We start from the raw sequence: 56,676 nt of genomic DNA, 5'->3' as shown, positions 1-56,676 counted from the left end.
GCGAGCGAGCTGCGCGCGCGGACCGGGGGCATCGCGGGGCGGGCCGTGACGCTGCTGGTGGGCTCCGGCGACAACGGCGGCGATTCCCTGTGGGCGGGCGCGAAATTGCGCCGACGAGGCGTGGAAGTGACGGCGGTGCTGCTCGACCCGGCCCGCGCGCACGCGAAAGGCCTTGCCGCACTGCGTGCGTCGGGTGGGCGGGTGCGCGAGGAAGTCGGCGCGCCCGATCTTGTCGTCGACGGCATCGTCGGCATCTCCGGACGCGGCCCGTTGCGGCCGCGGGCCGCGGAACTCGTCGCGGGGGTGAGCGTTCCAATCGTGGCGGCGGATCTGCCGAGCGGTGTCGATCCGGATACCGGGGCGGTGGCGGGGCCCGCGGTGCGCGCGGCGGTGACGGTCGCGTTCGGTGCGTACAAGCCGGTGCACGCGTTGGCCGCGCCGTGGTGTGGACGAATCGAATTGGTACCCATCGGTTTAGAGCTCCCCGAACCTGAACTCGCCGCACTCGAACCGGCGGAGATCGGTGCACGGTGGCCGGTACCGGGGCCGACCGATGACAAGTACACCCAGGGCGTCACCGGCATCTGCGCGGGCAGCGAAACCTATCCCGGCGCGGCCGTTTTGTGCACGGGCGGCGCGGTGGCGGCCACTTCCGGCATGGTGCGCTACGCGGGCACCGGTGCGTCGCAAGTGCTTACGCATTTCCCAGAAGTGATTGCGGCACAAAGTGTTTCCGATACCGGTCGGGTGCAGTCCTGGGTGTTCGGCCCAGGTTCGGGCACGGACGCGGCCGCTCGCGAACGGCTAGAGCAGATACTCGCCACCGACCTGCCGACAGTGGTCGACGCCGACGGTCTGACCTTGCTCACCGCCGCCCCCGACCTGGTGCGCGGCCGGACCGCGCCGACGGTGTTGACCCCGCACGCCGGGGAATTCGCTCGGCTGACCGGTCAGGAAGTGGGCCCGGATCGGATCGGCGCGGTGCGCGATCTCGCCGAGAAATGGCAGGTCACCGTGCTGCTCAAGGGCCGAGCCACCCTGGTTGCCGCGCCGGGCCGACCGGTGTTCGTCAACGAGGCGGGCGGTTCCTGGGCTGCCACCGCGGGCGCGGGCGATGTCCTCTCGGGTGTCATCGGAGGCCTGCTCGCCGCCGGGTGCGACTCCGCCTGGTCCGCCGCTGCCGCCGCGCGGGTTCACGCTTTGGCTGCCAACCTCGCCGCCCACGAGAACCATCCCACCGCTGCGCCGATCTCGGCGACGCCGCTCCTCGGTCACGTTCGCGCGGCCATTCGCACCTTGCGTTCGTTGGGTGAGTGAAGGTGGCTGGGGTGTTTTGGTGCTGTGTGCGCGATCCGGTGGCGGCGCTGCCCCGACGTTGCCCCGGGTTTGATGGCGGGGCTGGGCATGTGCTGAATGGCTTAGCAGTGACAGCCGGAGGCTGGTGTGCCGAGTGCTGGTTTCTCCAGTGGTGGGGAAGCGGGTGGCGATGGTTCGGTTCGGGGTTGCGTCTCGAACGTGGTTCCCGGGGTTCGCTGATTCGAATTGGTTTGCCTGCCATGGTTTGCCCGTGAGCGGTGCTGGGCGCGTTAGGTGGGGTACCCGGCTTACCTCCCGCTGTTGGGTGCATGGGGTTCGACTTCCAGCGTGGTCGACCGGCTGTGGTTGCGTTGTGGGGCGGTGACGGGAGGGGTGATGTCGCGTTTGTCGGTTGTGGGCTCTTCTGGCTCCTCTGGTGTCAAGGGCTCTACCGCCATTTGACTACCGTCGATAGTGAAATGGTTTCGACGGTAGTCATATGGTGGTTGAAACCGCCTCGGTAACCACCATTTCTCTCCCGTCGATTTCGCCGCTCTCTTATCCCGGCTCTGTGGACGTAACCACAGCCGGTGGACCGGGCTGGGAGTTGCGCTATCCCACCCCGACTGCGGGAGGTAAGTCGGGTACGGCACTCGTCGTGCCCAGCACTGCTTCGAGGAATACCTGGGTAGGCGCACTATGCGAGGGCGTAGAGCTCTTGGAGTCTCGCCCCAGCCACCACCCCAAACGTGAGTTGCTCCACAGAGCGCGACCAACCCGATTCCCAGCCACCACCCCAAACGCGAGTCGCCCACCAGCACGTGACCCACCGGTTTCCCAGCCACCACCCCGAATGCCGATTCGCCCACCAGAGCGCGACCCACCGGCTCACCAGCCACCACCCCAAACGCGAGTCGCCCACCAGAGCGCGACCCACCGGTTCACCAGCCACCACCCCCAACGCGATTCGCCAGCCAGACCGCGACCAACCGGTTTCCCAGCCGCCAGCCAGAATGCGGGTCGCCCACAGAACGCAACCGACCAAATTCCCAGCCACCAGCCCAAACGCGACTCGCCCACCAGAAGCAACCAACCGGATTCCAACAGCCACGCGCACGTGAGGCCCCCGGGCGAAAACGACGGACCCGATCCCCAGCCACCATCCAAACGCGAGGTGCCCACGACAACGCGACCATCTCGCCCCCCGCGATCCAGCCGCTAGGCCCCGCGACCATCGGCCACCCACCTCCTCATCCGCCCGCTCACGGAACCGCCGAACCGATCGCCGATTGCCGGGGAGTGGCTGGACGCGTTAGCCGGGTTGACAAGGCCCAACCCCACCCCCGTGGACGCCACCGTTTCACTTCCACAACCACTGCGACCCCACCCCAAACCCCGCCGAACCCACCTCCACTTCTCACCGGTCACCCTCTGGCACACCCCAGTGACCAGCGGAATCGGTACTCCCTGACAGCGCCCATACCCGGAATGGCAGGATCGGCTGTTGTGAGTGCGCAAGTGGAGACAGTCGTCGATCTCGATGCTATTGCCCACAATGTGCGGGTCCTGCGGGAGTACGCGGGAGACGCGGCGGTGATGGTGGTGGTGAAGGCCGACGGCTACAACCACGGCGCGGTGGAGGTCGCGCGGGCCGCATTGGCGGCGGGGGCTCGGGAGCTCGGGACGACCACGATTCCGGAGGCGCTGGACCTGCGCGCGGCCGGGATCGACGCGCCGATTCTGTGCTGGCTCCACAACTCCGGCTCCGACTACGCCGCGGCGATCGCGGCCGACATCGAGATCGGCGTCTCCTCGCTCCCGAATCTGCAGTGGGTGGAGGCGGCGGCGCGGCGGATCGGCCAGACCGCGACGGTCACCCTCAAGGTCGACACCGGTTTGAACCGCAACGGCATCGCCCCGGACGAATACCCGAAGGTCCTCGCCGCCCTGCGTGACCTGGTCGCGGAGGGCGTCGTGCGGTTCCGCGCGATCTTCTCGCACCTGGCGCACGCCGACGAGCCCGACCACCCGTTCCTCGACGTGCAGCGCGACCGGTTCGTCGAGGCCATCGCCGCCGCCGAGCGGCACGGCCTGCCGCCCGAGGTCGCGCACCTGGCCAACTCCGCCGCCGCGGTCACCCGCCCCGACCTGGCCTTCGACATGGTGCGCCCCGGCATCGCGGTGTACGGCCTGAGCCCGGTCCCGGAGATGGGCGATTTCGGCCTGCGCCCCGCGATGACGTTCCAGGCCCAGGTCGCCCTGGTGAAACGGGTCGCCGCGGGCGAGGGTGTCTCGTACGGACACCAGTGGATCGCGCCGCACGACACCACCGTCGCCCTCATCCCCGCCGGCTATGCCGACGGCGTGTTCCGTCCGCTGAGCGGCCGCTTCGACGTGTGGCTCGGCGGCGCGCGCCGCCCCAACGTCGGGCGCGTGTGCATGGATCAGTTCGTCGTCGACCTGGGCGACAACGCCGCGGGCGTGTCCGAGGGCGACAACGCGATCATGTTCGGCGCTGGCCCGGACCAGCCTGTCGCCCAGGACTGGGCCGACGTGCTCGGCACGATCCACTACGAGATCGTCTGCTCGCCGCGCGGACGGGTCGCGCGGCGACACGTCGGAGCTTGCCCGTCCTGATGGCGTGTGCTGGACTCGTCGACGTGCGTTCCGCCGACAGATGAGGGGTTCTCGATGCGAGCGCGACGACCGAAAGCACTGCGGGGCAACAACAGTCACACGAACATCTGGCGCGGCGGGATGGCGACCGCGGGCATGGTCGGCGCGCTGGCCGGGGCGCACGCGCTGCGCCGCGCGGGCGCGCGAGTGCTCTGGCCCGCGCGTCGCGACGAATACCGCGACGAGAACTTCGCGCTCATGGCCGATGACCGGGCGGGCGCGGTCGTCACCGAAGACGGCGTCCGGCTCGCCACCCGCGAGTGCGGTCCGGTCGACGCGCCACTGACCGTCGTCTTCGTGCACGGCTTCTGCAACAGCATGGAGTCCTTCCACTTTCAGCGGCGCGACCTGGAAAAGCGCTGGGGCGCAGCGGTTCGGCTCGTCTTCTTCGACTTGCGCGGGCACGGGCGCTCCGGCACACCGACCACCGAGAGCTGCACCGTGGCGCAGCTGGGCCGCGACGTTGCCGCCGTCATCGAGGCGACCGCGCCCACCGGACCGGTCGCGCTCGTCGGTCATTCGCTCGGCGGTATGGCCGTGCTCGCGGCGGCGGCCCAGTTCCGCGAGCTGTTCGAGCGACGGGTGATCGCGATCGCACTGATCTCCACTGCGGCCGCAGAAGTCACCGCGGCGGGCATCACCCAGCTGCTGCGCAATCCGGCGATCGACGGCTTCCGGCTCGCCGTGCACACCGCGCCCGCGTTGGTGCAGGCCGGTCGGTCGACGGTGCGGCACCTGATCACGCCGATCCTGCACGTGAGTTCGTTCCACGGCCCGGTCAGCCCGACGCTGTCCAGATTCAGCACGCTGATGATCGACGACACCCCGGTGGAGACGATCGTCAAGTTCCTGAAAGCCATTGAGCTGCACGACGAGTCCGCCGCCCTGCCGACGCTGGCCGGTCTTCCCGTGCTGGTCCTCGGCGGCGCGCACGATCTGGTGATCCCGTTCCGCAACTCGCGCGCCCTCGCCCGCGAACTGCCGAACAGCGAACTGATCCGCCTCGCCGAGGCCGCCCATATGCCGCACCTGCAATTCCCCGACACCATCAACGACGCGCTACACCGGCTCCTGGTACGCGCCGGGTTCTTCCGCGCGGAGGAACTCGACGAGGCATCGGCCGGGTGAAGCGGGCCGCCCCCGGTCAGCCGGCACGGCGTCGTCGTGGTGAGCGGCGGAGGTGAACCGGGTCGCGCCGGAGTTCTTTCGGCCAACGCCGACGCGGCCTCTGCGGGTGAGCGGTGGCACCGGGTTCTTCCGCGTTGCGGAGGCCTATGAGGCGTCGGCGGGTGAAGCTGGCCGCGCCCATGTGGCCGACGCGACGCCGTGGGGCTGAGCGGCGAACGGAACCTAGTTGCGCCGAGGTTCTTTGGCGCCAACGACGTCAACAACGCCCGCGCCGGGTTCTTCCGTGCCAACGATTCCGACGTGACCCTGGCGGTGTGAGCGCCGATCGGGAAGCTGTTCGGGCCGGTTTTTCGCCAACGATGCGGACGCGGCCTCGGCGGGTGAGCGGTGCCGCCGAGTCTTCCGCGCGGCGGAGGCTTGTGAGGCGTCGGCGGAGTGAAGCTGGCGGCGCCCATGCGGCCGACGCGGCGCCGTTGGGCTGAGCGGCGGAGGCGAACCGCACCGCGCTGGGGTTCTTTCGCGCCAACGATTCCGACGTGGCCTCCGCGGTGTGAGCGCCGATCGGGAAGCTGTTCGGGCCGGTTCTTTCGCGCCAACGACGCCGACGCGGCCTCGGCGGGTGAGCCGTGCCGCCGACGCCGACGCAGCCTCGGCGGGTGAGCGGTGCCGCCGAGTTCTTCCGTGCCGCGGAGGCCGATGAGGCGTCGGCGGAGTGATCTGGCCGCGCTCAGGCGGCCGACGCAGTGTCGTCGGGTGAGCGGCGGACGCGAGGCCTGTTCGTGCCGGGCTCTTCCGCGAGGCAGACGCGGCCTCGCCGGATCGAGCGCCGATCGGGAAGCTGTTCGCACCGGGTTCTTCCGGGCGAGGCAGCCGATGGGACGCCGTCGGAGGAGTTGGCCGCGCCCAGACGAGCTGCCACGGTGTAGTCGTGGTGAGCGGTGGTCGCGAACAGAGCCCCGCCAAGGAGGCCGAAGAGCTTCGGCAGGGTGAGCGCCGATCGGGAAGCTGTTCGCGCCAGATGCTTCCGCGCCGAGGAGGCCGATGCGGCGTCAGTGGTGAGCGGTGGTGGCGCCGCGTCTTCCGCGCCAACGACGTCGATGCCGCCTCGGCGGTTTGGGCGGTAGTCGCGAAGCTGTCGGCGCCGGGCTTCCGCGCCGAGGAAACCGACAAGGCTTCGGCGGGGTGAAGCCGGCCGCGCCCCGTCAGCCGACGAGGTGTCGTCGTTGTGAGCGGTGGTCGGGAACAGGGCCCGCCAAGGAGGCCGATGAGGCGTCAGCAGGGTGAGCGCCGATCGCGAAGCTGCTCGCGGCCGACCGCGACCGCGCCGGTACGCTCGACCCCGATCAGCGGCAGGGCGAGAAGGAGGGCGGCGGTGACGCAGCAACGGCGAACGCTGCCGACCGTGGAGGACACCGAGGCACTCGGCCGCGAACTGGCCGCCGAACTCGGGGCGGGCGATCTCGTGGTGCTCGACGGTCCGCTCGGCGCGGGCAAGACCGCCTTGACGCGCGGCATCGCCGAGGGCCTCGGTGTGCAGGGCCGAGTGAGCTCGCCCACCTTCATCATCGCCAGGCAGCACCGGGCGGGTCGGCGTGAAGGCGCGGCGCCGGTGCCGATGGTGCACGTGGACGCCTATCGGCTCGGCGGCGATCTGGACGAACTCGACGCGCTCGACCTCGACACCGATCTGCACGAGGCGGTGGTCGTGGTGGAGTGGGGCCTGGGGGTCGTCGAGCACCTCGCCGAGCGGCATCTGCGCGTGCTGCTGACCAGAGAACCGGAATCCGATGTGCGAACCGCGGTCTGGGAGTGGGTCGAGTAGACGCAGGTCACAGTGGGCCTGCCGCCGGATCGGCCTGCGGATTTAGCTACTCGGTAGCTCCGCGCCGCGTCGAGGTACCACCCGGTATCGTTGGGCCAATCATGCTTGTACTAGCTGTCGACACCGCGACACCCGCCGTTACAGCGGGATTGGTGGAACTGGAGCAGGCCGCGCCCGATGCGGTCACCGCGGCCGAGCTGCGCACCGTCTCCTCGCGGGTCCGGGTCGATGCCCGCGCCCACGCCGAGGTGCTGACCCCGCAGATCCTCGAATGCCTCTCCGAGGCAGGCCGTTCCAGGACCGATATCGCCGCGGTCGTCGCCGGTGTCGGGCCAGGACCGTTCACCGGCTTGCGGGTCGGCATGGCGACCGCGGCGGCCTTCGGTGACGCCCTCGGCATCCCGGTGTACGGCGTGTGCAGTCTGGACGCGATCGCCTCGGACGTCTTCGCCCAGGGCGAGTTCGCGGCCGACGGTGAGCTGCTCGTGGTGACCGACGCGCGCAGGCGCGAGGTGTACTGGGCCCGCTACCGCGCAGGCATCCGCGTCGCGGGACCGGATGTGATCAAGCCCGCCGCGCTGGACCACGGCTCGGCCACGGCGATCGCGGGCTCCGCCTCGCACGTCGATCTGTTCGACCTGCCGGTGCTTCCGGCGGAGACGCCCTCGCCCGCGGGCCTGGTGCGCGTCGCCGCCGCCGAAGTGCTCGCGCGCGCCGTGCCGGAACCGCTGGTGCCGCTGTACCTGCGCAGGCCGGACGCCGTCGAGAACGCGTACCGCACCCTCGATCGGACGGGAGCGTGATGGTGGACGAAGACGTACGCGCCCACGCCTTCCACATCGAGCCGATGAACGCGGACGACATCGAGCGCTGTGTCGAACTCGAGCAACTGCTGTTCCCGGAAGACGATCCGTGGCATGCGGTCGCCTTCCGCTCGGAGCTGGCCGGTTCGCACAACCGCTACATCACCGCCCGCGCCGAGGACGGCCGCATGGTCGGCTACGCGGGCGTGGCGCTGCTGGGTGATGCGGAACACCCCGAGGCCGAGGTGCACACCATCGGCGTCGACCCGAGCTATCACCGGGCGGGCATCGGCACGCTGCTGCTGGAGGCGCTGCTCGCGGAGGCGGGCAAGCGCGGCGGACCGGTCTTCCTCGAGGTGCGCACCGACAACGCCCCCGCCATCGCGCTCTACGCCAAGCACGGCTTCCACATCATCGGTCTGCGCAAGAACTATTACCAACCCAGCGGCGCCGACGCCTACACCATGCGCAGGCCGGAACTGACCGCGCTCCCGCTTCCCGACGAGGTGTTGTCGTGATCGTCATGGGCATCGAGTCCTCCTGCGACGAAACCGGAGTCGGCATCGTTCGGCGCAATCCCGACGGCAGCTGCGAGCTGCTCGCCGACGAGGTCGCCTCCAGCGTGGATCAGCACGCGCGCTTCGGCGGCGTGGTGCCGGAGATCGCCTCGCGCGCGCACCTGGAGGCGATCGTGCCCGCCATGCGCCGGGCGCTTTCCGCGGCGGGTATCGCAAAGCCCGATGCGATCGCGGTCACCATCGGCCCCGGGCTCGCGGGTGCGCTGCTGGTCGGCGTCGCGGCCGCGAAAGCCTATGCGGCCGCGTGGGATGTGCCGTTCTACGCGCTCAATCACCTCGGCGGCCACGTAGCGGTGGACACGCTGGAGCACGGGCCGATGCCGTCTTGCGTCGCGCTGCTGGTGTCCGGCGGACACACCCACCTGCTGCACGTCACCGATCTGGCCGAGCCGATCGTCGAACTCGGCAGCACGGTCGACGACGCGGCGGGGGAGGCGTTCGACAAGGTCGCCCGGCTGCTCGGTCTCGGCTTCCCCGGCGGGCCCGCGCTGGACGCGGCCGCGGCGAGTGGCGACCCGAAGGCGATCGCGTTCCCGCGCGGCATGACCGGGCCGCGCGACCCGCGCTACGACTTCTCCTTCTCCGGTCTCAAGACCGCCGTCGCCCGCCACGTGGAGTCCGCGCAGCGCGCCGGGGTCGCGACCGAGAACCTGCCGATTCCGGATATCGCCGCGTCCTTCCAGGAGGCGGTCGCCGACGTGCTGACCATGAAGGCCATCCGCGCGGCCCAGGACGTCGGTGTCGGCACCCTGGTGCTCGGCGGCGGCGCCACCGCCAACTCGCGAATCCGCTCGCTGGCCGAAGAGCGCTGCGCGGCGGCGGGTTTGACGCTGCGGGTGCCGAAACCGCGGCTGTGCACCGACAACGGCGTGATGATCGCCGCCCTCGGCGCGCACGTCATCGCGGGCGGAGCGAAACCCTCGCCGCTCACGGTCGCCACCGACCCGGGCCTGCCGGTCTCGGTCAGCCAGATCGCCTGAGGGCGGTCGCGCCCGCGCCGAAGTCGGCGCCCGCTCGAGCACCTGCGCCGAGTGCACCATCGCCTTGCGACCGAGCTATCCACCGGGCGGTTGTACCTGCGGGCTGGCCCGAATCGCTTATCCGGGCGTCCTTTCGGTCGGCAGCGAGCGCTCCCCAGCCGTGCGCGTCTGCCGAGTGACGTACCCGCGGACCGGTTCGAATCGCTTGCCCTGCACATCCTTCGGCCAGCGTGGGTTCGTTCGGCCAGATCGGTCGTTCGGCAGCGAGTCGCTCGGCTGAGTCGGTCGTCTGGTCAGCGCAGTCGGCCCTATGGCCGAAGCGAATCGCTCGGCCATCGGTCCTCGCCGGAGCGAGTTGTCCGGCTGTCGTGGCTCGTTCAGTCGTGCGGAGCGAACTCGAGTTCGAGCAGCGGTAGCGCGTTCACCGTGCCGTGCCGGGCGGAGCCCGAATTGGAGCGGGGCATCGGGTACGGGATACGGGTTTGTGCGGGCGCCTGGGAAGGGGCGCTCGCAGGAGGCGGTGTGAACGGGATCCGAGTCTGCGCGGGCGTTTGCGACGGGCCGCCCGCAGGAGGCGGCGGGCTGGTCGACGGCCCGTATTCCTCGCGGTTCTGCTGCGTGGGCACCGAGGAACCGCCGGGCGGATTCAGCAGCGGGCCCAGCAGTTCCGGGAACGGGATGGGCGGCAGGTTCGGGTCCGGGCGCAGCGTCGGCTGGACCGAGGGGATCGGCGCAGCCGACGGTGTGGGATTCGGCGACGGTGTGGACACGGCGCCGGTGCGGGTCGACGACGGACCGGCGTCCTCGGTGACCGGCGGCGTCGAGCCGGTGGTCCGGTTGACCGTCTCGCGACCGCCGGAGGTGTCGGTTCCCGTGCCGGTCTGCGGCGCCACCGTGACGGGCGCGGTGGGCACCAGGGCGCTGCTGGTCGTGCCCGCGGGGGAGACCTCCTCGTCCGACGTCGGCGCGAAGGTCTTGAAGCCGTAGCCGATTACGAGTCCGACCACCACGATGGCTCCGGCGAGGGTTCCGATGACCTTGGTGAAGGTGCCCGCCGGCGCGTCGCCGCCGAGCGCGGTCACCGGGAAGCCGGACGGCTGTGCGGCATCGGCCACCAGTGCCGCGCCCTTGGCGATCACCGCCTCCGGATCGTCGACGGTGAGCACCGGCACGTCCAGCTCACGTTCGAGGATCCGCAGGACCGCGGGAATGTTCGCGCCGCCGCCGATCACCGCCACCGCCTGCGGCTTCTTCGGCGCTCGCGCGAACACCGCCGCGCTGAACCGGGCGATGTCGCGCAGCAGATCGCCGATCAGCTCCTCGAAATCGGCCCTGGTGAGCTTGAGCGGGCGGCCCGCGACATGGTCGATGGTGACCGCGGGCGCCACCGAAAGATGTTCCTTCGCGGCGCGTCCGCGGTTGGTCAGCATGCCGCGGTTCGGCCTGGTGCCGCGCCTGGCGTAGTGCACGTCGAGCAGGTGGTGGTAGATCAGGTCGTCGATGGCGTTGCCGCTGATCGCGTGAATGCGTTCGGAGTGAAGGACATTGCCGTCGGCCTGATCGGCGACGGTGACGCTCAGACCGGTCGCGCCGAGGTCGACGATGGCCACCGTCTCGTAGCGGTCCAGCAGGCCGGTGTGGCGCAGGAAGGTCAGCGCGGCCGTGCCTTCCGGCACCAGCTTCAGCTCGCGCTGTTTGCCGGTGGCCGAACGGATCACCTGCGCCTGTTCCTTGTTGCGGTAGGCGACGGCGACGCTGGTCGGCGGTTTGCCCGCCGCCGCTTCCATACCCGTCGCGACGGTGCCCGCGAAGCGGACGCCGACCGGCTGCGTCGGCCACGCGATGTCGTGCGGCACTTGCTGAGTCGGCAGCTGGGTGGTCATCAGGTCGATCGAGGACGCGACGAGATCACCGATATCGGAATGGGCCGCGTCGGCGGAAACGACTCGGTAGTCGAAACTTTGGGCGCCGTTCGACGCCGTGGCGACCAGCGCCGAGCACACGACCTCGTTCCCGGCGGAGATGCCGAGGGACGTTCGCATGTTCACCTCCCTTCGAGCGGATGGTCATCGTGTCGCCGACCATCTCGAATGGACTTCCGGACCGTCGCCTTGTCGGCGAGCGATCCGGACTCGGGATCCGGCCGGACCGCCGTCCGGGTGGGTCGCTGGAACCGGCCTTGGATCACGTGTGGACTTGCCCTCTGGGTGAAGCTTTGTGGCGCAACGGAATCTGTGACGCTGTGCAACCGGTGAAGCTGTGCTACCTGTGACGCAGTACTACTTGTGACGCTGTGCTGGTTCTTTCGTGACGCTCGATGCCTCCCCCGGACGCCGGTTCGTGATGAACATGGCGGACCGAGGATCGACCGTCGCTAATACTGTCACAATCCGTTATCCGAACGTTACAGATTTCGCGAACCAATGGAAAGCCCCGAGGCTCTGGGGTGGCGAACCCTGGTCAGCGCAAGCCGAAACGTCCGGGCGTGTCGGAAACGTCGACGCGCAATTGGCACCGCCCGGCCTTGAGCGCTGGCACTCTCGTGTATAGAGTGCTAGTGGCACTGGTGAACACGGTCGGCCGGGCAACCGTCCACCCTACGCGTTCGCCGGATGTCAGCAGTTGTGACTACTGAGCAGGGGTCCCGGCACCCGCGACGACGGGGCTATGCGCAGGGTCAGCACCGTGACCGAACCGATGGTCCGGGACAACAGTTCCGGACGACCGTAAATCCCCTGAAAGTGGAGGGCTCAACGTGGCGAGCGTGAACATCAAGCCGCTCGAGGACAAGATCCTCGTCCAGGCCAACGAGGCCGAGACGACGACGGCCTCCGGCCTGGTCATCCCGGACACGGCGAAGGAGAAGCCGCAGGAAGGCACCGTCGTCGCCGTCGGCCCCGGCCGCTGGGACGACGAAGGCGAGAAGCGCATCCCGCTGGATGTCCAGGAGGGTGACGTCGTCATCTACAGCAAGTACGGCGGCACGGAGATCAAGTACCAGGGCGAGGAGTACCTGATCCTGTCCGCGCGCGACGTGCTGGCTGTCGTCAGCAAGTGACCGCGCTCGGCGTGGTCCGGACCGGACCGCGCTTCCCGGCCCCGCCCGGGATCGAGTCGTAACGACGTTGCCCCGGCACCCCTCCCAGCGGGGCCGGGGCAACGTCGTTTCAGCCCACCGGGCGGCATCCGCACGGCCCACCGGACCGAGCCCGTCGCCCAGGCATCCAAGGAAAAGGACTTATGGCAAAGCAGATCGAGTTCGACGAGAAGGCTCGCCGGGCTCTGGAACGCGGCGTCGACAAGCTCGCCGACGCGGTGAAGGTCACCCTCGGCCCGCGCGGTCGCCACGTGGTGCTCGCGAAGGCCTTCGGTGGCCCGACCGTCACCAACGACGGCGTCACCATCGCGCGCGACATCGACCTCGAGGATCCGTTCGAGAACCTGGGCGCGCAGCTGGTCAAGAGCGTCGCGACCAAGACCAACGACGTGGCCGGCGACGGCACCACCACCGCGACCGTGCTGGCCCAGGCGCTGGTGCGCGGCGGCCTCAAGAACGTCGCGGCGGGCGCCAACCCGATCGCCGTCGGCGCGGGCATCGCCAAGGCCGCCGACGCCGTCTCCGAGGCGCTGCTCGCCGCGGCCACCCCGGTCTCCGGCGAGAAGGCCATCGCGCAGGTCGCCACCGTGTCCTCGCGCGACGAGGAGCTCGGCGAGATGGTCGGCAAGGCGCTCACCACCGTCGGCAAGGACGGCGTCGTCACCGTCGAGGAGTCCTCGACGATGGAGACCGAGCTCGTCGTCACCGAGGGCGTGCAGTTCGACAAGGGCTACCTCTCGCCCTACTTCGTCACCGACACCGACACCCAGCAGGCCGTCCTGGAAGACGCGCTGGTGCTGCTGCACCGCGAGAAGATCAGCTCGCTGCCGGACTTCCTCCCGCTGCTGGAGAAGATCGCCGAGAGCGGCAAGGCCGTGCTGATCATCGCCGAGGACGTCGAGGGCGAGGCGCTGTCCACCCTGGTGGTCAACTCCATCCGCAAGACCCTCAAGGCCGTCGCGGTGAAGGCGCCATTCTTCGGCGACCGTCGCAAGGCGTTCCTGGACGACCTCGCCGTGGTCACCGCGGGCACCGTCATCAACCCGGACCTGGGCGTCACCCTGCGCGAGGCGGGTCTGGAGCTGCTCGGCAAGGCCCGGCGCGTGGTCGTCACCAAGGACGACACCACGATCATCGACGGCGCGGGCACCGCGGAGGACATCGCGGCCCGCAGCGCGCAGCTGCGCCGCGAGATCGAGGCCACCGACTCCGACTGGGACCGCGAGAAGCTCGAGGAGCGCCTGGCCAAGCTGGCGGGCGGCGTCGCGGTGATCAAGGTCGGCGCGGCCACCGAGACCGCGCTCAAGGAGCGCAAGTACCGCGTCGAGGACGCGGTGAGCGCGGCCAAGGCCGCGGTCGAGGAGGGCATCGTGCCCGGCGGCGGCACCGCGCTGGTTCAGGCGGGCGCCAAGCTCGTCGAGCTGCGCGACTCGCTGTCCGGCGACGAGGCCATCGGCGTCGAGGTGGTGCGCAAGGCGCTGCAGGCGCCGCTGTACTGGATCGCCACCAACGCGGGCCTGGACGGCGCCGTGGTGGTCAGCAAGGTCGCCGAGGGCAAGGAGGGCTTCAACGCCGCCACCCTCACCTACGGTGATCTGCTCACCGACGGTGTCGTCGACCCCGTGAAGGTGACCCGTTCCGCGGTCGTCAACGCGGCGTCGGTCGCGCGCATGGTGCTCACCACCGAGAGCGCCGTGGTCGACAAGCCCGCCGAGGAGGCGCACGACCACGGTCACCACGGTCACGCGCACTGACGCGACGAGCGTGCGAAAGGCCCCCGGATGCGAGCGTCCGGGGGCCTTTTCGGCGTTCGGGGGCGGCGGAGGGCTCAACGACGCCGCTGCCTCGTCCGTGAGGCGCGGCGCGGAGCGCGCGAGATCGCCGAAGCGAGAGTCGGCAGCGCGGTGGACGCGCGAGCCGAAAGCGGCGAGCCGCAGTGGAAGTCGTCGCTAGGAGGCAACCGGGGGTTGCTCGGCGGCGATGGCCGCGAGCAACCGACCCCGGAGCGCGGCGGGCGGCGCGGTGGCCGTCACCGCCGCGAGCGCGGTCAAAGCGTCCTTGGCCTGCTGTACCTCTGCGATGAACTCGGCGCGTAGCACCGGGTCCTCGCCGTCGAGCAATTCCTGAACCGCGTGATGGTCTTCGTCGTCGATCGATCCGAGCGCGACGGTGTGCGCGAGATCGATCTGGGCTTCGTTCATCTCACGTCACCCCCAAACTTTTCTTCAGTCGTGTCAATCCATCCCGAATCCGGGACTTAACGGTCGGTAACCCTACGCCGAGGTAGGTGGCCACCTCCGCATAGGTCCGGCCGCCGTAGTAGGCCAGCGAGATGGCTTCTCGCTGGGTTTCCGTGAGGCCGGTGAGTCCTTCGAGAACGGCCTGTTGTTCGAGCCTGCGCTCGACCTCTTCGGTCACCTCGTCGAACTCGTTGCCGAGAACCCTTATCCCGTAGGCGACTTCCCGCTGGGTATGGGCTTGTTCGGCGCGGACCCGGTCGACCGCGCGCCGATGGGCGAGCGTCATCAACCATGTCACCGCCGACCCCTTCGCGGGGTCGAAGCTGGCTGCGGTACGCCAGAGTTGGAGATACACCTCTTGCGTGGTCTCCTCCGCGTACCCCGGATCGTGCAGCACCCGGAGCACCAGACCGAACACGCGCGCGCACGTCCGGTCGTACAGTTCGGCGAAAGCTTCCTGATCGGACTGACCGCAACGGTGCAAGAGAGCGGCTAGTTCGATGCTTTCGGCTGCGCGTGCCGACACCGCAGAATCCACACTCGGTGGGAAGGCTTCTCTTCGGAACGAGTCGCCCTCTGCGGCTGGCGGCCGCGTTGTCACAACGCTCCATTCTGTGTCATCGGTCACTACCGTAGCGTGCCGCTATCGCCTCCTTCCAGTGGGGTGCCAGCAAACCGCAAGCAGCTCAGCTACTTTGCGGTGAACTCCCAAACGCCGGGCGAATTCAGATGTGACACGCCAACAGCTCCCGCTCGCCACCGGGCGACAACCGTGCGGCTTCTGCTCGCCGCGACCGCGGGTGCAGCGGTGGTGACCGCCCGATGCCGCGCGTCAGCGTCGGTTCCGAACTACGACAGCGGTGTGCCGACGCGGTTCGGCCGGTGATCGTGCATCTGGTGTTTCAGTGGCCGTTTATTTGCTAGGCATTCGGCGCGCCGCGCGATACGGATGGGTCGCGGATTCGCGTCGCGGCTGCCGGGCGACGGCCGGTCGCTGCTCAGACGGCCATGCGGCGGCGGTTGCGCCGCGCGTGCATCTCGCGCTCGGTCTCCGACATGCCGCCCCAGATGCCATAGGGCTCGCTGACTTTCAGCGCGTGGCTACGGCACTGCATGAGCACCGGGCAGGCGCGGCAGATCTCCTTGGCCCGCATCTCGCGTGCGGTGCGGGCGCGCCCGCGTTCGCCGTCGGGATGGAAGAACACGGCGGAGTCCACGCCTCGGCAGGAACCGCGCATCTGCCAGTCCCAGACGTCGGCGTTCGGTCCGGGGAGGTGGGTCGGCATGGGCATTGGTGAACTCCTCGTAATGCGAGCTCGTCGGCGTTGTCGAGCAGTTTGTCTGCAACAGTTGCGGGACGCATGCGATCGGCGGCGTCCCGGGGTCGCCCTTCCGGTCGCTGCAATTTCGCGCGGCGCCGTCGGTGGCGATGAGCTACGTTAGGGGCAGCCGCGAAATTACGTCAATAGTTCGACGCATCGGTTTTCCAAATGGGCAATGGCGAGATTTAACCTTCCCGCTGTTTACTTTTAACGTGGGTTCCGGTGATACTGTTCGGTTGGCCAGTACGTGGCTGGACCACCTCTGTCCGGGGCATGTGGCTGTTTCCGCAGGTAGTCCGACTTTTTTGGGAAAGCTCACAGGTTACTGGTTCCATGGGGGACAGATAACCGACGTGATGGTGGCCACCGTACGGGCTGTTGCCGAGAGCCCCCCAGATGGCGGAAACGGGGCGCAGAGGTTAATTGCGCGAAACGCGCGTGAATTTGTGTCGCGGATGATCTCGCAATGCCGGCACGAGATTTACCTGATGGAAACATGGGCTTCGTACCAGAAATGCTGACAAGTTGCCAGAGGCTCGGGCGCACTTTTACTACGCGCCGTCGTCGGTCGCGCTCGGTATAGAGTTCGCCCGTGTTCGCGCCAGTTCCGACGGTGGATGTCCGATATGAAGTCCTCGCTATGGGAGCCTTCGGTGCTCGCCCCGGCCTCGCCGCTGCCGAGTTGCCGGATGCCCCGGACGCCCTGAGTTCGTGGCACCGGGCGGTGATTCTCGGGGGGCAGGGTCGCTACGCCGCGGCCCGCGCGGAACTGGCCGCCGTGCGGCGGCGGACGACCGATCCGGTCTTGCTCTCGCTCGCCGCGAGCACCGCGGGCTCGCTGCTGCGCCAACTCGGCTGGCACGTCGCGGCTTCCGGCCCGGACGGCAGGGCCGCCGCGTGGGCGTTGCCCGGCGGCGAACTCCAACCTGTCCCGCCGACCGGTTCCGCGCCGGACCGGACGGACGCGGTCTGCGACGCGCTCACCGGCTTGGCCGCCGACGCGCTCGGGGCGGGCCGCCTCGCGCTGGCGCGGCGACTGCTCGACCGGAGCCGCGCCGCCCTCGATCCGGACGGCCTGCGGTGGCGGGCTTGGATCCGGTGGCACTGGGTCAGCGCCGAGACCGCATTGGCGTCCGGCGCGGCCGGCGAGGCGCTGCCGCACACGCGCGAAGCCTTGGCCCTCGCCGAGGCCACGCCCTCGGTGCGGCACCGCGTCAAATCCCGCCTCCTGGTGGCCGCCGCGACGGCCGCTTCGGGTGACTTGGAACACTCCCGAGCGCTGGCCGACACGGTCGCGGACGAGTGTCGCGAGCACGATCTGCTTCCGTTGCGGTGGGCGTGCGCGATGCTCCGTTCCGGGCTGTCGGATCCGGACGCCGCGCGCGAGGCCGAACAGTGCGCCGCGGGAATCGCCCGTCGTGGCGGGCGTTTTCGGCCACCGGGCGCCGCGTAGCGGTCGGCGCGGCGTTGTCGAGACAAGTGACCATGTTGCTCGGTTCCGCGCTGTCTATCGCTATTGTTAGATCCGTTCCGCCGCTTCGGCGGAAGCACAGGTCATCGGGCCGGTGCCACTTGTAACGCCAGGAATATCTCTGACGATGACGCACACGGGCGAAGAGTTGGACCTCGCCGTCGCTGCCGCAGCGCAGGGCGACAGATCCGCTTTAGCTCAGGTACTAGAGCTGATCCGCCCGCTGGTTGTCCGGTACTGCCGCGCGCGTATCGGCGCGGCGGAGCGTGGACAGCTCTCCGCGGACGACGTTGCGCAGGAGGTATGTCTGGCCGTGATGACAGCCTTGCCCAGGTATCAAGACCAGGGTAGGCCCTTCATGGCCTTCGTATACGGAATCGCTTCGCACAAGGTCGCCGACGCACATCGCAACGCCGCCCGTAACAAGGCGGAGGCGATGGCCGAAGTACCAGATGTCATATCCACCGACCAAGGACCGGAGCAGCGCGCTCTCGAATCGGAAACCAGCAGGCAGATGAACCGTTTGCTCGCGACCCTTCCGGAGAAGCACCGAGAGATCCTGATCCTGCGATTGGTCATGGGTTTGTCAGCGGAAGAAACCGCGGTCGCCGTGGGCAGTACGGCGGGCGCGATACGAGTGGCCCAGCACAGGGCACTCGCGAAACTGAAGTCACAAGTGGCGAGGGCAGGTGAAATGTATGGCTAGGGATGGCGAGCGCGGTCGGGGTGACTGGAAGGCGCGACGTGGATCGCGAAACAGCGGTCCCTACGCCGGGGGGACTGGTGACACCGGACCGGTGGACATCGCAGCGGTACGCCGCGACGATGCTCTGATCGACGCCATCGCCAGCGATGGACCGGTACAGACCGATAGTGCGGAGGAGTTTCAGCTCGCCGCGCTGCTCGCGGATTGGCGCGCGGAACTGATTACGCCGCCACTACCGGGAGATCCGGATCTGGACGCGGTCGTAGCCGCGGTCAACCAGGAGATCGGCGCGCGCAAGGTTCGAGTCGGCGCAGTCAACCGTGGCCGTCTTCGGCTTGTCGGTCCGATCGCGGGTACCGCGGCCGCATTGGCACTGGTCTTCGGCGGTGTGACGGCGTTCTCCTACAGCGCCGAACCCGGCGATCCGCTCTGGCGGGTCAAGGAGGTCGTGTTCAGCGAGCAGGCGCAGACCACCGTGGTGCAGCGCGCAGGCAGCGAGCTCGACCAGGCCGAGCGTGCACTGGCTCAGAACAACCCGGCACAGGCGAAAGCGCTGCTGGAGCGGGCCTCGGTGAACGTGGACCAGGTCAGCGACTCCGGCAAGAAGCAGGATCTACAGTCCGAGTGGCAACGGCTGCTGACGCAGCTACGCGGCATCTCTCCGGAGGCGGCGGCCGCGCTGGAGGAGGCGGTCACGTCGACTCAGCCTCGGCCGAGTGGCACCACCGGTTCCACTCCCACGACGACCCAGCCCGCGCAGGGGACCACCAACACCAACCAGATGGTGCCGCCGGTGCCAGCGACGACTCCGCCGACGACCGTCGCCGTGGAGCCGAGCCAGCTGCCAACGCAACCCACCAGGCCGCCGACGACGCAACAGCCGCCGGTGACCACCGTGCCGAACAACACGCCGCCGGTCGAGGAGCCGCCGACCCAGTCGCCGCCGGCCACGCAGATTCCCACGACGGTCGTCGTGCCGAGCGCGGATGTCGGCGATCCGACTCAGCCGACGACGCGATCGCCGATCGTGGAGGACGGACCGGGCACGGTCATCGTTCCGAGCCTGCCCGGGGGCCTGACCCCGACCAGCTGAGCTCGAATGTAAGCGAGTTCACCATCGAACGGCGACCGTCGGTTGTCGGACGGGGTCGCCGGTAGCCATCCCTATTGATCGAGGTGTCGAACGACACCCTTGAATAATCGTGCGCACGTTCGGGTGTGTCGCGGTTTGGTATCACGCGCGGGTTCGCGCGTCGACCGATTGCCGACCGGCGGGTCGGCTTTTCGTCGTTTTCGGGTGTCGGAACCGCGGGATCAGCTGTCGAAGCCGTCGAACCCGTCGCCGTGGAAGGCTTCGTTCATCGACGCGTCCGCGTAGCCCCGGCAGTAGTCCCAGGTGACGTACGCCTCCGGCGTCGGATCGTAGGCCGGCTCGTGCGGCCGCACCGTGCCGTCGACCAGCAACTGAAGCAGGTTGGCGCGCAACATGTCCCAGTCGTGGTAATGGTCCTGTCGGCAGTCCTCGCAGCTGACGACCAGCCCGCGGATTCCGCGGTGCGCCAGTAGCGCTTCGTAGACCGCGAGGTCGGCGAGATCCTCCTCGACCGCAAGGCGCTCGTGGGGATCCAGCGGTTCGCCGGGCTCGATGGCGTCGAGCGCGGCGGACGGGTCGGAGGGGTCTCCGGCGAACGGATCCGGCGGCAAGCCAGGTGGTAGATGGTCACGCACACACCCACGGTACGCAGAACAGGGTGGTCTGCGCCAGCTATGTAGGGTGCCAGTTTCGCCGTCGCGGCGTAGCTCCGGCTGTGTGGTCTGTGGACGGCCGCGCTTCGGCGTCGCCCTCGGGCAGTTCATCGACGAGTTTGCGGGACAGATACCATGGGTGGCAGGCGCCGGACAGTTTCTCGACACGCTGACCTCGCCGCCACCGTCCATCCCATCAGTTGTGCGCGACGCCGGTCCATCCGGCGTCTCTCGCTTTCGACGTCCAGGAGGGGTCGATCCGAATGAGTAATCCCGTACCGGGCGAACGGCTCGCGGTCCGCCCCCCTACGGGTGGCGACGACCCGAACAAGATCGCCATGCTCGGCCTCACGTTCGACGACGTGCTGCTGCTGCCCGCCGCATCGGATCTGATTCCCAGCTCGGTGGAGACCTCGAGTCAGCTCACCAGGGAGATCCGGCTGCGCACCCCGCTCGTGAGCTCGGCCATGGATACCGTCACCGAGGCGCGGATGGCCATCGCGATGGCCCGCGCGGGTGGCATGGGCGTGCTGCACCGCAATCTCTCGGCCGCCGACCAGGCCGCGCAGGTGGAGACGGTCAAGCGTTCCGAGGCGGGCATGGTGACCGATCCGGTGACCTGTCGCCCGACCGACACGCTGGCCGAGGTCGACGCCATGTGCGCCCGTTTCCGCATCTCCGGTCTTCCGGTGGTGGACGAGACCGGCGCGCTCGTCGGCATCATCACCAACCGCGACATGCGTTTCGAGGTCGATCAGAACCGCCGCGTCGCCGATGTGATGACCAAGGCCCCGCTGATCACCGCCCAGGAGGGCGTCACCGCGGAGGCCGCGCTCGGTCTGCTGCGCCGCCACAAGGTGGAGAAGCTGCCGATCGTGGACGGCAACGGCCGCCTGCGCGGACTCATCACCGTCAAGGACTTCGTCAAGACCGACCAGTACCCGAACGCCACCAAGGACCGTGACGGCCGTCTGCTGGTCGGCGCCGCGGTGGGTGTCGGCGAGGACGCCTGGTCGCGCGCCATGACCCTGGCCGACGCCGGTGTCGACGTGCTCGTCGTCGACACCGCGCACGGACACCAGGTGCAGGTGCTGCAGATGGTCGCCAAGGTCAAGGCCGAGGTCGGCGACCGCATCCAGGTGGTCGGCGGCAACGTCGCCACCCGTGCGGGCGCGGCCGCGCTGGTCGAGGCGGGCGCGGACGCGGTCAAGGTGGGCGTCGGCCCCGGCTCGATCTGTACCACCCGCGTGGTCGCCGGTGTCGGCGCGCCGCAGATCACCGCGATCCTCGAGGCCGTGGCCGCGTGCAAGCCGCACGGCGTTCCGGTCATCGCCGACGGCGGCATCCAGTTCTCCGGCGACATCGCCAAGGCCATCGCCGCGGGCGCGTCGACCGTGATGCTCGGCTCGCTGCTCGCGGGCACCGCCGAGTCGCCGGGTGAGCTGATCCTGGTGGGCGGCAAGCAGTTCAAGAGCTACCGCGGCATGGGCTCGCTGGGCGCCATGCAGGGCCGCGGCCAGGCCAAGTCCTTCTCCAAGGACCGCTACTTCCAGGACGACGTGCTCGCCGAGGACAAGCTGGTGCCCGAGGGCATCGAGGGCCGCGTGCCCTTCCGCGGTCCGGTCAACCAGGTGATCCACCAGCTCGTCGGCGGCCTGCGGGCGGGCATGGGCTACACCGGCGCGCAGTCCATCGCCGAGTTGCAGGAAGCCCAGTTCGTGCAGATCACCGCGGCGGGCCTGAAGGAAAGCCACCCGCACGACATCACGATGACCGTCGAGGCGCCGAACTACACCGGTCGCAGCTGACGTAATCGGGTACGGCCGGATCCGACGGCGTTGGTTCCGGCCGTCACTGGTGATGTCGCCGGAGAACCTCCGCGGCACAGGTGGTCCGGCAGCTGAGCGTCCAGGCAAGGGCGTCCCACTCGGCAAGTCCGAGCAGACCAGCGCGCGTGCCGATCCGAATTCGGTGCGTTGCGCCGGACGCGATTGCGATCCCCCCGGACGAACCGTGCATGATTAACCTGTTCGCGAGTCGAAGCGATTGGACCGGTCGCTCCCTCCCGACCACCCCGAGGGCGAGTCTTACGAGCCCGTTCGCGGCCGTCTCGCTTCCGAGCGGTCGAAGCGCATGCGACGCAGTCGCGAGTCTCGACCGCTCGGAAGCGAGACATAAAGGCCGCGAACACGCGCGCGCCAGCGCGCCGAAAACACCGAAAGGACAGACAAGTGCGCGACATGGTCGAGATCGGCATGGGCCGCACGGCCCGGCGTACCTACGAACTGGACGATGTCGACATCGTTCCCTCGCGGCGTACCCGCTCGTCGAAGCAGGTGTCGCTGGCTTGGCAGCTCGACGCCTACCGGTTCGAGATTCCGTTCCTCGCGCACCCGACCGACGCCCTGGTGTCGCCGAAGTTCGCCATCGAGCTCGGCCGTCTCGGCGGGCTCGGCGTGATCAACGGCGAGGGTCTGTGGGCCAGGCATGCCGATGTCGAGGCGAAGATCGATCAGCTGCTGGAGCTGGTCGGCAAGGGCGGTTACGAGCGCGCCGTCGCGATGCTGCAGGAGCTGCACGCCGCGCCGATGCAGCCGGATCTGCTCGCGGCCGCGGTGGCCGAGGTGCGCGCGGCGGGCGTGACCGTCGCCGTGCGGGTCAGCCCGCAGAACGCCCGCGCGCTGACGCCCGCTCTGCTGCAGGCGGGCATCGACCTGCTCGTCGTGCACGGCACCATCATTTCCGCCGAGCACGTCGGTGACGGCGAGCCGCTGAACATGAAGACCTTCATCGCCGAGCTGGACGTGCCCGTGGTCGCGGGCGGCGTCAGCGATCACCGCACCGCGCTGCACCTGATGCGCACCGGCGCCGCGGGCGTCATCGTCGGCTACGGCTCCTACCCGGGCGCGACCACCACCGGCGAGGTGCTGGGCATCGGGGTCCCGATGGCCACCGCCATCGCCGACGCCGCCGCAGCGCGCCGCGACTACCTGGACGAGACCGGCGGCCGCTACGTGCACGTCATCGCCGACGGCGACATCGCGACCTCCGGTCAGCTGGCCAAGGCGATCGCCTGCGGCGCCGACGCCGCCATGCTCGGGGTGCCGCTCGCGCTGGCCGCCGAGGCGCCCGGGCGCGGCTGGTACTGGCCGTCGGCCGCCGCGCACCCGTCGGTGCCGCGCGGTTCGCTGCTGCACGTGGACGATCCGTGGGATCTGGGCGGCGAGTCCACCGAGCAGGTGCGCCCGAGTCTGGAGCGCGTGCTGTTCGGCCCGTCCGACGACCCGTTCGGCTCGCTGAACCTGGTCGGCGGTCTGCGCCGCTCGATGGCGAAGGCCGGGTACTCGGACCTCAAGGAGTTCCAGAAGGTCGGACTCAGCGTTCGCGCTTGACGTTTCGTTCTTCGAGCCCGCGCCCGCACCGGTGGGCGCGGGCTCTTCCGTCGGCGTCAGTACACGCCCGTCGGCATGACCTGATCGCGGAGAAACTGGCGGATCGTGTGGTTCACCGGTTCCGGGTGCGTCATCGTGACCGCGAGCCGGGCGCCCGCGATCTCCACGAAGGTCGCCGCCGCCAGCCCCTCGGCCAGTCGTTTGGCGCGGTCGTGCGTGATGCCGCTGTCGGTGGCGTGGATGACCAGTGCGGGACAGGTGATTTCGGGTAGCCGGTCGAGGACCGACTCCCTGGCGAGCAGGCAGCCCGCGGCGACCTCGATGTCGTGCCGGTCATGGCCGAGCCAGCGTTTGGTCCAGATCGCCCGGTACCAGTCGTCGTCGCCGATCAGCCAGGTGGCGAGCCGGTGGACCGCGTGCTCCCTGCTGTCGTCGTCGTTCCATTCGTCGAGGAAGCGCTGGGTGGCCGTGGACTGCTCGGGGGTCGGTCCGTGCGCCTCGGTGCTGATGAGGATTAGTCCCGCGATTCGCTCGGGCGCGATCAGCGCGGCGCGCAGCGCGGTGAAGCCGCCCTGCGCGGTGCCGCCGACCACAGCCCGTTCGGCGCCGAGCTGATCGAGCACGGTCAGCGCGTCGCGCGCAGCGGTCCAATACGTGAAAGGTAGGCCCTGATCTTTCGTGCGTCCGTGGCCGCGGGCATCCCAGGACACGATCCGGAATTCCGGCGCGAGCGCGGCCATCTGGGAAGCGAACATGGTGCGGTCCATGAGGAATTCGTGCGCTAGCAACACCACCGGACCGTCCCCGCCGCTGTCCTCGTAATGGATGTCGGCGTCTATCGCACGGGCGAAGGGCACCGCAAGAGGATAACGAGCCGCGGCATGGTCGACGCGGGATTCGGGCCGCCCGCTTGGAGATAGCCGGAGGACGCCGGCAGCGCCCGGTGACCGCGGAGACAACGTGCCTGCACAGGGGCATGCCCGTTGGTTCGGGTCCGCACCCGGCTCACTAGACTGAGCCCGTGGCAGAATCCCAGAGACCGGTCCTCGTCGTCGACTTCGGTGCCCAATACGCTCAGCTGATCGCGCGGCGGGTGCGCGAGGCGAGTGTGTACTCCGAGGTGATTCCGCATACCGCTACCGTCGAGGAGATCGCGGACAAGAACCCGCTCGCGGTGATTCTGTCCGGCGGCCCGGCGAGTGTATACGCCGAGGGCGCGCCGCAGCTGGATCCCCGGCTGTTCGATCTGGAGCTGCCGGTCTTCGGCATCTGCTACGGCTTCCAGGCGATGGCCCAGGCGCTGGGTGGCACGGTCGCGCACACCGGCACCCGCGAGTACGGCCGCACCGAGCTCAACATCGACGGTGGTCTGCTGCACGGCGGTCTGCCCACCATCCAGCCGGTGTGGATGAGCCACGGTGACGCGGTCACCGACGCGCCGGAGGGCTTCGAGGTCACCGGCACCACCACGGGCGCCCCGGTCGCCGCGTTCGAGGACCGGGCCCGTCGCCTGGCCGGCGTGCAGTACCACCCCGAGGTGCTGCACTCGCCGCACGGCCAGCAGGTGCTCAGCCGCTTCCTGCACGAACTCGCGGGCATTCCGGCCGCCTGGACGCCTGCCAACATCGCCGACGCGCTGATCGCGCAGGTCCGCGAGCAGGTCGGCGACGGGCACGCGATCTGCGGTCTGTCCGGCGGCGTGGACAGCGCGGTCGCGGCCGCGCTCGTGCAGCGCGCCATCGGCGACCGGCTGACCTGTGTCTTCGTCGATCACGGCCTGCTGCGCTCGGGCGAGCGCGAGCAGGTGCAGCAGGATTTCGTCGCCGCGACCGGCGCCAAGCTGGTGACCGTCGACGCGGTGGACAAGTTCCTCGGCGAGCTGAAGGGCGTCACCGACCCCGAGGAGAAGCGCAAGATCATCGGCCGCGAGTTCATCCGCTCCTTCGAGGACGCGGTGAGCGAGGTCGTCGCCGAGCACGGCGCGGAGGACGGCCAGACGCCCAAGGTCGAGTTCCTGGTGCAGGGCACCCTGTACCCGGACGTGGTGGAGTCGGGCGGCGGCAGCGGCACGGCGAACATCAAGTCGCACCACAATGTCGGCGGCCTGCCGGAGGACCTGGAGTTCGAGCTGGTCGAGCCGCTGCGGCTGTTGTTCAAGGACGAGGTCCGCGCGGTCGGCCGGGAGCTCGGACTGCCCGAGGAAATCGTTGCCCGCCAACCGTTCCCGGGTCCGGGTCTGGCTATTCGCATCGTCGGCGAGGTGACCGCCGATCGTCTCGACACGCTGCGGCAGGCCGACGCCATCGCTCGCGAGGAGCTGACCGCCGCTGGGCTGGACCGCCAGATCTGGCAGTGCCCGGTGGTGCTGCTCGCCGACGTCCGCAGCGTCGGCGTGCAGGGCGACGGCCGCACCTACGGTCACCCGATCGTGCTGCGCCCGGTCTCCAGCGAGGACGCCATGACGGCCGACTGGACCCGGCTGCCCTACGAGGTGCTGGAGCGCATCTCGACCCGCATCACCAACGAGGTCGCCGAGGTCAACCGCGTCGTCCTCGACGTGACGAGCAAGCCGCCGGGCACCATCGAGTGGGAGTGATCCCAAGACGTCGACGGCCCCCGCACACGATGTGTGCGGGGGCCGTCGCTTTCCGGGGTTCAGTCCGTCTCGGCGCGGTTCCAGCCGTAGCCGAGGACGACGTGGCCGAGTAGCGAGCCACCCCCGACGTAGGTACTGGCCGGCGTGATCGGCACGACCCGCGCGACGGGCGTGCCCTGATTCCGCGGCGCCGGATCGGTCGCGTCGTTCTCGAATTGGTCTCGCGCCATGGGGTTCTCCTGTCGGGCCATCGCGCTAGCGGCGCTTGCGCGGGGAGATCACGAGCAGGACGCCGACGACGATGGCGGCGATGACCACGATCCATCCGAAGGAGATCGCGCCGCTGGCCGTCGCGGCGGGGCCGATGAAGCCCCAGACGCTCACCGCGAGGGCGAGCAGGCCGACGATCAGCAGGGAGGCGGACGGTCCGCGTCCCTCGGTCGTGCCGTTGGGTTGGGTCTGCTCAGCCACGCTGCACCTCCACGCTGCCCATCTGGATGTCCACGTTCAGGTCGAGCACCGGGGCGCCCGGGGTGTTCGGTCCGGTGACCCCCTCCGGACATTGGTTGTCGCCCATGTTGACGGTGCAGTCGGTGCGGAGGGTCATGCCCTCGGGCACCAGGACGCGGACCTCGCCCATCTGCACGTCGACGTTCACGGCTCGGTTCTCGGTCAGGTTCAGCGACCGCAGGTCGAGGGTGCCGGCGCCCATCGAGATCCGGTACTCCTGTTGCAGGTCGGCCATCGTCGCGGGCGTCCAGACGTGGTCGCCCATGGCGCCCCTGTCGAATTCGATGGGACCGATCATCGAGGCGAGCAGGACGAAACCGGCGAGCGGAGCGGTGACCACCAGCAGGCCGTAGCCGCGCCGCAGGAACGCGCCGAGCACCAAGCCGAGGCCGATGACGGCGAGGGCGACGGCGGCGATCCGGCCGGGCGTCATCCACTCCGCACCCGCGGCGGCGATCGCACCCGCGCCCGCCGCGGCCAGGATGGCCAGGCCGAGCACGACCGGGGTCAGCCTGGATCGGGGACGCTTCGGCGCCGGTGCGACGACCGCGCGGGCGGGCGGCGGTTCGGGCAGGTCCCAGGCCAGCGGCGCCACGCCGAGCGGATCCCAGGAGGGCGGGGTCACGCCGGGGAAGGCGGCGGGAGTCGGGTGCGACGGTGCGCGAGCGGGCAAGTCCGCGAGAGTCTTCGGGTCGGCGGGCGCCTTCGGCTCGGCAGGGGTCTTCGATTCGGCGAGGGTCTTCGGCTCGCCGCCCGTCTTCTCGAGCGAGATCGGCATGGCGTCCTCGGTGCCCGGCTGCGGTGACGAGGTCCGCGGTTCGAGCACTTCGGTTTTCGCGTCGATCACCTCGGTGGGCTGGTCGACGTCCTCGGCCGGCACGGTTTCCGCCTCCGTCGCACGCGGGGTGTCGGGGACGTACGCGTCCGGCAGCTTGGTGTACGGGCTGTACACCGGCACGTCCGGAATCGGGTAGCCGGGCGCGCGCAGCGGCCCGGTGGGGAAGGCCGCTCCGGGATAGCCGGTCGCGAAGAGGCCGTCGGCGAAACCGCCGTCGACCATGCTGGTGCCCGGCGGCGGCTGCGGGCACCGCATGAACAGCATCCACCAGCCCGCCAGCATCAGGGCCAGGCTGATCATCCCGGAACCGGCGAGCCCGACGCCGATCGGACCGACCGTGGTGACCGCGATAGCCAGAGCTACCACCAGCACCACGGTCTTCGTGTGCGACTGGGAGCTGTGCCCCTTGCCGAACAGCGATTCGGCGGCCGAGGACTGGTCCCCGGATTCGTTCAGCAGCAGCCAGGCGAGCAGGTACAGCACGATGCCCGCGCCGCCGAACAGGGTGGACACCACGAACGCGACCCGTACCAGCACCGGATCGACGTTGTAGCGCTGCCCGAATCCGGCCGCGACGCCCGCGACCGGGCCCTGGCGCGGCAACCGGACGGGCCGCGTCTGCCACATCTGTTGCAGCTGATCGCCGAAGGTTGTTCTCGTCATGGTTCCCATGGTGCGGCTGACCAGCGGCGCGGCGCATCGGGGGGAACCCTGAAAAACCAACCTGATCCTGCCGGACCGGGCGGTCTGCGCCGCTCACATCGTGAAGGGATCCCCGAACACCGCGCCTTCCGCGGTCACGTCCGCCGTTTCCGCGGTGATGATGGCGTAGGCCTGCACCGTCAGCGGGCCCGCGCAGTCCTCGACGTGGATGCGCCGGTCCCGGCTGAACACGTACCCCGTGCCGCCGGGCAGCAGTTCCTTCTCGCCGACCGGCACGTCGACCACCTTGCCGGGGCTGAGCGAGAGATCGACGCCGATACCCGCGCTCAGGTACGGTCCGACGCTCACGTCCACTCCGGGCAGCAGCGACTCCGGCGACAGACCCAGGTGCGCGCTCGCGTCCGCGTCGATGCCGACCTCGGCCCCGAGGTCGAGCTTCGCCTTCAGATCGACGGCGCAGGCCACGAAGTACCCGGTCTTCAGGCGGCCTGTGCCGTCCGAAACTTGTCCGTAGAAAGTGTTGTCCAGGAACACATCCCGATTGGTCGGCATCCCGTTCAACGACCCGACCGGCCGCGCCGCGTGTTCGCTGTGGCCCACCGTGAATTCCAGCCCGCCGGGGGCGGAGTACGTCTTCTCGTGCGGCGCGAGATCGACCGCCGCCGCTTGCGGTGCGAGTCCCGCGAGACAACCCACAGCGATCGCGACAGCGGCCAGCCCAGACTTCCCATTCATGCGGGTATCCCCCTCGTTCCACGTCCGGGCTCCCTACCCGGAGGTGACCACGGACTGCCCCCGTGGTCGCTTTCAGCTTGGTGGGCGGTGCTGAAGGAATACTTGGAAAGTCCCTGTAAGAGAGTGTGTTTCAGGAGCAGGGAGGTTGGTAGGGGAGTTGGGGGAGGTGGCGTTGCCAGAGGTCTTCGGTCAGGAGGGATCCGGTGACGTCGCAGATTCGATCGATCGCGCGGGATGCGTCGAGGTCCCAGACGCGGAGGCCGCCGCCGGAGATGACGAGGTGGTTGCCGTGGGGGAGGAACTGAGCGGTCCAGTCGGCCTCTTCGCGCGGCGGTGTCAGCGGGTCGCCGATCTGTCGCGGATGGGCTCGATCCGTCAAGTCCCACAGCGTGATCCGCCCATCCTCACCGGTGATGACGGCCCGGCGTGAATCCGGCGCGAAGGAGATCCGGCCCACCGAGAGGTAGTCGGCGACGATCGGCGCGCTGATCGGTCGGATTCGGGTGCGGTCACCGATGTCCCACACCTGCATCATCGGGTCGTTGACCAAGATCATCTTGCTGCCATCGGGGGCGAACTCGGCCCTGTTGATGCTGTTGGCCAGCTCGGGAAGTTGGTCACCCAGAGGGGCAGGTCGCAGGGGGTCGGCGAAGTTCCACAACGTGAGGGGTTGCCGGACGATGTCGCCATCCGACTTGAACGTGCGGACCGCGAGGATTTTGCCATCGCCGTTGAATTCGGTGTCCATGGCATCTGTCAGCGGTATCTTCGCGCCGATCGGCGTGGGATGTGCGGGATCCTCGAGGCTCCATACTCTCAGCGAGTCGTCGTGCGACGTCACCGCGATCCGCCAGTCCGGCCGGATGGCCAAGTGATTGGCGCCGCCCAGGCTCGCCCAATCTCCCCGAAGCCGCACGTTCGCTGGATCGGATATGTCGTACACCGTGTACCGGTTCTCGTACGAAGCGGTCACCAGGGTTGCTCCATCCGGGCTCACTTCGTACAGATAGTCACCGGCGCGATGGGTGAAGCGACCGAGCAGCCGCCACCGAAGCAGCTCTCGGGTGTCCCAGATCTCGATGGTGTCTCCACCCGAGGCGACGACCGCGCGGCGTCCTGCCGCGTCGAACCGCGGGAACGACGCCTTCTCCGACGGACCGGACACCAGCGCGGGCGGAAGAGTCCAGACTCGTAGGTTGCCGTCCCACCCGCCCGCGGCAAGGGTCCGCCCGTCTGGACCGAAGGTGAGGCTGGTGGGGCCGCCCCGGCAGGGCATCGCCATGCCGTTCGAGAACCGGCAGGTCGTAGGGCTCGTGATCAGCTGCTCCTCGATGAGCACTGGTCGCCCCGGATCTGCCGTACTCCACAGCGAGGCGTGCTCGGAGGTGGCAACCGCGAGTATCAGGCTGTCGGGGCTGAAGGCCACCGACCAGAGGCCGGTTTCGCCGACCGTCAGCGGTATGCCGAGCGGCGTGGGCGGGGCGTCTCGTTCGATTCGCCACAGTTGTACGGTTCCCCGGTTCACCTCGCCGTCCTCCCGCAGTGACCCGTTCACGCCGCCGGCGGCCAGAATTCGGCCGTCGGAGCTGAAAGCCATGTCGGCCAGGACCGTCGTGGTCTCGATCGGTGGTCCCAACGGCACGGCGCGATCGAGACCATCGAGTTTCCATAGTTGGATTCGCCCCGGGGGCTGTCCGCCGGACAGCCGATCTTTCGTCAGCACGGCCAAGACCGGATCAGTGGGGCTGAACCGCAGCTCGACGTGCACCTTGTGTCCGGCGGGCAATACCGCGCCGGCTCGCGGCCGGCCAGGATCGGCGACGTTCCACAGCGTGACGGTCTCAGTATTCGTCGTAGCGAGAACAGTGCCGTCCGCGCTGAAGCTCATCGGCGCGGACTCTCCCGCAGCGGTCGCCGACAATTCGGCCAGCACCCGAGGTGCGTCGGGCTCGGCAATGTCCCACAGCCGGACACCCGCACCGCTGCTGGTTGCCATCACACGTCGATTCGCGCTGAATACCGCCGTAGAGACCTCGCCGGGGATTTGTACCAGCTTGCGGGGGTGCTCTGGGTTGCTGTTGTCCCAGAGGTACGCGATGTCCTGGTGGTCGACCGAAGCCAGCAGAGCACCCCCTGGCTGCTGAGTCACCTCGACGTAGCCGTCGACATGTGCCGGGATGGCGGTGGCGAGTGACTGATCCTGCGTACCGAGCAGATGGGTCCACACCGTCGCGTCGCCGGGCCGCATCCGCTCCGCGACGAGGTAGAGCTGCGCGGACAGCGAGGGATCGATACCGCGCAGCCGCTCCGCCTCCCGCATGACGGCCGCGAAATTCTTCTCCTCGCGCTGCCGCTCCCCGAATCGGGTCTGGCTGTAGGCGGTCAGGCCGAGTACCAGGAGCACCACCCCCGCCAGCGCCAGGCCGATTCTGGTCAGCGTGGTGCGTCGGCGGGAACGGCCGCGCGATGCGCGCGAGGCGTGCAGGAAATCGCGGACGACCCCATCCGCAACCGCCGAGTGCTCGAGCGCGGCCTCGAGCCGGGAGCCCCGATACAGCAGCGCCGGGTCCCGGTTCATCGAATCCCATTCGACCGCATCGGCTTCCACCCGCTGCCGCACCAGATAGCCGACCCGGTTCTCATCGATCCAGGCGCGCAACCTGGGCCAGGCGTCCAGCACGATCTCGTGGGTGAGGAATACCGAGTCGGCGTCGAGCGTCACGAGCCGGGTGCGGGCGAGCAATTCCAGCACGGCAGCGGCGGCGAGCGGGTCGGCGCTGCGCTGTTGGAGCGCGGGGCGCGCCGCGATGCGCCGGGTGTCGCGGGAATCGCGCGCCACGGTGACGAGTCCGAGGAGGACGTCCTTCGCGGCCGACTGCTGCGGATCGGACAGTTCGCTCCACGCCTGTTCCGCGGTGGCAGCGACGGAGCCGACGACACCACCCGCCGCGCGGTACCCGGCGATGGTCAGTTTGCGTCCCTCGCGGTGCTGCCAGGTGGCGGCCATGACGTGGGAGAGCAGCGGTAGGGCTCCGGGGTCGTAGCTCTGGCGGGTCCGATGGTCGCCGAGGCCGCAGAGTTCTGTGATGACGAGTTCGTCGAGTCCGGCTTCGAGTTTCAGACCGGCGCGTTCGGCGGGACCGGTGATGGCCTCGGTCAGTTCGTCGACGCGCATGGGACCGAGCAGGTAACTGCGCTTTTCCAGAGACTCTTGCAGGACCGGGTAGTCGAGGCAGCGGGCGTAGAAGTCGGCGCGCAGGGCGAGCACGACGGCGATTGGGTCGGTCTGCGTGGCGTGTTGATCGAGCAGCGCCAGGAATTCGTCGCGCTCCTGTTCGTCGGCGCAGACGGTGAACAGTTCTTCGAATTGGTCGACGATCAGCAGGCGGGGTCCGTCGGTGGGCCAGGTCGCCGATGCGGCGTCGGAGCGGTCCGGCTTCGATGTGCCAATGGATTTCGCCAAGGCGTCCATGGGATGTGCACCGGGCGTCACTGTGACGATGTGCCAGTTGACTTGTCCCCGTGCGAGTTCGGTCGCCAGCCCCGCCGCGAGGAGCGACGACTTACCGGCTCCGGACGCGCCGATGAGCGTGACGATCCCGCCGCCGTCGCGCACGGTGTTCCGCACTAGTTCGGTGAGTTCCTCGGTCGCCCGTTTGCGCCCGAAGAATATGTCGCTGTCGGTGTTTCGATAGGACTGTAGGCCGAGGTACGGGCACGCGGTGTCGTCGGCGTCGTCGGGCGTCCAGGAGTTCGAGGCGGTCCACAGCCGCTTCCATTCCTGCGGGTCGGCGAGCTTCGCGGGCAGCGTGGCGCCGCGCTTCTTCGCGAGGTCGATGAGCGTCAGCACCACCGGCAGCAGGGATTCGAAGCGGGCGGGCACATTTCGGCCCGCCTTCCAGTCGCTGATCCGCTGGGCGGACGCGGGATTCGCCGCCGCGGCGGCCCGCATCCGGTTATCCGCCTGAGCGGCGACCCTGCGCAACGTCGGATTTCCCGCGGCGGCATACAGATCGGCGAATCGTTCGGCGAAAACAGCTCGTGGCGAAATGGTTTCCCCCCGCGGCGCGTCCCCTGTCACGCGTGCCCACGGAAACATCTGGGCGGTACGAACACAGAGACAATCTACCCGCCGCCCAGCCTTCCGACGTCGGCGCGGGCGGTGCGCCGCATCGCGCACCGCCCGCCATTTCGACCTCACAGGAAGATCGGATCGCCGTAGACCGCTTCGCGCCCGCTGACTTCCGGCGATTCCGCCTCGACGATCGTGTACGAGCGGATGGTCAGCGGACCGCCGCAATCCTGCACCGAGACGTGGAAATCGCGGCTGACGAAGTAGCCGGTGCTGCCGGGCGGCAGCTCCTTGGTGCCGACCTCGAAGGGCTGGACCTTCCCCGGCACGATCGACAGATCGATGCTCGCGCCGACGTGCAGATCCGGGCCCAGGCCCGCGTCCACGCTCGACGAGGCCGAGTCGCCGCTGCTGGAGCCGCCGACCCGGAACCCCGCTTCGAAGCCGATCGCGGCGCCGAGATCGATGCCGACGGTCAGATCGACCGCGCAGGCGACCAGGTATCCGGCCTTCAACTTTCCGGTACCGCCCGCTTCGACCCGTCCGTAGAACGTGTCGTCGAGGAACACCTCCCGGTTGGTCGGCATGCCGTTCAGCGGAGCGACCGGATGAAAGGCCTGACCGGAGTGCCCGACGGTGAACCGGAATCCGTTCGGCCCCTCGACCGTCTTCTCGTGCGGCGCCATCGTCGCCGCACCGGCGAACGGACTCCCCGTCAAGACCATGCAGACGACCAGGACCGCGGCCGAGAACGCCGCCGTCAGTACCGCCATGTGCTTCATGTGTTCCTCCCCGAAGTAATCGCTTCCCGCCGGAACGCGGGTGGTGTCGAACCGGGTGATCCCGGTGGTGACCGGGGTCTTCGGCGACCCAACGGAAAGGTATGAGGCGGAGGATGCCCCGGCCCAGCGCCGCGAGCCGGTAGTGAACGGAAAAGCGCTGGTCGGGGGGTCGACGTGGGTTTTCCGGTCCGGCGCGGTCGGTGTTGTCGCCGACCGCGACCGGACTGCGGGAACCGCCCGGCGGGTACTTGTGTCTTCGCAGCTCAGCAGGGTTCTTTGTCCGGACCGGACAGCTTCGAGCGCCCTGTCGGGCATGAGGGCAAGATCAGGGTGATTCCTGATGGCCGGGGATGGGGGAGCGTGCCAGTATCGAAGGCATGCACCCCACCGGTCCCGCGTTCGACGCTGCCCGCGGCGCCCCCGCGCCGGGCTTCGGGGCTGCGCCGGGGTTCGACCCCGTCCGCGGCTACGGTCCGGGGCGCGTCGGTCCCGCCCCGGTGCTCGATCTCGGCAGGCATCCGCAACTGCGGCTGGTGCGCCGGTCGGGAGGACGGATCGTCGGCGGTGTGTCGGGTGGTCTCGCCGATCACCTCGGGCTCGACGTGTTCAAGGTGCGGATGGCGTTCGTGCTGCTCTCCGCGCTCGCGGGGGCGGGCATCGTCACCTACGGCCTGCTGTGGATCTTCACGCCGAGCGGCGCCGACTCGGCCAAACCGAGCGGCACCGAGCGACGCCAGGCGATCGGTCTCGCGCTGCTCGGGCTCGGTCTCTCGGTGGCGGTCTCGTGGCTGATGAACGGCACCGTCGCGGCGAAGGTGATCGTGCCGATCGTGGTCGTCGCGGTCGGCGCCGCGCTGGTCTGGCGCGAATACGACACCGACGGCCCGCGCTCGTTGCTCGGCCTGCCCGCGAGTCCCTCGGTGGTCACCTGGGCGCGCGTCGTCGCGGGCGCCACCATGGTGGTGCTCGGGCTCGGCGTCGTTGTGCTGGCCAGAATCGACTTGAGCGCGCTCGGTTCCGCGCTGATCGCGGTGGCGGTCACCCTGATCGGCGCCGGTCTGCTCACCGTCCCGCTGTGGCTGCGCATGATGCGCGCGCTGAACACCGAGCGCGCGGCCCGCATCCGTAACGAGGAACGCGAGGAGATCGCCTCGCATCTGCACGATTCCGTCTTGCAGACGCTGGCACTCATCCAGCGCCAAGCGGACGATCCGCAGGAGGTGGCGCGGCTGGCGCGCAGCCAGGAGCGGGAGCTGCGCAAGTGGCTGTTCGAGGATTCCGGTCCCGCGCAGTCGAGCCTGGCCGCGGCGCTGCGCACCATCGCGGGCGAGGTGGAGGACCAGCACGGCGTCAAGGTGACCCCCGTGACGGTGGGCGACGTCTCGATGGATCTCGACGACTGCGGAAACGGCCTGCCCAAGGAACATTTCACCGCGCTGCTCGGCGCGAGCAGGGAGGCGATGGTGAACGCCGCCAAGCACGCGGGCGTGCCGACCATCGACCTGTTCGCCGAGGTGGAACCGCACCAGGTGAGCGTCTTCGTGCGCGACCGAGGCGCGGGGTTCGACATCGCCGCGGTGCCGCAGGACCGGCAGGGTCTCGCCAAATCCATCCGCGGCCGGATCGAACGCCGCGGCGGCCAGGTGGAGATCCTGTCCACGCCCGGGCGCGGTACCGAGGTGCGGATCTTCATGCCGCGCAGCGATTCCGGCGCGCCCGAGGGGGCCGAGCCGGATACCGCTCCCGGCACGGCCGGTGATCAGCCGACCGAGCGCATCCGGCAGTCGGTGCGGTCGGGCAAGTAACCGGTAGGAAGTGCCGGGGCTGAGTTCAGCGGCGGACACGCCGTCGCCGGTCCGCTTGTGGTACCGATGAGATGCGGGCGGCCCGCGGGCGGCCGGCGCAGTCAGGGTGGGTCGTTCCACCGAAAGGTGAGGAGAAGCAGGTGAGCGTGCGGGTCTTTCTCGTCGACGATCACGCCGTGTTCCGTTCGGGTGTGCGCGCGGAGCTGAGCAGGGAGGCCGACATGGAGGTGGTCGGCGAGGCGGGCGGCGTGGCCGAGGCCATCGCGGGGATCAAGTCCACCCGCCCGGACGTGGTGCTGCTCGACGTGCACATGCCCGACGGTGGCGGCGTGGCGGTGCTGGCCGGTATCGAGGACGGCCCGGTGTGCTTGGCGCTCAGCGTGTCCGACGCCGCCGAGGACGTGATCGCGGTGATTCGCGCCGGCGCGCGCGGCTACGTCACCAAGACCATCTCCGGCGCGGAGCTCGCGGACGGCATCCGCAGGGTCGCGGGCGGCGACGCCGTCTTCAGCCCGCGGCTCGCCGGATTCGTGCTCGACTCGTTCACCGGCCGGTCACCGGTCCCCGAACCCCCGCTCGACCCGGAACTGGACTCGCTGACTCCCCGCGAACTCGAGGTGCTGCGCCTGCTCGCCCGCGGCTACACCTACCGCGAGATCGCCGAGAACCTCTTCATCTCGGTGAAGACCGTGGAGACCCACGCCTCCAACGTGCTGCGCAAAACCCAGCAGTCCAACCGCAACGCCCTCACCCGCTGGGCCCACCGCCGCCGCATCGACTAGTCCCCGCGAATGCGGTAAGAGACCGCACGGCCGGAGCGAAGGCGGAGGGAGAGCGCATGGCCGGAGCGAAGGCGGAGGGAGAGCGCATGGCCGGAGCGGATGCGGAGGTACGCCTACATCGCGATGACGATGATGCCGATGATGATGAGCAGGCCGATGAAGAGGCCGATGGCGATCGCGAGGGGGGCGTTGCTCGGCTGCGGCTTGGCCGCGCGTTGCGGCATGGCCGCGGCTGCGGCGCCCCCGCCGGGCGCACTGCGATGCGGGCGGGGAAGCGGCGCCGAGTGCGGGCTGCGCAGGCCGGAGGCCGAGTTCCGGGCCGCCCAAGCCGGAATGGTGCCGTCCTCGGTGCGCACGGGGGCGCCGAGGATGTAGGGGCCGGTGCCGGGACCGAAAGCGGCGGTGAGGATTTCGTCCCGCGCCTCGGCCATCGTCGGCCTGCGCTGCGGCGCGGGCTCCATCATGTGCAGCAGGGCGTTGGTGAGGATGCCGCTGCGGGAGGGCGGAATGATCTGGGCCATCGCGGCGCGCTCCACCAGGACGTCGCTGTCCTCGTGCAGGCCGAACGGCGGCTGGCCCTCGATCGCGGTGTACAGCGTCGCGCCGAGCGAGAACACGTCGCTTGCCTCGGTCGGCTGCATACCGCGCGCCACCTCCGGTGGGAGGTAGGCGGGGGTGCCGGTGATGATCCCGTCCGGTTCGTCGGTCTCGCCCGCGCCGCGCGAGATGCCGAAGTCGCTGAGCTTGGCCATGCCGACGCCGGGGCCGCGATCGGCGACGAGGATGTTGCCCGGCTTGATGTCGCGGTGGATGATGCCCGCGGCGTGCGCGGCGGCCAGCGCGTCGGCGACCTGGGCGCCGATCTGCGCGACCTCGATCACCGGCAGTGTCTCGACCAGCGCCAGCGCGCGCGCCACGTTGCGCGAGGGTAGGTGCTCCATCACCAGCCAGGGCTCGCCCGCTTCCAGCACCACGTCGTAGACGGCGATGGCGTGCTCGTGCGAGAGCTTCGCCGCGACCCGGCCCTCGTGCATGATCCGGTTGCGCACCTCGGTGGCCTCGGCCTCGGGCAGTCCGGCCGTGGAGAGGACCTGCTTGATGGCGACGTCCCGGTCGAGCAGTCGGTCGTGGGCCAGCCACACCGCGCCCATGCCGCCGCCGCCCAGCTTGGACTGGAGGCGGTAGCGGCCTGCGACCAAATAGTCGGGGCCGACGATGGGACGGGGGCGATCGATCATGGTGTGCAGGGTATCCGAATATCCCTGCGTCGCCTTGATTCTTGCGTCGACAAGTGGTGGCGCGCGAGTGCTCTTGACGGGATTCCGGGGGTGGGTTTCTACTGGAGGCGTATCGAACGTATATTCGATAAGGGATCGATAGCTGGATCGGTGCTGGCTTCCGTTCCTCCGTGTGGAGGTGGGGTCGGTCCGCTCGCTTCGCCTCGGAGTCCATCGTGGGAAGTAGGTGGTTGTGATGGGTTCGGACGTGCGGGTGGGGGAGACAGAAAGACAACAGAAGCTGGCCGAGCTGCGCAGTCGGATGGCGGCCATCCCGGGACGCGGCGAGTTGGCGGCCGCGCGGGCGCCGCTCGCCGAGGACATGCGCCGCGAACCGCTCCCGGTGCCCGATGCCCTTGCGGAATTGTTGCCAGAGGGTGGTCTCGGCAAGGGTTCCGTGGTCGCCTACACGGGTGCGCGCTCGCTGCTCGCCGGTCTGCTCGCCGCGGTGACCGAGCACGGCGGGCATGCCGCGGTCGTCGGGGTGCCGAGGTTCGGTCTGCTCGCCGCGGCGGAGATGGGCGCCGAACTCGCGCGGCTGGCAGTGATTCCCGATCCGGGTCCCGATCCGATCGAGGTGGCGGCGGTGTTGCTGGACGGTCTCGACCTGGTCGTACTCGGCCTCGACGGCGTCGCCGTGCCGCCTGCGCGTACCCGCGTGCTCGCCGCCCGCGCCCGCAACAAGGGCGCCACGCTGGTGGTCACCGACGGCGACTGGCCCAACCCAACCCTGCGCCTGGATGCCCGCATCGCCGGATACGTCGGTCTCGGCACCGGCCACGGTCGTCTCCGCTCGCTCAGCCTCGAGGTCGAGGCACGGCACCGTGCGGGCATGCCGCGGCGCGGACGCGTCGAGCTGCGTCCCAGCGGTGGTCGCGTCGAGTGGTTCGCCCAGGAGACCTCGCCCGCGCCCACCGAATTGCCGATCGCGCGGGGCGCGGCGTCATGAGTGGGCGAGTATCGCTGGGCGCGGTAGCCACCGGTGTGGCGTCATGAAGTGCGGCACGGTGTTTCGGCCGAGTGACACGGCGTGGATGGGAGCGGGGTGCGGACGGCGCCCCGGCGTGCGCGGCGGGGTCGCACCGTGATTCGGCCGAGCCGAGCGCGGGTGCTCGCGGTGTGGTGCCAGGACTGGCCCGCGGTCGCGGCGGCGGCCGTGGCCGAGCTGCCGCCGACGCGGCCGGTGGCGGTGTTGTCCGCCAACCGGGTGGTGGCGTGCTCGGCGGTGGCGCGGGCGGAGGGGGTGCGGCGCGGGCTGCGGCGCAGGGAGGCGCAGGCCCGGTGCCCGGAACTGTTTCTGGCGCAGGCGGATCCAGATCGGGACGCGCGATTGTTCGAGCCGGTGGTCGCGGCCGTCGACGCCACGGTGCCGGGTGTCGAAGTGCTGCGGCCCGGATTGCTCGTGCTCGGTGCGCGCGGGGCCGCCCGGTTCTTCGGCTCCGAGGAGGCGGCCGCCGAACGACTGGTCGACGCGGTGGCCGCGGTCGGGGTGGAGGCGCAGATCGGCATCGCCGACGAGCTGTCCACGGCGGTGATCGCGGCGCGGCGCGGTGCGATCGTGCCGCGGGGCGAGGGTGCGGGATTCCTGGCGCCGCTCGCGGTGTCCGAGCTCGCGCTGGAGCCGAGCCTGGCCGCGCCGGAGCGCGCCGAGCTGGTGGATCTGTTGCACCGCCTGGGTTTACGCCGGGTCGGTGATTTCGCGGCGCTCGGTCCCGCCGAGGTCGCCTCCCGTTTCGGCGCGGATGCCGTGCTCGCGCACCGCAGTGCGCGCGCCGTTCCGGAACGCCCGCCCGCCGCGCGCCGCCCGCCGCCCGATCTCGCGGTCGAACAGCGCTGCGACCCGCCGATCGACCGGGTCGACGCGGCCGCCTTCGCGGGACGCATGCTCGCCACCCGCCTGCACGCCAAGCTCGCCGACGCCGCACTGGCCTGCACCCGGCTCGCCGTGTTCGCCGAAACCGAAGCGGGCGAACAACTCTCCCGCATCTGGCGGTGCGCCGAGCCGCTCACTCCCGAGGACACCGCCGATCGGGTGCGCTGGCAACTCGACGGCTGGCTGACCCGCCGCGACCGCCCCACCGCCCCGGTCACGCTGTTGCGACTGGAGCCCGTTGAGGTCGTGCGCGCGGGCGCGCTGCAACTCGGCCTGTGGGGCGGCGTCGGCGAGGAGGACGAGCGCGCCCGGCGCGCCCTGGTCCGGGTGCAGGGGCTGCTCGGCGGTGAGGCCGTCCAGATGGGCGTGCTCAGCGGCGGCCGGGGTCCCGCCGAACGCGTCACCATGGTCGTGCTCGGCGACGAGCGGGTGCCCGCGGCCGACCCGGAACTGCCCTGGCCCGGTCGGTTACCGGAACCCGCCCCCTCGGTGCTGCTGATGAACCGTCCCGTGGTGCGCGTGGAGGCGGCCGACGGAACTCCGGTGCGGGTCACCGAGCGCGGCCTGTTCACCGCCGACCCGGCCCGCCTGCACTGGGGCAGCCGCAGCTGGCCGCTGGCGGGCTGGGCCGGGCCGTGGCCGGTGGACGAACATTGGTGGGTTCCGGACTCCGCCGCCGCGGCCCGCGCCCAGGTGCAACTGGGCGGCGATGCGGGCGACGTCCGGGTGCTGCTGCTCGTCTACAGCGACGAGTCCTGGCGCGCCGAAGGTCTCTACGACTGATCGCCACACCAGCGCGCCGCCCTCCCGGCGGGTAGGCGTCGGCATGCCGGTCACCATCGTGACCTGGGGCTGGTACCCGATCCGGGATTTTCGCCTCGTGGTCTATAGCCGCTCGGGTGACTGATCACGTTGGTGCTGATCTACGCGGTGCGCCAGTCCTGCCGCGCCGCCCAGTCGCGCAGGCTGGTGGTTCCGGTCACTAGCACGGACGGATCGGGCTCCGGCGGAGTCGGTGCTCCCGGGGGCGGCGGTGTGTACACCCCGGCGATCCCTTCGGCGGCCTCGGCTCCGAGGTGCGGGGCGAGCATCGCCCGATATGCCTCGGGAGATATGGAATTCCACCGCACCGGGTGCCCGAGGACCGCGCTGAGCTCGGCGGCGACCTCGTCCCCCGTCAGCGCCTGCGGACCCGCCACGATCCGCAGCGGCGGCGGGGTCGTCGCGGTGATCAGGTCGGCGACGGTCGATCCCAGGTCGTCGAGCGCGACCCACGGGACAGGCAGCTCCCGTGGCAGCGGATACGCGACCTCCCCGGCGCGCACGAGCGGGGCCGACCAAGGGGCGACGAGGTTCTCCATGTACTGCCGAGCGGGCGCGACCACCGTGGCCGCCTCGACGCCCTGGATCAGTTCGGCTGACAGCAGCACGCGGGCGTCCACGAACGGCACGCCGATCGGCCCGGGCGGCAGCACGGTGCCGGTATTGAAGACCACCCGCTCGACGCCCGCCTTCCGTAGCCCGGCGAGCACCGCCTCGGCCTGCCGGACTGCGTGGTCGGTGAAGACGAGCGGCAGCTGCACGATCACGGCGTCCGCGCCGGTGTACGCGGCGGCGAGCGAGCCGGGTTCGAGCAGGTCTGCTCGGACCGGCTCGGCGTCCGGATGCAGCGCCGCGGGAGCAGTGCGGACGACGCCCCGGACACGGTGCCCCGCGGCGAGCAGGCCGCGGACGATGGCGGCCCCTTGGGTTCCGGTCGCGCCGTGAACGATGACGGTTGATGAGTTCATGCCGTCGACGCTAGTTTCGACAATGAAGCAATACCCAGCAAGTGATATTATTTCAAGATGGAAACCATTGGCGCTGAGCAGCTGAAACAATTGCAAACCGCGGAGTGCCCGGGTTGCGGTGTGGAGCGCACGCTGAAGGTTCTCGACGGAAAATGGACGACGCTGATCGTCCGCGAACTGCTCTCCGGCCCCAAGCGCTTCGGCGACCTCCGCACCGCGCTGGGTTCGCCGAGCGCCAAGACCCTCACCGACCGCCTGCGCGCTCTCGAACACCAGCGCATCCTCACCCGAACCGTCTACGCCGAAGTGCCGCCGCGCGTCGTCTACCGACTCACCGAAGACGGCGAGAGCCTCAGCGGCGTCCTGTACGCGATGCTGAAGTGGGGCGAGGAACACCCGCTCGTCGGGAGCTGACGCCCGAGGCCGGCCACGCCGCTGTGAACGGTCGAGACGTCGCCGAACGTGCCCGGCCGCTGTGATGCTGCCGACAAACACCGGGCGGGGGCCGGGCGGGGGTCGGTACTCTCGAACATCGTGAATCTGACGGCTGCCCGGATGGCGTTCGGTGCGACGGAGATCGCCTATCGCGATTCGGGAGCGGCCGGCGAGACGCCCGTTGTGCTGGTGCACGGCATGGGCGGGGACGGGCACACCTGGGATCGCTTCGCGCGCCGGCTGGCGCAGGAGGGGCGGCGGGTGATCATCCCCGACCTGCGCGGGCACGGCCGCAGCTCGCACACCGATTCTTACCACTTCGACGAGTTCGGCGCCGACGTGCTGCGCCTGTGCGAGCACCTCGGGCTGAGCCAGGTGGATCTGGTCGGGCACTCGCTGGGTGGTTACGCGGTGTCCTGCGTCGCGCAGGAGCGGCCCGAGCTGGTGCGCAGGCTGGTCATCGAGGAATGCCCGCTGCCGCTGCGCTCCGGTGACGAGGAACTCCGGCTGACCCGCCGGTTCCCGACTTTGCCGGAACTCTGGCACGCCACGACCAGCCTGCTCCTGCATCCGCGCGCCGTCCTCGCCTTCGACCGCTCGATGACTCGCACCGCGCTGGAACAGTTCCGCAAGCCGAATCCGGAATGGTGGGACCGGCTGGCCGACATCACCGCTCCCACGCTGGTGCTGCGCGGCGGACCGGGCGGCATGGTCGATCTCGCGAAGCTCGAGGTGCTGCTCGGCTTGGTCGCCGACTGCACCGTCACCCCCTTCGCCTGCGGCCACAGCATTCACCGCGACCGCTATCGCGAATTCGAGGCCGCGGTGCTGCCGTTCCTCGCCGTGCCGTGAGAGAAGCCCGGCGCGCGGAATCTAGAGTGAAACGGTGTTCGTTACCGACAAGTCCGTCCGGGATGCCCGTCATCGGGTGAGCGCGCGGTGAACGCGTTCGACGGCATGCTGTGCTCGGCGGCGTCGGCCGACGTTCCGCTGCCCGGCACCGCGACGCGGGTGAGCAGCTGGCTCTGCGTCGAACACCCCGGCGCGTGGGGTAGGGACGTGATCGGCGACGAGGTGCTCGGGCCGGAGATCAGCGCGGAGCTCGCCGCGCGTACCACCGCCGCGCGCGCCCGCCCGACCCTGATCCGCCGCCCTGGTCGTACCGAATTCACCGGTGTCCGAACGGTTCTGCTGGTCAACTCGCGCGCCGAGGGCGGCTGGTGCGAGCGGCTCGAGATCACCGACCTGAAGCAGTTGCTCGAAATCGATCTGCACCTGCTCGACGGACCGCCGCCCGGCATCGGCGAGCCGGTGACCGACCCGCTGGTCCTGGTCTGCGCGCACGGCAAGCGCGACCAATGCTGCGCCATGCTCGGTCGTCCCATCGCCGCCACCCTCGCGACCGCACACCCCGACCGGGTCTGGGAGTGCTCGCACACCGGCGGCCACCGCTTCGCGCCCGCCATGGTGCTGCTGCCCTCGGGACTCACGTACGGCCGCGTCGACGCCGCCGCCGCGACCGCCGCCGTGGCGGCCGTCCACCGCGGTGAGGTCGCGCTCACCGGTTTGCGTGGGCGCAGCGGGCACCGGCCGGTCGAACAGGTCGCCGAACTCGCGGTGCGGGCGGAGATCGCCGCGGGTCTCGACGAACTCACCGTTCGAGTCGATGCCGAAACAGACTTCACCGCAACCGATCCCACGCACGCGGGTAGCGCGCTGGTCACCCACCGGGACGGCAGGCGCTGGCGCGTCACCGCGCGGACGGTCGCTTACGCCCCGCGCCAGGCCAGTTGCGGCGCGGGCGCCAAACCGGTCACCGCCCTCGTCGCGGATACGATCCAGTCGCTGCCCTGATGGCGTACGCACGGCCGTCCGATCATCGAGCCTTGGGTGGCCTCAGTGCTGGATCAAGCCGCCGACGGGGACCGGCGCGACGTGGCCGGTCTCCGGAAGGGTCTGAGCCAGAGCGAGACCGATGTGTGGTCTCGCCGCTCGGTGGTACGTGACGCGCGAGCAGCACCCGCCCGTCCTCGATGCACACCGCGTACGCCGCCAGCCTGAAACTCATCCCCGTGACCTCCCTCCGGACCCTATCTCGTCATCTCCGTGCGACATTCGGCTCCACCGAAGTTTCGCTTGTGGGCATGCGGGTTCGGATGCTGGCGGGACCGGGCACAGTACGGGGCGGGTAATGTCCCGACGGCAAGCGCACTGGTCGAGGGAGGGACGAGATGACGGCACCGCCGTGGGGATCGAACGTGCCGGGATATCCGCCCGGCCATCCCGCGCAACCCGGCTATCCAGCTTCGCCGCCGGGTTATCCCGCCCCTTCACCGCACGGACGACCGGCTCCACCCCCGCCCGGCTATCCGGTTCCGCCGCAAGGGCATTCCGTCACGCCGCCGCATGGGCAACCGGCTCCACCTCCGCCCGGCTACCCGCAGCACCCCCACGCCGCTCCGCCGGGCTACCCGCATCCCGCTCCGCCGCCGCTCGAATTCCCCGGCACCCCCGCCGTCCGGGCCTACCTCACCGCGGTCACCCACCACATGACCCGCGGCCGCATGCAGATCGCCCAGCACATGGTCGGTCCGCTGATGAGCTTGGTCGGCGTCAACGCGGTGATAGCGACCGCGCTGAACCCGATCGATTTCGTGCTCTGCGTCGCCACGCTGGAGGAGATCTCACCGGCCGCCGTCGACGACTTCCCGCGCCACGTGGACGGTTTCGCCAAAAATCAGCGCAGGCGTAGCTTCCTCGGGGTGAAGGGCGGCGCGATGGGCGTGGCCGCGCTGGTGTCCGAACGCGTGCACCCCGCTGCCGTGCAGGCGCTGCGGAACCGGCCGATGAGCTGGGGCTCGGTGGTGACGCCCGCGATCGTGGATCTCGGGAACCGCCGGCTGCATATCGCCTCCAACACCCCTGCCGTCGGCCTGGCGATGTGGCACGGTGTGCGCTCGCAGGCGCGGGCGTACCTGCCGGAGCCGCGTCAGGTGCTGGGGTAGCGCGTCCAGAGCCCGCGGGACCTCGCCGTGCAGGTCACCAGTGGGTGCCGGGCACCCAGCGCGCGGCGCGGCGCAGCACGGTGCCGGTGACCCGGCGCGCGGTCGACGGCTCTCGCGGTTCCCATTGCGGGGCAACGGGTTCCGATTCTTCCTCGGTATCGGTGGTCTCGCCTTTCGCGGCGGGGGAGTCCGGCAGCGCGCGGTAGTAACGGTGCAGGACGCGATCGCGGAACTTGGGTGTGAGCAGCGCGCCGTACTCCGCGATGGTGCCAATCGGGACGTCGATCCGCTTGGGACGCTCGGTGAGCGCGCGCACGATCGTGGCCGCCGCCCACTCGGGCGATTCGGACGGACCCTGATCGCCGCTCGGGGTGATCATCGGTGTGCGTACCAGCGGCATGTGGATGGTGGTGAAGGTGACGCCGTCGGCCATGGTCTCCACGGCCGCCACCTCGGTGAACTTGTCCAGCGCCGCCTTGCTCGCGAGGTACGCGGAGAACCGGGGAGTCGCGACTTGCACACCGGCGCTGCTGATTTGGACGATGTGCCCGAACTTGCGCTCGCGCATCTGCGGCAGCAGGGCCAGCGTCATGCGCAGCGCGCCGAAATAGTTCACCGCCATGGTCCGCTCGAAGTCGTGCAGGCGGTCGGTGGAGCGGTGGATGGCGCGGCGGATCGAGCGGCCCGCGTTGTTCACCAGCATGTCGACGTGGCCGTGCTCGTCGAGGATGGTCTTGACGGTGTGGTCGACGGAATCGGAATCCGTGACGTCGCACTGGTATCCGTACGCCGAGCCGCCCGCGGCGCGGATCTCCTCGACCACGGACGCGAGTTCGTCGCCGCGGCGGGCCAGCAGGAACACCGTGGCGCCCTTGGCGGCCACCGCCACCGCGGCGGCCCGGCCGATGCCGGAGGAGGCGCCGGTGATGACGACGTGCCTGCCGGTCAGGTCCCGGTTGCGGCGGTTGCGTCGGATCTGCTCGCGCACACCGGCGTCGTCGGCGGAAGCTCGGTTCATCGGGATTGCTCCTTTGTCGCGTCAACGGTGACGGCTTGGAATGGGCAAGAACTTACTCTGAAGTAAGTTTACTCGCCAAGTGGCGCTCGTCACGCTCGAAGACGCGTTCGAAGAGCCTCGAATCCATCGAACATATGTGCGATACTCGTGCGCATGGCGGACGATCGGATGGCGGACATCTTTGCCGCGGTGCGGCTCGGCAGCGGGAATCCGGAAGCGGCGCGCCGCGCGCTCGGTGCGCTGTGGGAGGAACTAGATCCGTCCGGTGATCCCTTGCAGCGCTGCGTGATCGCGCATCACCTCGCCGTCCTGCAGGAAACGGACGAGGAGGCGCTGCGCTGGGATCAGCGCGCGCTCGCCGCGGTGTTCGGCCCCGGAATCCCGCTGGACGAGGGACTGCGCTGTTTCCTGCCCTCGCTGTACCTGAACCTGGCCGACAGTCATCGCAGGCTCGGTGATTTCGACGGCGCTCGGATGCAATTGGCGATCGCCCGCGGTCACCTGCGGATCCTGGCCGACGACGCGTACGGCGAGATGATCCGCGACGGGCTGGACCGGGTCGACGCCGCGGTTGCCGCCGGCTCCACCGAGCGGGTTCGAGAGGGCTGATCGGCGGGCGGGTGGCGGGTCGATGAGGGGCTCGCCGCCCGCTTGTTGCGACTCGGTATCCGTTGGGCGGACCCGCGCGCACCTTCGCATCTATCGAATGTATGTTCGAGATGAGGAGGTGACGTGTCATGGGTTGGAGCAACGGCCCGCCGACCTGGGCCGAATTGGAGCGGGTGCTGTCCGGCCGCCCCGGCCGGACCGATCCGGACGCCATGTACCCGGGCGACGGCGGCGACAGCCCGGCCTGGTCGCGCAAGCGCGAGCCGTACTCGGCCGAGCCGGTCCACCGCGACGGCCCGACCGTGCCGTACGCCGAACTGCACGCGCATTCCGCCTACAGCTTCCTCGACGGCGCCAGCCAGCCCGAAGAGCTGGTGGAGGAGGCGGTGCGGCTGGGGCTGGAGGCGATCGCGCTCACCGACCACGACGGCTTCTACGGCACCGTCCGCTTCGCGGAGGCGGCCAAGGAGCTGGGTATGGCGACCGTCTTCGGCGCGGAACTGTCGCTGGGTCCGCAGGACGTGCGGCGGCGCGCGCCGAAGACGGCCACGCACGCCGACGCGCCGGACTCCGCGCCGCGCACGGGCGCGCCGGATCCGGCCGGAGAACACCTGCTCGTGCTGGCCCGCGGCCAGGAGGGCTATCGGCGGCTGTCCCGCGAGATCGCCGCCGCGCACCTGGCGGCGGGGGAGAAGGGCATCCTCCGCTACGACCTCGACGTCCTCACCGCGGCGGCGGGCGAGCACTGGCACATCCTGACCGGCTGCCGCAAAGGGCACCTGCGCCGCGCGCTCGCCGAGGACCTGCGCGTGGGCGACACCCGCCTGGCGCGTGCCGAGGCCGCGCTGCGCGAACTCACCGAGCGTTTCGGCGCCGAACGGGTCGGCGTGGAACTCACCCACCACGGCGTCCCGGAGGACGACGAACGCAACGCCCACCTCATCGACCTCGCCGACCGGCTCGGTCTGCCCGTGATCGCCACCACCGGAGCGCATTTCGCCGCTCCGGCGCAACGCCGCCGCGCCATGGCGCTGGCCGCCATCCGGGCCAGGCAGAGCCTCGACGACATCGCGGGCTGGCTGGCGCCCACCGGCGGCGCGCATCTGCGCTCGGGCGCGGAGATGGCGCGGCTGTTCGCGGCCTGCCCCGACGCGGTGGCCAATGCCGCGGCGCTGGCCCGGGAATGCGCCTTCGATCTGCGCCTCATCGCGCCCCAACTGCCGCCCTTCGACGTGCCGGACGGCCACGACGAGAACTCCTGGCTGCGCGAACTCGCCCTGCGCGGCGCGGCCCGCCGCTACGGCTCGCGCGCGGCGAACCCGGCGGCCTACCACCAGATCGAACACGAGCTCGAGGTGATCGAGCAGCTCGGCTTCCCCGGCTACTTCCTGGTGGTGCACGACATCGTCAGCTTCTGCGCGGACAACGACATCCTGTGCCAGGGCCGCGGCTCGGCGGCCAACTCCGCGGTCTGCTACGCCATCGGGATCACCAACGTCGATCCGGTGGCCAATTCGCTGCTGTTCGAACGCTTCCTCTCGCCGGAGCGCGACGGACCACCCGATATCGACGTGGATATCGAATCCGATCGCCGGGAGGAGGCGATCCAGCACGTCTACGCCAAATACGGCCGCGAGTACGCCGCCCAGGTGGCCAATGTGATCACCTATCGCGGCAAGTCGGCGGTGCGCGATGCCGCACGGGCGCTCGGGTTTTCGCCGGGACAGCAGGACGCGTGGAGCAAACAGGTGAGCCGCTGGACCGGCGTCGCGGCCGAGACCGGCACCGACATCCCCGGCGAGGTGCTGCACCTGGCCGCCGATATCGAAGGTCTGCCAAGGCATTTGGGCATCCACTCCGGCGGCATGGTGATCTGCGACCGTCCCATCGCCGACGTGTGCCCGGTGGAATGGGCGCGCATGCCGGGCCGCAGCGTCTTGCAGTGGGACAAGGACGATTGCGCCGCGGTCGGGTTGGTGAAGTTCGACATGCTCGGGCTCGGCATGCTTTCCGCGCTGCACTACATGATCGATATGGTGCGCGAGCACAAGGGCATCGAGGTGGAGCTGCACAAGCTCGACCTGAAAGAGACCGCGGTCTACGAAATGCTTTCGCGGGCGGATTCGGTCGGCGTCTTCCAGGTGGAGTCGCGGGCTCAGATGGCGACCCTGCCCCGGCTGAAGCCGCGCGATTTCTACGACCTGGTCGTGCAGGTCGCGCTGATTCGGCCCGGGCCGATCCAGGGCGGCTCGGTGCACCCCTACATCCGCCGTCGCAACGAGCGCGAGAAATGGGATTACGACCATCCGGCACTGGAGAATTCGCTCGGCCGCACCCTCGGCGTGCCGCTGTTCCAGGAGCAGCTGATGCAGATGGCCGTCGACGTCGCCGGTTTCACCGCCGCCGAGGCCGATCAGCTGCGCCGCGCGATGGGTTCCAAACGCTCACCGGAACGCATGGAGCGGATCAAGGCCCGCCTCTACCAGGGCATGCGCGACCTGCACGGCATCACCGGCGAGATCGCCGACCGCATCTACGAGAAGCTCTACGCCTTCGCGAATTTCGGCTTCCCGGAAAGTCATTCGCAGAGTTTCGCCGCGCTGGTCTTCTATTCGGCGTGGTTCAAGCTGCACCATCACGCGGCGTTCACGGCCGGCTTGCTGCGCGCCCAGCCGATGGGCTTCTATTCCCCGCAATCCCTGGTCGCCGACGCGCGCAGGCACGGGATCGCGGTGCACGGCCCCGACATCAACGCCAGCCTGGCCGAGGCCACCCTGGAGGCGGCGGGCACCGAGGTCCGGCTCGGGCTGGCCGCCGTCCGCCACCTCGGCACGGACTTGGCCGAGCGGATCGTCGCCGCTCGGCGCGAACGCGGACCGTACACTTCGTTCCTCGACCTCACCGGACGGGTGGAACTCTCTGTCGCGCAGGCCGAATCGCTGGCCACCGCGGGCGCGCTCGGCAGTCTCGGCATCAGCAGGCGCGAGGCGCTGTGGGCGGCGGGCGCGGCGGCGGGGGAGCGCGCGGATCGGCTACCCGGCACCGGCGCCGCGACCACCGCCCCCGCCCTGCCCGGCATGAGCGAACTGGAACTCGCGGCCGCCGACGTGTGGGCCACCGGGATCTCACCGGGCAGCTACCCGACCGAATTCCTGCGCCCCCAGCTCGACGCGCTCGGCGCCGTCCCCGCCGCAGGCCTGCTCGCCGTCCCCGACGGTTCCCGTGTGCTGGTCGGCGGCGCGGTCACCCACCGCCAGCGCCCCGCCACCGCCGAGGGCGTCACCTTCCTCAACCTGGAGGACGAGACCGGCATGGTGAACGTCGTCTGCTCCGTAGGCCTCTGGGCCCGCTACCGCCGCCTCGCCCAGAGCGCCACCGCGCTCCTCATCCGCGGACGGGTGCAGAACGCGGAGGGCGCGGTCAGCGTCGTCGCGGAACATCTCCAACGACTCCATCTGCGGATCGACGGCAAGTCGCGCGACTTCCGCTGAGACGAACGCGGCGAACGAGTTCGGTGACCGCGCGAGGTGCGGCGGTTACGCTGCGAGCATGCGGAAGGTTGTTGTGCTGTGCGTCGCTTTGCTCGGCTTGGCGCTGCTCGTCGGCTGCGGCGGCGAGGAGCGGGCCGACTCCGGTGGTTCGCCGACCATCACGGGTGCTTCCGCGCCGGTGTCGCCGCCCGGGTTCCGGGAGCAGGCGCCCATGCCCGGCGACAGTCGCGGGCAGGACACCGACACCGTCGACCGCAAGGAGGTCGTCACCGGCAGCGTCGACATCACCGCGGGTGATCCGATCGCGGCCGCCGCGAAGGTCGCCGACCGGGTGCGCGAGGCGGGCGGCCGGGTGGACAGCCGCACCGAGCAGCCGGGCACCGACGACATAGACCCCAGCGCCTCGTTGACCGTGCGGGTGCCCGCCGACAAGACCGACGCGTTCGTGAACGGACTCGGCGGGATCGGCACCCTCACCAGGGTGAGCACCAACCGCGACGACGTCACCATGCAGTGGGAGGACCTGGACGCCAGGATCAAGGCTTTGCAGGCATCGGTCGATCGGCTGCGCGCGCTGATCACCGGCGCCGCAACCACCGCCGATCTCATCGCCGCCGAGCAGGCGCTGGCCAGCCGCCAAGGGGAACTCGACAGCCTCACCGCCCAGAAGCGCCACCTCGACGATCAGGTCGCGCTGTCCACCCTCACCATCGAGATCACCACCGCCGACAAGGGATCCGACGAGGGACCGAGCAACTTCTGGGACGGCATCGTCGCGGGCTGGAACTCGCTGGTCGACTGGCTGAAGGACGCGATCGTGTTCACCGGCAAAGCGATTCCCTGGCTCGGCTTCCTCGCGATCGTCGGCGCCCTCGTCTTCGCCGTCGTCCGCTTGCTGCGCCGCAAGCGTCGCCCGACCGAAAGCCCTTCCACCACAGCGATTCCCGCAGCTAACCGAACAGGAGCCCCCGATGCCGCCGACGGTGGTCAGGGCGATCATCAAACCCAACAGCCGTAAAGGCCCACTGGTCGAACCACTTCCGGACGGCACCCTCCAGCTCTACGTCCGCGCCCCCGCCGTCGAAGGCAAGGCCAACAAGGCCGCGATCGAACTCCTCGCCACCCACTACAACGTCCCCAAAACCGCCGTCCGCCTCACCGCGGGCGCCACCTCCCGCTTCAAGCGTTTCGAGATCGAGGACTGAGCGGCGGCCTCAGAACTCGAGTTCGGTCCACGGAATGCTGATCGGGAACGGGAAATCGAACTCGATACCGTTCGGGGCGTCGCGCGTCCATTCCCCGGTGAGCAGATAGTTGGAGGGCCGCAGCGGGCGAACTCCGTCGGGGAGCTGCCCATATCCGGTTTCGAGTCCGTAGACCTGGACGATGTCTATGGCGCTGTCGTCGCGGGCGAGCGTCACCTCCCAGTACCAGGGGATGCCACCGCCGGCGTAGCGCGCCTTCTTGGCTTCGATGTCGGATTGGGTGTTGCCCGGGGAGAGCACTTCACCGACCAGCAGGACATCACCGGCGCGAACATCTTGGTATGGCCGTTCCAGGCAGCGGTGTACGAGGAAGCCGGGTGTCACGAAGTCGGAATTGCCGGTCCTGCCGAAGAAGACGTTGGTCTCCAGGTTCGCGCGCCAGCAGTGCTCGGTATTGGACGACATGTCCTTACGCGCAAGGCTTTCGAGCGCATTCGTCAATCGGCGGGTGAACGTCTGGTGTTCGCCGGGGCCACGGCGCAGCCAGACCACCCGCCCGTTCCACAGCTCGATCTGCGCGGCGATCTCGGCGGGTAGCTTCTCCAGTTCCTCCCATGTCAGGTGGGTGGGAAGCTTCGGCTGCTCGCCGTGCGGCTCTGGCATGCCGTAAATGGTAGCCGTGCCGCTGTCAGATTCCGCCGGGAAAGCCCAGTTGGCGCCAGGCTTCGTAGACGGTGACGGCGGCGGCGTTGGAGAGGTTCATGGAGCGGCGGCCGGGGAGCATGGGGATGCGCAGGTGGGCGGTGACGTGGGGGTCGTCGAGGACGTGGTCGGGGAGGCCGGTGGGTTCGGTGCCGAAGAGCAGGACGTCGCCGGGTTGGTAGGCGATGTCGGTGTAGCGGGTCGTCGACTTGGTGGTGAAGGCGTAGACGCGTTCCGGTCGCAGCGCCGCCCAGGCGGCGGACAGGCTCTCGTGCACGGTGACCGAGGCGAGATCGTGATAGTCCAGCCCGGCCCGGCGCAGCTTGGACTCCGAGAGGTCGAACCCCAGCGGCTCGATCAGGTGCAGCTCACAGCCGGTCCCGGCGACCAGACGGATCGCGTTTCCGGTGTTCGGCGGAATGCACGGCTCGTGGAACATCAGGCGGAACACGCACCAAGTCAATCAGGCGCCGCCGCCGCCCAGTAGACGGGCTACCGGCGAAACCGAGTTCTCCGGGCACGAGTCGAAGGGCGGCGCCGGAGTCCGGCCGAGCGGCCCGTGGGGAATGCGGCGGCGGGTCAGGCCGGTGCGATGGGGTGCGGGTCGGTGGGGGCGCGTCTGCAAGAATCGGTGCCGTGACGGATCTCGACGCGTCCGCTGGACGACACGCAGGCGGTAGTCGTGCCGCGCAGTTCCTGCGCTGTCACCTGCCGATGGTGGTCGTCGTGCTCGTCGTCGTGGTCGCGGTGGTCTTCGTCGCGTCGGATCGGTGGCGGCGCGGTGCGCTGTTCTTCGGTGGGGCGACGTTGTTGGCGGCGGCCTTCCGGCTCTGCCTGCCGACCGCGCGGGTCGGGCTGCTCGCGGTGCGCAGCAAGCCGTTCGACGTGGGCGCGCTGAGTTTGCTCGGCTCCGCCATCGTCTTCCTCGCCGCCACCATCAACACGCTCGGCGTCGGCTGAGGCCGACGCATCGCGCACCGGACCCGTGCGCCGGGTCGGGTGCGCGTGAGTCCTCCGCTCAGGCTGGATATCGTTCGCTGAAGACGGTCCGGTCGCGTTCGCGGCGGCCGGGATGCGGCACCGCCGCCGCGGGGTAGCCGACCGCCACCATCACCGCGATGGCCAGATCGTCCCGATCATCGATGCCGATGGCCTCCTTGACCAGCTCGGGATCCCAGCCGTTCATCGGCGCCGAGGCCAGCCCGAGGCTGGCCGCCGCGAGCATCACGTACGTCGCGGCGATCATCGCGTTCTTCACGGCGTTCTCCCTGAGCAGTCCACGCTGCTCCAGTGCGTGGAATTCGGCTCGGGACTCGAACGAGGCCAGGAATTCGGCGTTCCACGCGCCGTTGCGCCCGGCCAACTCCGCGATGTCGCCATTGCCCGCCCGCCAGGCAGCCGGGTCGGCGACGAAGACCAGCATCACCGGCGCCTCGAGCGGTTGTGGCTGCCCGAAAGCCGCCTCGGACAGTGCTTTTCGACCGGCATCGCTTGTCACCACCACGATCGACCGGTCCTGCATGTTCCAGGCGCTCGGGGCCTGCACCGCGAGATCGAGCAGTTCGTCGAGGAGTTCCGTGGCGATCGGGGTCGGCCGATAGTGGCGGACCGTGCGACGGATTCGGATGGCGTCGGGAACCGAAAGTGCCTGTGCGTTCATGATTCTCACTATCGGAGAGCGACGCACTATTGGGAAGAAGGCACTTTTGGGTTCGTTACACTCGGAGGAGTGCGTACGATTCACGAGGCCAGTGGGCTGCCCGCCGATATCTACTCCGCGAAGTGCCCCACACGGCAGGTGCTCGACCATGTCGCGGGCAAATGGACGGTGCTGATCGTCGACGCGCTCGCCGAGGGCACGTTGCGCTACACCGACCTGCGACGCCGCATCGAAGGAATCTCCCAGAAGATGCTGACGCAGACCCTGCGTCAGCTCGAGGCCGATGGATTCGTCACGCGCACAGTGCATCCCACCGTCCCACCGCGTGTCGACTACACGCTCACCGAGCTGGGCCACAGCCTGCGCGTCCCCATCGCGGCCCTGCGCGACTGGATCGAGACCAATATCAACCGCATCGAGGATGCCCGCCGCCGCGCGGGCGCTTGACGAGGGGCGCACCGGCGGTTCCATCGTCTCTCCGCCGTCGCGGACACGCAGCGGGGCGACAGCGGTGGACGCGTCAGCGGTTCTCGCGTGCCAACCGCATGGTCTCGATGAGCAACTTCGAAACCGCCGCCGCCTCGGTCAGGAACCCGTCGTGCCCGTCACGCGAATGCACCACTTCCAGCCGGGCGCAGCCGGGTAGCGCGTCGGCCAGTTCCTGCTGCGTGCGCAACGGGTAGAGCCGGTCGGAGTCCACGCCGCCGACCACGCAGGGCACCGGCGTCGCGGCGAGCGCGGCCTCGATACCGCCGCGTCCGCGCCCGACGTCGTGCCGGTTCATCGCCTCGGTGAGCAGCACGTAGGTGGCGGGATCGAAACGCTTGCACAGCTTTTCGGCCTGGTGGTCCAGGTAGCTCTGCACCGCGTAGCGCCCGCCGCGCCACGGATCCTCCGAGCCCTGGGCGTGGTTCTCGAAGCGGTGGTCGAGTTCGCCCTCGGTGCGGTAGGTCAGGTGCGCGATGCGGCGCGCGATGCCCATGCCGGTCATCGGTGCGCGACCGGTGTCGTGGTAGTCGCCGCCCTGCCAGTCCGGGTCGGCCTTGATGGCGGCGATCTGGGTGGTCTGGGTGCCGATCTGGTCGGCGGTGGCGCGCGCGCCGACGGCCAGCACCAGCGCCGCCGCGACCCGTTCGGGCGCACCGATCATCCACTCCAGCACCCGCATGCCGCCCATCGATCCGCCGACGACGGCGGCCAGCCGCTCGATGCCGAGCAGATCCAGCAGGGCGGCCTCGGCGCTCACCTGATCGCGGATGGAGATCTCCGGGAAACGCGAGCCCCACGGCTTGCCGTCCGGCGCGAGCGACGACGGTCCGGTGCTGCCCTTACAGCCGCCGAGCACGTTGGTCGCGATCACACACCATTCGTCGGTGTCCACCGGCGCGCCCGGCCCGACCATGCCCTCCCACCAGCCGGGCTGGGCGTGGATGTCGTCGGGTGTGCCGACGACGTGCGAGTCACCGGTCAGAGCGTGCTCGACGAGCACCACATTGTCCAGGGCCGGGGACAGTTCGCCCCACCGCTGCACGGCGAGGTGCACGTTCGGGATCACCGCGCCGCTTTCCAGCCGCACGTCCCCGATGGCGATGACGCCCGGCCGTCCGTCCGGCGGCGGCAGCAGGCCGACGCCGGACTCGATGCTCTGATCGGCGCTCACGGTCACGTCGTCGCCGCCGTGAATCCGGCGCGCAGATCGGCCAGAATGTCGTCGATTCCCTCGATGCCCACGGCGAGGCGGACCAGCCCCGGGGTGACGCCGGAGGCGAGCTGTTGCTCGGGCGTGAGTTGGGAGTGCGTCGTCGATGCCGGATGGATCACCAGGGAACGCACATCCCCGATGTTGGCCACGTGGCTGTGCAGGACCAACGCGTCCACGAACTTCTTGCCCGCGTCGACGCCGCCGCGCAGCTCGAACGAGACGATCGCGCCGGTCCCCTTCGGCGCCAGTCGCTTGGCCCGCTCGTGCCAAGGCGAGCTGGGCAGTCCCGCGTAGTGGACCGATTCGACGGCCGGATGCTCGGCCAAGAACTCGGCGACCGCCTGCGCGTTGGCGACGTGGCGCTCGATGCGCAGGCTCAGCGTCTCGATGCCCTGCGCGATGAGGAAGGCGTTGAACGGTGAGACCGCCGCGCCCAGATCGCGGAGCAGCTGCACACGGGCCTTCAGCGCGTAGGCGGGCGCGCCCAGGTCGGCGAAGACCGCGCCGTGGTAGCTCGGGTCCGGGGTGGTGAAGCCGGGGTAGCGCGGCTCGCCCTTGTCGTCGCGGACGGTCCAGTCGAACTTTCCGCCGTCGACGATCGCGCCGGCGATGGCCGCGCCGTGCCCGCCCAGGTACTTGGTGGCCGAGTGCACCACGATGTCGGCGCCGTGCGCCAGCGGCTGGATCAGGTAAGGGGTCGCGACGGTGTTGTCCACGATCAGCGGGATCCCCGCGGCGTGCGCGACCTCGGCGATACCGGGGATGTCGAACACGGCACTGCTGGGATTGGCGATGGTCTCGCCGAAGAACGCCTTGGTGTTGGGCCGGATCGCGGCGCGCCACTGGTCGAGATCGTCCGGGTCCTCGACGAACGAGACCTCGATGCCGAGCTTGGGCAGCGAGTAGTGGAAGAGGTTGTAGGTGCCGCCGTACAGGTGCGGGCTGGACACGATGTGGTCGCCCGCCGAAGCCAGGTTCAGGATCGCGTAGGTCTCCGCGGCCTGCCCGGAGGCGAGCAGCAGCGCGGCGACACCGCCTTCCAGCGCGGCGATGCGCTGCTCGACCACGTCCTGGGTCGGGTTCATGATGCGGGTGTAGATGTTGCCCGGCTCGGCCAGCCCGAACAGCGCCGCCGCGTGGTCGGTGTCGCGGAAGGCGTAGGAAGTGGTCTGGTAGATCGGCAGGGCGCGGGCGCCGGTGCTCGGATCGGGGGCTTGGCCCGCATGCACCTGCTTGGTCTCGAAGGACCAACGGGCAGGATCGAACTCGGCCGCGACGGGGTCGGTCATGTCATGCTCCACAAGAGTTGTTCGCCGGACTAACGAGATCGGTGATGCGGTCTATCCAGGACAACACATTTCCGGGAACCTCCTGACAGCGCGCTTGCCCTCGACCTTCGAGGGCCCGGTCATCACCCGGAGCACCCCACCGCTGCTGGAGGGTTGCCGTCCAGCGAGCCGGGGCTTGGCGCTGGCACTCATGACCTGACGGACATGGTAGCTGGCGGGCGGCCAATGACCGAAATTCGTAGCCGATCTCACTCCGCCGATTCGGCCACCGGTTCCGTACAGACCCGCATGAACTCCGCGTACGCGTCGAGCAACGTCGCCCGCGCCGCGCGCACCGCGGTCTCCGGATCGCCGTCCACGATCAGCTCGCCGTGCACGTCCATCGCGAGATGACACAGCATCTGCCAGGTCGAGACGATCAATCGCACGCTCAGCGCCCCTTGTGTGGTGCCGAGACGTTCGGCGAGCACCGCGGTGATCGCGTCGGACTTGCTGTCGGCGAACTCCAGCGCGCGGCTGTTGACGGAGGGACTGTCGCGCACGACCCGTTGCATCTGCTGGAACCTGCAGAACGACACCG

General features: G+C 69.7%; 51 protein-coding genes and 1 riboswitch (2 of these 52 only partly in view). Of the genes, 30 read left to right on the top strand and 21 right to left on the bottom strand.

Annotated features, from left to right (window positions below; translation table 11 throughout):
* The 8 genes from FB390_RS01225 to tsaD all read left to right on the top strand — a co-directional run.
* Positions 1–1,317, top strand: partial view of an NAD(P)H-hydrate dehydratase gene (locus FB390_RS01225; protein WP_141807290.1) — the 3' portion only. It extends 123 nt beyond the left edge of the window; 1,317 of the gene's 1,440 nt are visible here — the last part of the coding sequence; its start codon lies beyond the left edge, outside the window; the stop codon is at positions 1,315–1,317.
* 1,467 nt (positions 1,318–2,784) lie between these two features.
* The gene (gene alr, locus FB390_RS01220) at positions 2,785–3,933 is read left to right on the top strand and encodes an alanine racemase (protein WP_141807289.1); all 1,149 of its coding nucleotides are present in this window, start codon (positions 2,785–2,787) and stop codon (positions 3,931–3,933) included.
* A 54-nt stretch (positions 3,934–3,987) separates the two neighbouring features.
* Complete coding sequence (locus FB390_RS01215; RefSeq protein WP_141807288.1) at positions 3,988–5,100, top strand: alpha/beta fold hydrolase; 1,113 nt, start codon at positions 3,988–3,990, stop codon at positions 5,098–5,100.
* A gap of 928 nt (positions 5,101–6,028) precedes the next feature.
* The gene (locus FB390_RS01210; protein WP_141807287.1) at positions 6,029–6,286 is read left to right on the top strand and encodes a hypothetical protein; all 258 of its coding nucleotides are present in this window, start codon (positions 6,029–6,031) and stop codon (positions 6,284–6,286) included.
* Positions 6,287–6,472: 186 nt separating this feature from the next.
* Complete coding sequence (gene tsaE, locus FB390_RS01205; RefSeq protein ID WP_067784936.1) at positions 6,473–6,922, top strand: tRNA (adenosine(37)-N6)-threonylcarbamoyltransferase complex ATPase subunit type 1 TsaE; 450 nt, start codon at positions 6,473–6,475, stop codon at positions 6,920–6,922.
* 101 nt (positions 6,923–7,023) lie between these two features.
* Complete coding sequence (tsaB, locus tag FB390_RS01200) at positions 7,024–7,725, top strand: tRNA (adenosine(37)-N6)-threonylcarbamoyltransferase complex dimerization subunit type 1 TsaB (RefSeq protein WP_141807285.1); 702 nt, start codon at positions 7,024–7,026, stop codon at positions 7,723–7,725.
* A complete protein-coding gene (rimI, locus tag FB390_RS01195; RefSeq protein ID WP_141807284.1) occupies positions 7,725–8,243 on the top strand; it encodes a ribosomal protein S18-alanine N-acetyltransferase in 519 nt (172 codons plus the stop codon). Before tsaB ends, rimI begins: the two co-directional genes overlap by 1 nt.
* Positions 8,240–9,283, top strand: coding sequence for a tRNA (adenosine(37)-N6)-threonylcarbamoyltransferase complex transferase subunit TsaD (gene tsaD / locus FB390_RS01190; RefSeq protein WP_141807283.1), 1,044 nt, complete (start codon positions 8,240–8,242; stop codon positions 9,281–9,283). Before rimI ends, tsaD begins: the two co-directional genes overlap by 4 nt.
* A 377-nt stretch (positions 9,284–9,660) precedes the next feature.
* Here the strand turns inward: tsaD and FB390_RS34575 are convergent, their stop codons facing one another.
* Positions 9,661–11,325 (bottom strand): DUF7159 family protein, encoded by a 1,665-nt coding sequence (locus FB390_RS34575; protein ID WP_141807282.1) that lies wholly within the window; start codon positions 11,323–11,325, stop codon positions 9,661–9,663.
* A gap of 713 nt (positions 11,326–12,038) precedes the next feature.
* Between FB390_RS34575 and groES the strand changes: the two genes are divergently transcribed.
* Positions 12,039–12,341, top strand: a complete 303-nt coding sequence (gene groES / locus FB390_RS01180) for a co-chaperone GroES (RefSeq protein WP_067784927.1) — start codon at positions 12,039–12,041, stop codon at positions 12,339–12,341.
* Positions 12,342–12,523: 182 nt separating this feature from the next.
* Positions 12,524–14,134, top strand: a complete 1,611-nt coding sequence (gene groL / locus FB390_RS01175; RefSeq protein ID WP_141807281.1) for a chaperonin GroEL — start codon at positions 12,524–12,526, stop codon at positions 14,132–14,134.
* Positions 14,135–14,329: 195 nt separating this feature from the next.
* Here groL and FB390_RS01170 read toward each other — a convergent pair whose 3' ends face one another.
* From FB390_RS01170 to FB390_RS01160, 3 genes are all read right to left on the bottom strand, one after another.
* Entirely contained in the window at positions 14,330–14,581 is a 252-nt protein-coding gene (locus FB390_RS01170) for an RskA family anti-sigma factor (RefSeq protein WP_141807280.1), read from the bottom strand.
* Position 14,582: 1 nt separating this feature from the next.
* Positions 14,583–15,158: a sigma-70 family RNA polymerase sigma factor gene (locus tag FB390_RS01165; RefSeq protein ID WP_067784921.1), complete on the bottom strand. Its 576-nt coding sequence runs from the start codon at positions 15,156–15,158 to the stop codon at positions 14,583–14,585.
* A 460-nt stretch (positions 15,159–15,618) separates the two neighbouring features.
* Entirely contained in the window at positions 15,619–15,912 is a 294-nt protein-coding gene (locus FB390_RS01160; RefSeq protein ID WP_067784918.1) for a WhiB family transcriptional regulator, read from the bottom strand.
* Between the two features lie 670 nt (positions 15,913–16,582).
* Here FB390_RS01160 and FB390_RS01155 point away from each other — a divergent pair.
* The 3 genes from FB390_RS01155 (at position 16,583) to FB390_RS01145 (ending at position 19,212) form a co-directional block, all read left to right on the top strand.
* A complete protein-coding gene (locus FB390_RS01155) occupies positions 16,583–17,395 on the top strand; it encodes a hypothetical protein (protein WP_141807279.1) in 813 nt (270 codons plus the stop codon).
* Positions 17,396–17,540: 145 nt separating this feature from the next.
* Complete coding sequence (locus FB390_RS01150) at positions 17,541–18,119, top strand: sigma-70 family RNA polymerase sigma factor (protein WP_067784912.1); 579 nt, start codon at positions 17,541–17,543, stop codon at positions 18,117–18,119.
* A gap of 91 nt (positions 18,120–18,210) precedes the next feature.
* A complete protein-coding gene (locus FB390_RS01145; RefSeq protein ID WP_246123800.1) occupies positions 18,211–19,212 on the top strand; it encodes an anti-sigma-D factor RsdA in 1,002 nt (333 codons plus the stop codon).
* A 221-nt stretch (positions 19,213–19,433) separates the two neighbouring features.
* Here the strand turns inward: FB390_RS01145 and FB390_RS01140 are convergent, their stop codons facing one another.
* Entirely contained in the window at positions 19,434–19,847 is a 414-nt protein-coding gene (locus FB390_RS01140; RefSeq protein WP_011207424.1) for a DUF5319 domain-containing protein, read from the bottom strand.
* Between the two features lie 281 nt (positions 19,848–20,128).
* Here FB390_RS01140 and guaB point away from each other — a divergent pair, with 281 nt between their 5' ends.
* Both guaB and FB390_RS01130 read left to right on the top strand, forming a co-directional pair.
* Positions 20,129–21,673 (top strand): IMP dehydrogenase, encoded by a 1,545-nt coding sequence (gene guaB / locus FB390_RS01135; RefSeq protein WP_179830981.1) that lies wholly within the window; start codon positions 20,129–20,131, stop codon positions 21,671–21,673.
* A 423-nt stretch (positions 21,674–22,096) separates the two neighbouring features.
* Entirely contained in the window at positions 22,097–23,257 is a 1,161-nt protein-coding gene (locus tag FB390_RS01130) for a GuaB3 family IMP dehydrogenase-related protein (protein WP_141807277.1), read from the top strand.
* Between the two features lie 56 nt (positions 23,258–23,313).
* On the opposite strand, the gene FB390_RS01125 is transcribed toward FB390_RS01130, so the two are convergent.
* A complete protein-coding gene (locus tag FB390_RS01125; protein ID WP_141807276.1) occupies positions 23,314–24,114 on the bottom strand; it encodes an alpha/beta fold hydrolase in 801 nt (266 codons plus the stop codon).
* Positions 24,115–24,278: 164 nt separating this feature from the next.
* Between FB390_RS01125 and guaA the strand changes: the two genes are divergently transcribed.
* Entirely contained in the window at positions 24,279–25,853 is a 1,575-nt protein-coding gene (guaA, locus tag FB390_RS01120; protein ID WP_141807275.1) for a glutamine-hydrolyzing GMP synthase, read from the top strand.
* Between the two features lie 59 nt (positions 25,854–25,912).
* On the opposite strand, the gene FB390_RS33345 is transcribed toward guaA, so the two are convergent.
* The 6 genes from FB390_RS33345 to FB390_RS01095 form a co-directional block, all read right to left on the bottom strand.
* Positions 25,913–26,083, bottom strand: coding sequence for a hypothetical protein (locus FB390_RS33345; protein WP_185756910.1), 171 nt, complete (start codon positions 26,081–26,083; stop codon positions 25,913–25,915).
* A gap of 25 nt (positions 26,084–26,108) precedes the next feature.
* Positions 26,109–26,324: a hypothetical protein gene (locus FB390_RS01115; protein WP_067784895.1), complete on the bottom strand. Its 216-nt coding sequence runs from the start codon at positions 26,322–26,324 to the stop codon at positions 26,109–26,111.
* Entirely contained in the window at positions 26,317–27,873 is a 1,557-nt protein-coding gene (locus tag FB390_RS01110) for a PspC domain-containing protein (RefSeq protein WP_185756909.1), read from the bottom strand. Before FB390_RS01110 ends, FB390_RS01115 begins: the two co-directional genes overlap by 8 nt.
* A gap of 84 nt (positions 27,874–27,957) precedes the next feature.
* Positions 27,958–28,599 (bottom strand): MspA family porin, encoded by a 642-nt coding sequence (locus tag FB390_RS01105; RefSeq protein ID WP_141807273.1) that lies wholly within the window; start codon positions 28,597–28,599, stop codon positions 27,958–27,960.
* A 130-nt stretch (positions 28,600–28,729) separates the two neighbouring features.
* Positions 28,730–32,551 carry an NACHT and WD repeat domain-containing protein gene (locus FB390_RS01100; protein ID WP_185756908.1) on the bottom strand — a complete coding sequence of 1,274 codons (3,822 nt, stop codon included), beginning with the start codon at positions 32,549–32,551 and terminating at the stop codon, positions 28,730–28,732.
* Positions 32,552–32,796: 245 nt separating this feature from the next.
* Positions 32,797–33,453 (bottom strand): MspA family porin, encoded by a 657-nt coding sequence (locus tag FB390_RS01095; protein WP_185756907.1) that lies wholly within the window; start codon positions 33,451–33,453, stop codon positions 32,797–32,799.
* A 377-nt stretch (positions 33,454–33,830) separates the two neighbouring features.
* Here FB390_RS01095 and FB390_RS01090 point away from each other — a divergent pair, with 377 nt between their 5' ends.
* Both FB390_RS01090 and FB390_RS01085 read left to right on the top strand, forming a co-directional pair.
* Positions 33,831–35,258 carry an ATP-binding protein gene (locus tag FB390_RS01090; protein WP_141807270.1) on the top strand — a complete coding sequence of 476 codons (1,428 nt, stop codon included), beginning with the start codon at positions 33,831–33,833 and terminating at the stop codon, positions 35,256–35,258.
* A gap of 146 nt (positions 35,259–35,404) precedes the next feature.
* A complete protein-coding gene (locus FB390_RS01085; protein ID WP_141811473.1) occupies positions 35,405–36,040 on the top strand; it encodes a response regulator in 636 nt (211 codons plus the stop codon).
* Positions 36,041–36,153: 113 nt separating this feature from the next.
* On the opposite strand, the gene FB390_RS01080 is transcribed toward FB390_RS01085, so the two are convergent.
* Positions 36,154–37,278: a serine/threonine-protein kinase gene (locus tag FB390_RS01080; RefSeq protein WP_141807269.1), complete on the bottom strand. Its 1,125-nt coding sequence runs from the start codon at positions 37,276–37,278 to the stop codon at positions 36,154–36,156.
* Positions 37,279–37,513: 235 nt separating this feature from the next.
* Here FB390_RS01080 and FB390_RS01075 point away from each other — a divergent pair, with 235 nt between their 5' ends.
* Positions 37,514–38,266, top strand: a complete 753-nt coding sequence (locus FB390_RS01075; protein WP_185756906.1) for a hypothetical protein — start codon at positions 37,514–37,516, stop codon at positions 38,264–38,266.
* A 135-nt stretch (positions 38,267–38,401) separates the two neighbouring features.
* Complete coding sequence (locus FB390_RS01070; protein WP_141807267.1) at positions 38,402–39,973, top strand: DNA polymerase Y family protein; 1,572 nt, start codon at positions 38,402–38,404, stop codon at positions 39,971–39,973.
* Positions 39,974–40,113: 140 nt separating this feature from the next.
* Here FB390_RS01070 and FB390_RS01065 read toward each other — a convergent pair whose 3' ends face one another.
* Positions 40,114–40,980: an NmrA family NAD(P)-binding protein gene (locus FB390_RS01065; RefSeq protein WP_141807266.1), complete on the bottom strand. Its 867-nt coding sequence runs from the start codon at positions 40,978–40,980 to the stop codon at positions 40,114–40,116.
* Between the two features lie 57 nt (positions 40,981–41,037).
* On the opposite strand from FB390_RS01065, the gene FB390_RS01060 reads away from it, so the two are divergent.
* The 4 genes from FB390_RS01060 (at position 41,038) to FB390_RS34035 (ending at position 44,420) form a co-directional block, all read left to right on the top strand.
* Positions 41,038–41,394, top strand: coding sequence for a winged helix-turn-helix transcriptional regulator (locus tag FB390_RS01060; protein WP_141807265.1), 357 nt, complete (start codon positions 41,038–41,040; stop codon positions 41,392–41,394).
* 141 nt (positions 41,395–41,535) lie between these two features.
* On the top strand, positions 41,536–42,267 hold the full coding sequence (locus FB390_RS01055) for an alpha/beta fold hydrolase (protein WP_141811472.1): 732 nt from the start codon (positions 41,536–41,538) through the stop codon (positions 42,265–42,267).
* Between the two features lie 105 nt (positions 42,268–42,372).
* A complete protein-coding gene (locus FB390_RS01050) occupies positions 42,373–43,269 on the top strand; it encodes a ferredoxin family protein (RefSeq protein WP_141811471.1) in 897 nt (298 codons plus the stop codon).
* A 377-nt stretch (positions 43,270–43,646) separates the two neighbouring features.
* Entirely contained in the window at positions 43,647–44,420 is a 774-nt protein-coding gene (locus tag FB390_RS34035) for a hypothetical protein (protein ID WP_246123799.1), read from the top strand.
* Between the two features lie 34 nt (positions 44,421–44,454).
* On the opposite strand, the gene FB390_RS01040 is transcribed toward FB390_RS34035, so the two are convergent.
* Positions 44,455–45,438 carry an SDR family NAD(P)-dependent oxidoreductase gene (locus tag FB390_RS01040; RefSeq protein WP_141807264.1) on the bottom strand — a complete coding sequence of 328 codons (984 nt, stop codon included), beginning with the start codon at positions 45,436–45,438 and terminating at the stop codon, positions 44,455–44,457.
* 153 nt (positions 45,439–45,591) lie between these two features.
* Between FB390_RS01040 and FB390_RS01035 the strand changes: the two genes are divergently transcribed.
* From FB390_RS01035 to FB390_RS01020, 4 genes are all read left to right on the top strand, one after another.
* Positions 45,592–46,047, top strand: coding sequence for a hypothetical protein (locus FB390_RS01035; protein ID WP_141807263.1), 456 nt, complete (start codon positions 45,592–45,594; stop codon positions 46,045–46,047).
* A 128-nt stretch (positions 46,048–46,175) separates the two neighbouring features.
* A complete protein-coding gene (locus FB390_RS01030) occupies positions 46,176–49,538 on the top strand; it encodes an error-prone DNA polymerase (RefSeq protein ID WP_141807262.1) in 3,363 nt (1,120 codons plus the stop codon).
* A 58-nt stretch (positions 49,539–49,596) separates the two neighbouring features.
* Positions 49,597–50,556, top strand: a complete 960-nt coding sequence (locus FB390_RS01025; protein WP_141807261.1) for a DUF4349 domain-containing protein — start codon at positions 49,597–49,599, stop codon at positions 50,554–50,556.
* On the top strand, positions 50,510–50,743 hold the full coding sequence (locus tag FB390_RS01020; protein WP_141807260.1) for a DUF167 domain-containing protein: 234 nt from the start codon (positions 50,510–50,512) through the stop codon (positions 50,741–50,743). Before FB390_RS01025 ends, FB390_RS01020 begins: the two co-directional genes overlap by 47 nt.
* A gap of 9 nt (positions 50,744–50,752) precedes the next feature.
* On the opposite strand, the gene FB390_RS01015 is transcribed toward FB390_RS01020, so the two are convergent.
* Together FB390_RS01015 and FB390_RS01010 are read right to left on the bottom strand one after the other, a co-directional pair.
* Positions 50,753–51,406 carry a Uma2 family endonuclease gene (locus tag FB390_RS01015; protein WP_141807259.1) on the bottom strand — a complete coding sequence of 218 codons (654 nt, stop codon included), beginning with the start codon at positions 51,404–51,406 and terminating at the stop codon, positions 50,753–50,755.
* A gap of 25 nt (positions 51,407–51,431) precedes the next feature.
* Positions 51,432–51,896 (bottom strand): tRNA (cytidine(34)-2'-O)-methyltransferase, encoded by a 465-nt coding sequence (locus FB390_RS01010; RefSeq protein ID WP_141807258.1) that lies wholly within the window; start codon positions 51,894–51,896, stop codon positions 51,432–51,434.
* Between the two features lie 263 nt (positions 51,897–52,159).
* Between FB390_RS01010 and FB390_RS01005 the strand changes: the two genes are divergently transcribed.
* Positions 52,160–52,405 carry a DUF3017 domain-containing protein gene (locus FB390_RS01005; RefSeq protein WP_141811470.1) on the top strand — a complete coding sequence of 82 codons (246 nt, stop codon included), beginning with the start codon at positions 52,160–52,162 and terminating at the stop codon, positions 52,403–52,405.
* A 58-nt stretch (positions 52,406–52,463) separates the two neighbouring features.
* Here FB390_RS01005 and FB390_RS01000 read toward each other — a convergent pair whose 3' ends face one another.
* Positions 52,464–53,105: a nitroreductase family protein gene (locus tag FB390_RS01000; protein ID WP_141807257.1), complete on the bottom strand. Its 642-nt coding sequence runs from the start codon at positions 53,103–53,105 to the stop codon at positions 52,464–52,466.
* 69 nt (positions 53,106–53,174) lie between these two features.
* Here FB390_RS01000 and FB390_RS00995 point away from each other — a divergent pair, with 69 nt between their 5' ends.
* Positions 53,175–53,552: a winged helix-turn-helix transcriptional regulator gene (locus FB390_RS00995; RefSeq protein WP_141807256.1), complete on the top strand. Its 378-nt coding sequence runs from the start codon at positions 53,175–53,177 to the stop codon at positions 53,550–53,552.
* A 73-nt stretch (positions 53,553–53,625) separates the two neighbouring features.
* Here FB390_RS00995 and metX read toward each other — a convergent pair whose 3' ends face one another.
* The 3 genes from metX to FB390_RS00980 all read right to left on the bottom strand — a co-directional run.
* Entirely contained in the window at positions 53,626–54,771 is a 1,146-nt protein-coding gene (metX, locus tag FB390_RS00990; protein ID WP_141807255.1) for a homoserine O-acetyltransferase MetX, read from the bottom strand.
* Positions 54,768–56,096, bottom strand: coding sequence for a bifunctional o-acetylhomoserine/o-acetylserine sulfhydrylase (locus FB390_RS00985; RefSeq protein WP_141807254.1), 1,329 nt, complete (start codon positions 56,094–56,096; stop codon positions 54,768–54,770). The genes metX and FB390_RS00985 overlap by 4 nt, the downstream gene beginning before the upstream one ends.
* Before the next feature lie 85 nt (positions 56,097–56,181).
* Positions 56,182–56,292: riboswitch (SAM riboswitch) on the bottom strand.
* Between the two features lie 52 nt (positions 56,293–56,344).
* Positions 56,345–56,676, bottom strand: the 3' portion of a protein-coding gene (locus tag FB390_RS00980) for a TetR/AcrR family transcriptional regulator (RefSeq protein WP_185756905.1). It continues 415 nt past the right edge of the window; the window shows 332 of its 747 coding nt (coding positions 416–747); its start codon lies off the right edge, out of view — the gene reads right to left on this strand; the stop codon is at positions 56,345–56,347.

Origin of the sequence: Nocardia bhagyanarayanae (assembly GCF_006716565.1) — a bacterium.
In the GTDB taxonomy this organism is placed as follows: Bacteria; Actinomycetota; Actinomycetes; order Mycobacteriales; family Mycobacteriaceae; genus Nocardia; species Nocardia bhagyanarayanae.
Note: the sequence above shows the minus strand (reverse complement) of the source record. Positions and strands in the feature narration are given on the sequence as shown.

Excerpts from the sequence above, each read along its gene's own strand:
- alr (WP_141807289.1), top strand. The coding sequence starts at position 2,785 with ATGGCAGGATCGGCTGTTGTGAGTGCGCAAGTGGAGACAGTCGTCGAT.
- FB390_RS01215 (WP_141807288.1), top strand. The coding sequence starts at position 3,988 with ATGCGAGCGCGACGACCGAAAGCACTGCGGGGCAACAACAGTCACACG.
- tsaB (WP_141807285.1), top strand. The coding sequence starts at position 7,024 with ATGCTTGTACTAGCTGTCGACACCGCGACACCCGCCGTTACAGCGGGA.
- rimI (WP_141807284.1), top strand. The coding sequence starts at position 7,725 with ATGGTGGACGAAGACGTACGCGCCCACGCCTTCCACATCGAGCCGATG.
- FB390_RS34575 (WP_141807282.1), bottom strand. The coding sequence starts at position 11,325 with ATGCGAACGTCCCTCGGCATCTCCGCCGGGAACGAGGTCGTGTGCTCG.
- groL (WP_141807281.1), top strand. The coding sequence starts at position 12,524 with ATGGCAAAGCAGATCGAGTTCGACGAGAAGGCTCGCCGGGCTCTGGAA.
- FB390_RS01170 (WP_141807280.1), bottom strand. The coding sequence starts at position 14,581 with ATGAACGAAGCCCAGATCGATCTCGCGCACACCGTCGCGCTCGGATCG.
- FB390_RS01160 (WP_067784918.1), bottom strand. The coding sequence starts at position 15,912 with ATGCCCATGCCGACCCACCTCCCCGGACCGAACGCCGACGTCTGGGAC.
- FB390_RS01155 (WP_141807279.1), top strand. The coding sequence starts at position 16,583 with ATGGGAGCCTTCGGTGCTCGCCCCGGCCTCGCCGCTGCCGAGTTGCCG.
- FB390_RS01150 (WP_067784912.1), top strand. The coding sequence starts at position 17,541 with ATGACGCACACGGGCGAAGAGTTGGACCTCGCCGTCGCTGCCGCAGCG.
- guaB (WP_179830981.1), top strand. The coding sequence starts at position 20,129 with ATGAGTAATCCCGTACCGGGCGAACGGCTCGCGGTCCGCCCCCCTACG.
- FB390_RS33345 (WP_185756910.1), bottom strand. The coding sequence starts at position 26,083 with ATGGCGCGAGACCAATTCGAGAACGACGCGACCGATCCGGCGCCGCGG.
- FB390_RS01110 (WP_185756909.1), bottom strand. The coding sequence starts at position 27,873 with ATGGGAACCATGACGAGAACAACCTTCGGCGATCAGCTGCAACAGATG.
- FB390_RS01105 (WP_141807273.1), bottom strand. The coding sequence starts at position 28,599 with ATGAATGGGAAGTCTGGGCTGGCCGCTGTCGCGATCGCTGTGGGTTGT.
- FB390_RS01100 (WP_185756908.1), bottom strand. The coding sequence starts at position 32,551 with ATGCGGGCCGCCGCGGCGGCGAATCCCGCGTCCGCCCAGCGGATCAGC.
- FB390_RS01095 (WP_185756907.1), bottom strand. The coding sequence starts at position 33,453 with ATGAAGCACATGGCGGTACTGACGGCGGCGTTCTCGGCCGCGGTCCTG.
- FB390_RS01090 (WP_141807270.1), top strand. The coding sequence starts at position 33,831 with ATGCACCCCACCGGTCCCGCGTTCGACGCTGCCCGCGGCGCCCCCGCG.
- FB390_RS01080 (WP_141807269.1), bottom strand. The coding sequence starts at position 37,278 with ATGATCGATCGCCCCCGTCCCATCGTCGGCCCCGACTATTTGGTCGCA.
- FB390_RS01075 (WP_185756906.1), top strand. The coding sequence starts at position 37,514 with ATGGGTTCGGACGTGCGGGTGGGGGAGACAGAAAGACAACAGAAGCTG.
- FB390_RS01065 (WP_141807266.1), bottom strand. The coding sequence starts at position 40,980 with ATGAACTCATCAACCGTCATCGTTCACGGCGCGACCGGAACCCAAGGG.
- FB390_RS01060 (WP_141807265.1), top strand. The coding sequence starts at position 41,038 with ATGGAAACCATTGGCGCTGAGCAGCTGAAACAATTGCAAACCGCGGAG.
- FB390_RS01055 (WP_141811472.1), top strand. The coding sequence starts at position 41,536 with ATGGCGTTCGGTGCGACGGAGATCGCCTATCGCGATTCGGGAGCGGCC.
- FB390_RS01050 (WP_141811471.1), top strand. The coding sequence starts at position 42,373 with ATGCTGTGCTCGGCGGCGTCGGCCGACGTTCCGCTGCCCGGCACCGCG.
- FB390_RS34035 (WP_246123799.1), top strand. The coding sequence starts at position 43,647 with ATGACGGCACCGCCGTGGGGATCGAACGTGCCGGGATATCCGCCCGGC.
- FB390_RS01040 (WP_141807264.1), bottom strand. The coding sequence starts at position 45,438 with ATGAACCGAGCTTCCGCCGACGACGCCGGTGTGCGCGAGCAGATCCGA.
- FB390_RS01035 (WP_141807263.1), top strand. The coding sequence starts at position 45,592 with ATGGCGGACGATCGGATGGCGGACATCTTTGCCGCGGTGCGGCTCGGC.
- FB390_RS01030 (WP_141807262.1), top strand. The coding sequence starts at position 46,176 with ATGGGTTGGAGCAACGGCCCGCCGACCTGGGCCGAATTGGAGCGGGTG.
- FB390_RS01025 (WP_141807261.1), top strand. The coding sequence starts at position 49,597 with ATGCGGAAGGTTGTTGTGCTGTGCGTCGCTTTGCTCGGCTTGGCGCTG.
- FB390_RS01020 (WP_141807260.1), top strand. The coding sequence starts at position 50,510 with ATGCCGCCGACGGTGGTCAGGGCGATCATCAAACCCAACAGCCGTAAA.
- FB390_RS01015 (WP_141807259.1), bottom strand. The coding sequence starts at position 51,406 with ATGCCAGAGCCGCACGGCGAGCAGCCGAAGCTTCCCACCCACCTGACA.
- FB390_RS01005 (WP_141811470.1), top strand. The coding sequence starts at position 52,160 with ATGGTGGTCGTCGTGCTCGTCGTCGTGGTCGCGGTGGTCTTCGTCGCG.
- FB390_RS01000 (WP_141807257.1), bottom strand. The coding sequence starts at position 53,105 with ATGAACGCACAGGCACTTTCGGTTCCCGACGCCATCCGAATCCGTCGC.
- FB390_RS00985 (WP_141807254.1), bottom strand. The coding sequence starts at position 56,096 with ATGACCGACCCCGTCGCGGCCGAGTTCGATCCTGCCCGTTGGTCCTTC.